This is a genomic window from Lactococcus sp. EKM203L (assembly GCF_011800585.1).
Taxonomy (GTDB): Bacteria; Bacillota; Bacilli; order Lactobacillales; family Streptococcaceae; genus Lactococcus; species Lactococcus lactis.
In genome coordinates this window covers 1-40,912 of sequence record NZ_JAALEQ010000010.1, presented here as the reverse complement: position 1 = coordinate 40,912, position 40,912 = coordinate 1, and the positions used below count along the sequence as shown (strand labels likewise).

General features: G+C 34.4%; 43 protein-coding genes and 3 pseudogenes. 25 read left to right on the top strand and 21 right to left on the bottom strand.

Annotated elements, in window-relative coordinates:
- Positions 1-437: 437 nt before the first annotated feature.
- Both HFD15_RS14615 and HFD15_RS12265 read left to right on the top strand, forming a co-directional pair.
- The gene (locus HFD15_RS14615; protein ID WP_017865282.1) at positions 438-542 is read left to right on the top strand and encodes a type I toxin-antitoxin system Fst family toxin; all 105 of its coding nucleotides are present in this window, start codon (positions 438-440) and stop codon (positions 540-542) included.
- A gap of 214 nt (positions 543-756) precedes the next feature.
- A pseudogene (locus HFD15_RS12265) lies at positions 757-1,915 on the top strand (IS3 family transposase).
- A 56-nt stretch (positions 1,916-1,971) separates the two neighbouring features.
- On the opposite strand, the gene nrdF reads toward HFD15_RS12265, so the two are convergent.
- The 5 genes and pseudogenes from nrdF to nrdI form a co-directional block, all read right to left on the bottom strand.
- Positions 1,972-2,922: a class 1b ribonucleoside-diphosphate reductase subunit beta gene (gene nrdF, locus HFD15_RS12260; protein ID WP_011915236.1), complete on the bottom strand. Its 951-nt coding sequence runs from the start codon at positions 2,920-2,922 to the stop codon at positions 1,972-1,974.
- 211 nt (positions 2,923-3,133) lie between these two features.
- Positions 3,134-4,087, bottom strand: a complete 954-nt coding sequence (locus tag HFD15_RS12255) for a ribonucleotide-diphosphate reductase subunit beta (protein ID WP_021723399.1) — start codon at positions 4,085-4,087, stop codon at positions 3,134-3,136.
- A 9-nt stretch (positions 4,088-4,096) separates the two neighbouring features.
- Positions 4,097-6,253, bottom strand: coding sequence for a class 1b ribonucleoside-diphosphate reductase subunit alpha (gene nrdE, locus HFD15_RS12250; RefSeq protein WP_104143557.1), 2,157 nt, complete (start codon positions 6,251-6,253; stop codon positions 4,097-4,099).
- A gap of 34 nt (positions 6,254-6,287) precedes the next feature.
- Positions 6,288-6,485 (bottom strand): DUF1971 domain-containing protein, encoded by a 198-nt coding sequence (locus HFD15_RS12245; protein WP_058216982.1) that lies wholly within the window; start codon positions 6,483-6,485, stop codon positions 6,288-6,290.
- A 132-nt stretch (positions 6,486-6,617) separates the two neighbouring features.
- A pseudogene (nrdI, locus tag HFD15_RS12240) lies at positions 6,618-7,055 on the bottom strand (class Ib ribonucleoside-diphosphate reductase assembly flavoprotein NrdI); the annotation flags it as partial.
- A gap of 157 nt (positions 7,056-7,212) precedes the next feature.
- On the opposite strand from nrdI, the gene HFD15_RS12235 reads away from it, so the two are divergent.
- On the top strand, positions 7,213-7,884 hold the full coding sequence (locus tag HFD15_RS12235) for a Crp/Fnr family transcriptional regulator (protein ID WP_021723402.1): 672 nt from the start codon (positions 7,213-7,215) through the stop codon (positions 7,882-7,884).
- 34 nt (positions 7,885-7,918) lie between these two features.
- Here the strand turns inward: HFD15_RS12235 and HFD15_RS12230 are convergent, their stop codons facing one another.
- Positions 7,919-8,113, bottom strand: coding sequence for a hypothetical protein (locus tag HFD15_RS12230; RefSeq protein WP_011915231.1), 195 nt, complete (start codon positions 8,111-8,113; stop codon positions 7,919-7,921).
- Positions 8,114-8,231: 118 nt separating this feature from the next.
- Between HFD15_RS12230 and HFD15_RS12225 the strand changes: the two genes are divergently transcribed.
- Genes HFD15_RS12225 through HFD15_RS12215 form a run of 3 tightly spaced genes read left to right on the top strand, consistent with a single transcriptional unit; the run spans position 8,232 to position 11,041 of the window.
- Positions 8,232-9,155, top strand: a complete 924-nt coding sequence (locus HFD15_RS12225) for an FAD:protein FMN transferase (RefSeq protein ID WP_011915230.1) — start codon at positions 8,232-8,234, stop codon at positions 9,153-9,155.
- A gap of 15 nt (positions 9,156-9,170) precedes the next feature.
- Positions 9,171-9,776 carry an NADPH-dependent FMN reductase gene (locus HFD15_RS12220; RefSeq protein WP_011915229.1) on the top strand — a complete coding sequence of 202 codons (606 nt, stop codon included), beginning with the start codon at positions 9,171-9,173 and terminating at the stop codon, positions 9,774-9,776.
- 53 nt (positions 9,777-9,829) lie between these two features.
- A complete protein-coding gene (locus HFD15_RS12215; RefSeq protein WP_167593715.1) occupies positions 9,830-11,041 on the top strand; it encodes an NAD(P)H-dependent oxidoreductase in 1,212 nt (403 codons plus the stop codon).
- Positions 11,042-11,415: 374 nt separating this feature from the next.
- Here the strand turns inward: HFD15_RS12215 and HFD15_RS14610 are convergent, their stop codons facing one another.
- The 13 genes and pseudogenes from HFD15_RS14610 to HFD15_RS12150 all read right to left on the bottom strand — a co-directional run bounded on the left by HFD15_RS14610 (position 11,416) and on the right by HFD15_RS12150 (position 21,552).
- A complete protein-coding gene (locus HFD15_RS14610; RefSeq protein WP_160321341.1) occupies positions 11,416-11,517 on the bottom strand; it encodes a putative holin-like toxin in 102 nt (33 codons plus the stop codon).
- Positions 11,518-11,923: 406 nt separating this feature from the next.
- A complete protein-coding gene (locus HFD15_RS12205; RefSeq protein ID WP_011915250.1) occupies positions 11,924-12,205 on the bottom strand; it encodes a hypothetical protein in 282 nt (93 codons plus the stop codon).
- Positions 12,206-12,534: 329 nt separating this feature from the next.
- The gene (locus HFD15_RS12200; protein WP_167593714.1) at positions 12,535-12,681 is read right to left on the bottom strand and encodes a hypothetical protein; all 147 of its coding nucleotides are present in this window, start codon (positions 12,679-12,681) and stop codon (positions 12,535-12,537) included.
- Positions 12,682-13,232: 551 nt separating this feature from the next.
- The gene (locus HFD15_RS12195) at positions 13,233-13,685 is read right to left on the bottom strand and encodes a GNAT family N-acetyltransferase (protein WP_012898747.1); all 453 of its coding nucleotides are present in this window, start codon (positions 13,683-13,685) and stop codon (positions 13,233-13,235) included.
- Between the two features lie 497 nt (positions 13,686-14,182).
- Positions 14,183-14,773, bottom strand: coding sequence for a helix-turn-helix domain-containing protein (locus tag HFD15_RS12190; RefSeq protein ID WP_238785367.1), 591 nt, complete (start codon positions 14,771-14,773; stop codon positions 14,183-14,185).
- A gap of 161 nt (positions 14,774-14,934) precedes the next feature.
- Positions 14,935-15,111, bottom strand: coding sequence for a hypothetical protein (locus HFD15_RS12185; RefSeq protein ID WP_003140242.1), 177 nt, complete (start codon positions 15,109-15,111; stop codon positions 14,935-14,937).
- A gap of 51 nt (positions 15,112-15,162) precedes the next feature.
- On the bottom strand, positions 15,163-15,354 hold the full coding sequence (locus tag HFD15_RS12180) for a hypothetical protein (RefSeq protein ID WP_058208346.1): 192 nt from the start codon (positions 15,352-15,354) through the stop codon (positions 15,163-15,165).
- 362 nt (positions 15,355-15,716) lie between these two features.
- The gene (locus tag HFD15_RS12175) at positions 15,717-16,406 is read right to left on the bottom strand and encodes a Crp/Fnr family transcriptional regulator (RefSeq protein WP_058208133.1); all 690 of its coding nucleotides are present in this window, start codon (positions 16,404-16,406) and stop codon (positions 15,717-15,719) included.
- Between the two features lie 85 nt (positions 16,407-16,491).
- The gene (locus tag HFD15_RS12170; RefSeq protein ID WP_167593712.1) at positions 16,492-17,037 is read right to left on the bottom strand and encodes a DNA-binding protein; all 546 of its coding nucleotides are present in this window, start codon (positions 17,035-17,037) and stop codon (positions 16,492-16,494) included.
- Positions 17,038-17,085: 48 nt separating this feature from the next.
- On the bottom strand, positions 17,086-17,313 hold the full coding sequence (locus HFD15_RS12165) for a heavy-metal-associated domain-containing protein (protein WP_012898751.1): 228 nt from the start codon (positions 17,311-17,313) through the stop codon (positions 17,086-17,088).
- 703 nt (positions 17,314-18,016) lie between these two features.
- Positions 18,017-19,879, bottom strand: coding sequence for a heavy metal translocating P-type ATPase (locus tag HFD15_RS12160; protein WP_167593711.1), 1,863 nt, complete (start codon positions 19,877-19,879; stop codon positions 18,017-18,019).
- Between the two features lie 474 nt (positions 19,880-20,353).
- A pseudogene (locus HFD15_RS12155) lies at positions 20,354-20,787 on the bottom strand (tyrosine-type recombinase/integrase); the annotation flags it as partial.
- A 55-nt stretch (positions 20,788-20,842) separates the two neighbouring features.
- Positions 20,843-21,552 (bottom strand): IS6 family transposase gene (locus tag HFD15_RS12150; RefSeq protein WP_167595247.1). Its coding sequence is split into 2 segments (ribosomal slippage): positions 20,843-21,306 and positions 21,306-21,552, totalling 711 coding nucleotides; the frame shifts between segments, so codons are not numbered across the junction.
- A gap of 20 nt (positions 21,553-21,572) precedes the next feature.
- On the opposite strand from HFD15_RS12150, the gene HFD15_RS12145 reads away from it, so the two are divergent.
- From HFD15_RS12145 to HFD15_RS12125, 5 genes are all read left to right on the top strand, one after another.
- Positions 21,573-21,857: a hypothetical protein gene (locus tag HFD15_RS12145; RefSeq protein ID WP_104143575.1), complete on the top strand. Its 285-nt coding sequence runs from the start codon at positions 21,573-21,575 to the stop codon at positions 21,855-21,857.
- Positions 21,858-22,396: 539 nt separating this feature from the next.
- Positions 22,397-23,749, top strand: coding sequence for a replication initiation protein (locus HFD15_RS12140; protein WP_011915264.1), 1,353 nt, complete (start codon positions 22,397-22,399; stop codon positions 23,747-23,749).
- Between the two features lie 512 nt (positions 23,750-24,261).
- Positions 24,262-24,495, top strand: a complete 234-nt coding sequence (locus HFD15_RS12135) for a hypothetical protein (protein WP_014573541.1) — start codon at positions 24,262-24,264, stop codon at positions 24,493-24,495.
- Between the two features lie 9 nt (positions 24,496-24,504).
- Entirely contained in the window at positions 24,505-25,263 is a 759-nt protein-coding gene (locus HFD15_RS12130) for a ParA family protein (RefSeq protein WP_011915263.1), read from the top strand.
- Positions 25,264-25,266: 3 nt separating this feature from the next.
- On the top strand, positions 25,267-25,995 hold the full coding sequence (locus HFD15_RS12125) for a ParB/RepB/Spo0J family partition protein (RefSeq protein WP_011915262.1): 729 nt from the start codon (positions 25,267-25,269) through the stop codon (positions 25,993-25,995).
- Between the two features lie 29 nt (positions 25,996-26,024).
- On the opposite strand, the gene HFD15_RS12120 is transcribed toward HFD15_RS12125, so the two are convergent.
- Both HFD15_RS12120 and HFD15_RS12115 read right to left on the bottom strand, forming a co-directional pair.
- A complete protein-coding gene (locus tag HFD15_RS12120; RefSeq protein ID WP_167593775.1) occupies positions 26,025-26,375 on the bottom strand; it encodes a hypothetical protein in 351 nt (116 codons plus the stop codon).
- The gene (locus HFD15_RS12115) at positions 26,365-27,831 is read right to left on the bottom strand and encodes a Y-family DNA polymerase (protein WP_167593774.1); all 1,467 of its coding nucleotides are present in this window, start codon (positions 27,829-27,831) and stop codon (positions 26,365-26,367) included. The genes HFD15_RS12120 and HFD15_RS12115 overlap by 11 nt, the downstream gene beginning before the upstream one ends.
- A 115-nt stretch (positions 27,832-27,946) precedes the next feature.
- Here HFD15_RS12115 and HFD15_RS12110 point away from each other — a divergent pair, with 115 nt between their 5' ends.
- The 14 genes from HFD15_RS12110 to HFD15_RS12050 all read left to right on the top strand — a co-directional run bounded on the left by HFD15_RS12110 (position 27,947) and on the right by HFD15_RS12050 (position 40,789).
- Positions 27,947-28,246, top strand: coding sequence for a hypothetical protein (locus tag HFD15_RS12110; RefSeq protein WP_167593769.1), 300 nt, complete (start codon positions 27,947-27,949; stop codon positions 28,244-28,246).
- A gap of 227 nt (positions 28,247-28,473) precedes the next feature.
- Positions 28,474-31,461 carry a type I restriction endonuclease subunit R gene (locus tag HFD15_RS12105; protein ID WP_167593773.1) on the top strand — a complete coding sequence of 996 codons (2,988 nt, stop codon included), beginning with the start codon at positions 28,474-28,476 and terminating at the stop codon, positions 31,459-31,461.
- A 39-nt stretch (positions 31,462-31,500) separates the two neighbouring features.
- Entirely contained in the window at positions 31,501-33,048 is a 1,548-nt protein-coding gene (locus HFD15_RS12100; protein WP_167593772.1) for a type I restriction-modification system subunit M, read from the top strand.
- Complete coding sequence (locus HFD15_RS12095; RefSeq protein WP_167593771.1) at positions 33,045-34,241, top strand: restriction endonuclease subunit S; 1,197 nt, start codon at positions 33,045-33,047, stop codon at positions 34,239-34,241. The genes HFD15_RS12100 and HFD15_RS12095 overlap by 4 nt, the downstream gene beginning before the upstream one ends.
- Positions 34,242-34,280: 39 nt before the next feature.
- On the top strand, positions 34,281-34,892 hold the full coding sequence (locus tag HFD15_RS12090; RefSeq protein WP_238785366.1) for a hypothetical protein: 612 nt from the start codon (positions 34,281-34,283) through the stop codon (positions 34,890-34,892).
- Positions 34,893-35,033: 141 nt separating this feature from the next.
- A complete protein-coding gene (locus HFD15_RS12085; protein WP_010276787.1) occupies positions 35,034-35,273 on the top strand; it encodes a hypothetical protein in 240 nt (79 codons plus the stop codon).
- Positions 35,270-35,920, top strand: a complete 651-nt coding sequence (locus HFD15_RS12080) for an ATP-binding cassette domain-containing protein (protein ID WP_167595246.1) — start codon at positions 35,270-35,272, stop codon at positions 35,918-35,920. Before HFD15_RS12085 ends, HFD15_RS12080 begins: the two co-directional genes overlap by 4 nt.
- On the top strand, positions 35,917-36,672 hold the full coding sequence (gene fetB / locus HFD15_RS12075; RefSeq protein ID WP_031367153.1) for an iron export ABC transporter permease subunit FetB: 756 nt from the start codon (positions 35,917-35,919) through the stop codon (positions 36,670-36,672). Before HFD15_RS12080 ends, fetB begins: the two co-directional genes overlap by 4 nt.
- A 75-nt stretch (positions 36,673-36,747) precedes the next feature.
- Positions 36,748-36,948: a hypothetical protein gene (locus HFD15_RS12070; RefSeq protein ID WP_152994150.1), complete on the top strand. Its 201-nt coding sequence runs from the start codon at positions 36,748-36,750 to the stop codon at positions 36,946-36,948.
- Between the two features lie 186 nt (positions 36,949-37,134).
- Positions 37,135-37,689, top strand: a complete 555-nt coding sequence (locus HFD15_RS12065) for a recombinase family protein (protein ID WP_003105478.1) — start codon at positions 37,135-37,137, stop codon at positions 37,687-37,689.
- A gap of 252 nt (positions 37,690-37,941) precedes the next feature.
- Positions 37,942-38,265, top strand: a complete 324-nt coding sequence (locus HFD15_RS14415; protein ID WP_014570315.1) for a hypothetical protein — start codon at positions 37,942-37,944, stop codon at positions 38,263-38,265.
- Between the two features lie 1,010 nt (positions 38,266-39,275).
- Complete coding sequence (locus HFD15_RS12060; protein WP_010892285.1) at positions 39,276-39,437, top strand: hypothetical protein; 162 nt, start codon at positions 39,276-39,278, stop codon at positions 39,435-39,437.
- A 66-nt stretch (positions 39,438-39,503) separates the two neighbouring features.
- Complete coding sequence (locus tag HFD15_RS12055) at positions 39,504-40,235, top strand: replication protein (protein WP_100273527.1); 732 nt, start codon at positions 39,504-39,506, stop codon at positions 40,233-40,235.
- 101 nt (positions 40,236-40,336) lie between these two features.
- Positions 40,337-40,789 carry an HIT family protein gene (locus HFD15_RS12050; RefSeq protein WP_100273528.1) on the top strand — a complete coding sequence of 151 codons (453 nt, stop codon included), beginning with the start codon at positions 40,337-40,339 and terminating at the stop codon, positions 40,787-40,789.
- Positions 40,790-40,912: the final 123 nt, after the last annotated feature.

Here is a 40,912-nt window from a genome sequence, read left to right as displayed (position 1 = left end):
ACAAAAAAACAGCCCCCATTATCTAACCGATAGATAATGGGGGCTGTTTTAATAGTCTTTTTGAGGGGTCATTATCTAATATCTACGCTTTGTTCGTGTTACAGTCAATGGGAGCGAGGGGGTTAAACTCCTTAAAATCGCTAATATTTTAGGAGTATCATCAAAATATTTAAAAGGTGTTGTTGCATACCTTGACCTATCTTCATAGAAACCCTACACATATTCCTTTACGGAAGAAGATATGCGAACTGTAAAAGATTGGATAGAGAACTACTCCAAAAATAGAGATTAATTCAATTTTCCCTTATCGCAGGGGGTGAAAAAACAAAAAAACGCCGAAGTTTTCAACTTAGACGATTTTTTTGTTTGCATTATGATATAATAATTTTTGGCGCACCTTCTTGGAGCATTACTGCCTTAGGAAGGAGGTGAATTATATGCTTCAAATTCTATTCGTAACTGTAGTTGCACCTCTTGTGGTAGGTGTTGCTCTTGAGATAATCAAGAGCTGGTTGAAAGACCAACACAACAAGCGCCACTAATTCCACATTTTTAAGCTGTCAGACTTACTCAATCTGACAGTTTTTTTGCATAAAAAAAGAGCCACAGCTCCCTGTGACCCTTTTGAATCTGTTGTGAATTAACACTCCAAATTCTATTCGTTAAACTTATTGTACAACATCTTGTCCAATTATACAACCCTTTTATTTTTTGGAGCTATACTACAAAAGTAGACACAAAAATGAAAGGACTTTTATGTCAGGATTAAAACATTACGACGAGGACTTTAAGCAATCTCTCGTCAACCTCTACCAAACTGGTAAAACTCAATCCGAACTCTGTAAAGACTATGGCGTCTCTCAAACAGCATTCTCTAAGTGGATTAAGCAATTCTCTCAAGTTAAACTGGAAGACAATACAGTAATGACTGCCAAGCAAATTCAAGAATTACAAAAGCGAAATGCACAATTAGAAGAGGAAAATCTGATCTTAAAAAAAGCGAGTGCCATATTCATGCAAAACTCCAAGTAAGATTGAAAGCCATCTATAGACTCCGATTTGAACACACGACAGTTATGCTCTGTCGTGTTTTACATGTCAATCGTTCCACCTACTATAACTTCATAAACAAGAGGCCTTCGAAGCGTGAAGTAGAAAATCAACGCTTGAGAAAATTACTCCTTGAGATTTATATGAAAGCCAAGAAAAGAATTGGAACGAGAGCTTTTAAAATCATTCTTCTGCGTGATTATGGCGTTAATATTTCTGAAGGCCGTATCTTAAGACTTCTCAAGTCTATGACACTCCCTAAAATGTCAACCATCAAACCTCGTTTTAAATCAAAGAAAGCTCCTGTATTTTCTTCTGATAATCTGCTTAAACAAGAATTTAACCCGAACTCCCCAAATCAAGTTTGGACAACAGATTTCACTTATATCTCTATAGGACCTAAACGACATGTTTATCTCTGTGCTATTCTTGACCTCTACTCAAGGAAATGTATTGCGTGGAAAGTAAGTGATAGGATTGATGCCAAACTCGCCTGTGATACCTTAGAAATAGCTCTAAATAAGAGGAAGCCTAAGGAACCAATTATCTTTCATTCGGACCAAGGAAGCCAATTTAAATCAGCTTCCTTTAGAAAGTTATTAGATGAGCATCAAATTGCTTGCTTCTTACTCCAAGCCTGGATATCCTTATGATAATGCGGTCACTGAGGTCTTTTTCAAGTATCTTAAACAACGAGAAATTAATCGCAGAACTTATCACTCCATTCAAGAAGTTCAACTCTCTTGCTTTGAATACATCGAACAATTTTATAACAATTATAATCCCCATTCCGCTAACAATGGTTTAACTCCAAATCAGAAGGAAGAAAACTATTTTAAGAAAATATAATTCATTTTGTGTCTAAATATTTGACATTAGTCCAGTTTTCATCTAATGGAGCTCCCGTTTTTGTTGTTCCTTTTAAAAAATATAATCATCATCAAGCATTTCCTCTGCCTCTCCCATTAGATATCCTGCACCAACCTGTGAAAAGAAATCATGATTTGCTGTTTCAATAGAAATGCCATTCATTACAATTGGATTTACATCATTTGCTGAGGCGTCTTTAAAATATATATCAAATCCCATATTCTGTAGAGATTTATTTGCATTGTACTTCACGAATGTTTTAATATCTTCCACTAGTCCGATTTCAGAATACACTTCTTCAGTATATGCAAACTCATTATCTAACAGCTCCTCTAGAAAGGAATACATCCAATTAGTAAAGTTTTCTTGTTCAGTAATCGATAACTCGTTAAAGTCCTGTCTAAACTTATACCCTAAATATGTACCATGTACTGATTCATCTCGTATAACCAATTTAATAAGTTCTGCTAAGTTAGCTAATTTATTCTGACCTCGGTACCAAAGGGGGATAAAGAAATTGCTATAATACAATATTCCTTCTAAAAAGACACTTGCAACCTTAACCTGCATAGGTGTGCCATTCTGGTAGATCTCATTAATCTTTTTAGCTTTGAATTGCATTCTACGGTCATTATTCATCCAAGTATATATTTCTTCTATATCTTTGAATGTATTAAGTGAAATTAAAATAGTTCCATATGTTTTGGCATGGATGGATTCCATAAAGGTGAAGTCACTTAACACAGCTCTCTCTTTTAAGGTTCTTGCATTTTTCTTTAATGCATATAAGCCCTCTTCAGATTGTAACGTATCTAATAAGGCAAGCCCTCCAACTGCTTTTTTCACCACCTCCTTTTCCATATCAGAAAGTTTTCTCCAATCTAATAGGTCATTCGAAACAGGAACCCTTGTATCCAGCCAGAACTGCGCAGTTGCCTTATCCCAGACATATTCATCTAATTCATCTTCAATAAGCTGCCAATTCATTGTTTTATTTAGCATTCTTTTCCCCTTACCTTTGTACTTATTAATATTACCAATATATCAATAGTATATGATGTACGTAAAACACACACTTATAGTGATTTAACAACCCTAATGGGCTTCTCATATAAATTGTGTATCATAGACTAATTCCAAATCAATGATATTAATCCTAATTTCTAGTTTAATCACCAAATTAAGTCTATACCCCTATATTCCATATTCCCCTCTAGAACTCGTAATCAGATTCTTCCATAATCTCTTCATTAGTTGAAGTTGATTTATTACTAGAGATGGATAGATAATGCCTGCGTAAGTTATTTAACCGATAATTTATTCCTTTCAACACCTCATCATTAAAACCAAACTGCTCTTTCAATCCGATCCCCATGAGAATATTATTAGCTTCCTGCAATATTAAGTTTTTGGCGATTTTTTTACTCTCCTTTAAATAATAGAATTCATCAATTATATTAAGTCCCAGCTTTACAAAGTGGTTGACAGTTTCATAACTCCATGCCTTGAACCGTTCAACCTCTTTCGGATCTGATTCTTTTAGTAGAAGCTTTACCTTATGACTAAAATAAAAGCAATGCAAGGACTCATTTCGGATAATCATTTCCAACATAGTTCCGAGGTTATTAAATTCTTTATTAATCCATAACTCAAAAAGGTGTGAAAGATAAGCATAATTCAGAAGACCTTCTACACATAGCGCTATGAACCTTTTTTTAATTAGACTCGATTCTCTATAAACGGTATTAATATCATTTAAATATTCCAGTACACGTGAGTCATTATCAACCCACTCAAATGACTTTTCAAGATTAATCTCTTTATCAAAGGTGAGCAATATTCGATTATAAGCTTTGGTATTGACCATCTCGATAAATTGAATATTATTTAAAATAGCAACTTCTTGTTGCGAACACTTACCATTGCGAACAATTTCACCTACCTCTATGGACTGATTGGTAGACAGATTCGTTAAAAGTATCAGTAAACATTTTAACTGTCCTTGTTCCTCCAAATTAAGCTTTATCCAATTCGTAAAATCATTTTCAATTGGAATCCGGGTATCTAACCAAAACAGTGATGTAGCTCTTTCCCATACTGCATTGTCAAATTCATCCTCGACAATATTCCAGTTAATAGCCCTATAATATAAATAGTTTTTTGACATGGTACCTCCTTAAATCATGCAAGATTCACAATTATTTACACTGTTGAATTCGTCATCTTCCGTATATGTCCGAACATAGTAGAGTGACTTAATTCCTTTTGTCCAAGCATAATTACGAAGACGATTTAAGTCCCGAGTTGTTAATTTTAAACTTCCTTGCTTCTTCCATTCATAGATACCTTCAGGTAATACAGAACGCATGAAGAGTGTCAGACTCATTCCTTGATCAATATGTTGCTGAGCTTTAGCGTAGATATCAATAATTTTTCGTTGATCCATGTTGTAAGCCGTCTTATAATATCTAAGTGTTTTATTTGACAAGTATGGAGCAGGATAGAAGATTGAACCAACTTTTTTCTCTTGACGATTTTCAATTAATTGGGTAATTGGGTGAAGAGATGCACTAGTCTCATTGATATAAGAAATAGAACCATTAGGAGCAATAGCGAGTCTATTTCGATGGTAGAGGCCATCTTTCATGACATTTTCTTTTAATAACTGCCAATCTTCAATAGTTGGTAATAAAATATTTTCAAATATCTTTGCCACTTTTTCAGATGTAAAATGAAATTCCTTCGCTAGATAATAATCAAAATAGCTTCCATCAGCATAGCGAGAGTATTCAAAATTATGAAAAGTTTCGTTCTTTTCTATTGCAATTTGGTGACTGGCCTTTAAAGAGTAATAATTCATAGCCAGAAAAAAAGCATCTACAAATTCTAAGGCTTCATCAGATTCATAATCAATACCATTAAGAGCTAAAACTGTATGAAGTCCCATTGCACCAAGTCCAATTGTATGGTAAAGCGAATTTCCATTAGCTACTGTTGGAACTTCACTGATTGCACCCTGATCAGTAACAGTGGTGAGTGCCCGAATCGCATATTCTATAGACTTTCCAAAATCTTTAGCTTCCATAAGGTTTACCATATTCATTGAACCAAGGTTGCAAGAAATATCGGTCCCCACCTTTTTATAACTTAAATCTGGATTTAATATAGACGGTTCTTGTGGTTGAAGGATTTCTGAGCAAAGATTACTCATAATAATTTTTCCTTTTACAGGATTAGTTCGATTGGCTGTATCAATATTTAAAATGTATGGATAACCAGATTCTTGTTGTAAACGTGAAATTTCCTGTTCTAATTCACGAGCATTAATTACAGTCTTTTCTATTTCACCATTAGCCACCATAGTATCGTACTCTTTCGTTAGATCAACATAAGAAAACGGGATACCATAAACTCGCTCAACGTGATAAGGATTAAAAAGACACATGGGTTCATTTGTTTTAAGCAATTCATAATATTTATCGGGTACTACTAACCCTAGTGATAATGTTTTAACTCGAATCTTCTCATCTGCATTTTCTTTTTTAGTAGATAGAAATTCTAGAATATCTTGGTGGAAAACATTAAGGTAAACTACTCCTGCACCATTTCGTTGTCCAAGTTGATTACTATAGGAAAACGAATCTTCCAGTAATTTCATAACAGGCAGCACACCCGAAGAAGCATTCTCAATTTCTTTTATAGGAGATCCTGTCGCTCGTAGATTGGATAGATTAACCCCTACGCCTCCCCCTATTCTAGAAAGCTGTAAAGCTGAATTAATATTCCGACCAATCGATAGCATAGAATCATTAATATCAATAAGAAAACATGAAACCATTTCCCCCCGTCTCTTCTTACCTGCGTTTAGAAATGTTGGTGTTGCAGGTTGATATCTTTGGGAAATAAGTTCTTCAAGTATCTTATGAGCAAGATTCCTATCCCCATTCGCAAGATACAAAGCATTAAATACAGCACGGTCCTCAAAGTTTTCTAAGTAGTAGTTCAAATCATTTGTTTTCATTGCATACTGATTATAAAATTTATAGGCAGCCATAAAACTTTTGAACTTAAAACCATAGTTATAGGCAAAGATAAACAGCTTTTTGACGAACTCTCTATTATTTTCACCATAAATACTAAGGACACTTTCATCAATATAATCATGACTAATTAAATAATCCAATTTTTCATCAATACTATCAAAGGTTTTCAAGTTATCCCTAATTTCTGTATTTAAATATTCCTCTAACGCCTCCCTGTCATAATGAAGTGGAATCTGTCCCTCTACTAGTACATTCAACATATTATTCAGAATAAAATAATCTTTTGTCATTTTAGTCTTCTTTCTATTTTTTATACTTTTACTTTTATTGATGTAAAAAATCAGATTTTTTACAAAAGAGATCAATGGAAAATACTAGGTCTTCCGTTAACGGAGAGAGTTTATACCATATTTGGGGTTCAATAAATGGTGGTTGATTGCTAGTGTCATAAGTACACTCTCTGAGAACATCTCCATTCTCTCTCAATTCGAAAATCTTTATCTTCCCGGACCAAATAGTCATCTTTTACCAAGTCCCATCTTTAATATGATGACTGTGCCGCAAGGTATGAGGCATATGAGGTGGTGTCATATTGGGTAAATGCCTATATGGTACAAGCTCTGAACTGTATCTCCACTCTATTAACCTAGTATTCAATCGATTTGAAATACGAATAACATCTTCTTCAGTTCCTCGTAATTCAAATTCATCTAATACTGGAAATCCAAATTCCTCAGAATATTGGTGGGCCGTTAGGCAGAATTGTTTATTAAAATTTCGATTACCACTTCCGATAATACCCATACAATATTTACTATTTTTTTTATATGCGATAAGCCTACGGAGGGGTGTTGTTAATATTTCGGTATTACCAGTAGTGACACCATTCCCTCCTTCAAGGTAGGCTGGTAGAAAAGCAAAGTAAGGTTCTTTGATTTCAAATCCCAATGATTCATTATTTTTTACTAGATCCTTGACATTAACATAATCCAATTTCTCTTGAAGTTCTTTCTGGAGATAATGATCTAATATTTCAAGAAAATTAGTTGTATTCCCGCTAAGGCTGATATAGTATATTCTAATCACTTGCATTTTTCCCTCCTAATATGTATAATTCCTATATATTGTATCTGACACTAAAAACAGACACTATATATAGTGTTTTAATTATATATCTTCCCTAATTAAAAAAAAATGACCATGGTCAATTTTTTAGGAAATATAAAAGAATGTAAGGGAGAATAAAAATATGACAAAAATTGGCTGCGTTCATCGGGTTCCTCTTTTTAATAACCTTGCCTGCGATGAACGGAGTGAGGTTCAAGAATTGCTATATCATAAAACCTTTCAAAAGAGAGAAATCATTTTTTCTCCTGATGATCCAGAGCAGCTATCGATTGTTTCATCTGGTGCTATGAAAATCTATAAACTGAGTAAAACTGGTAAGGAACAACTTATTCGTATTGTTAATGAGGGAGAATATGACGGAGAGAATTATCTCTTTGGTCTCTCAAATGATTCTCTTTATGGAGAGGCAATCAAAGAAACAAAAGTATGTATCCTATATAAATCAGATTTCAATAAGTTAATCAATCTTTACCCACAATTAAGCTGCAAACTACTTCAATTAAATGCCTACAAATCTTTAGAGGTAGAGAAGCAACTGCAACTACTGGCAATTGATTCAATAGAGGATCGTTTAGCTACTTACTTCAGTCAGCTCTCTCTCCTTTCAGATGTAATGACAGAAGAGACCATTACGATACCAGTCTCACTGAAAGAATTGGCCAGCTATCTAGCTACCAGTCCTGAAACTATATCTCGTAAATTAAGAGCCTTTCAAGAAGGAGGGTTAATAAATAGAAAGGGAAAGAAAATTATACTATTTCGTTCTTTTTGGAATAAATTTGACTTTTTATAATCTTTATAAACTAAAGGATAGATGTTACTTCTACCTATCCTTTAGTATATTTCTTTGTTTCCTTATAAAATGGTAGTAATTCATCAAATCTTTTTAATAGATCATCAACTAACTGTTCTAATGAGTGGTCAGTCTCAATTGGAATATCCTGTTTAACCAAGACCTTACGAACCTCACCTGATTTTACCTGTTTTAGTAAACTCTTTCGATTTTCTTCTGTTGCATCCATCTTGAAACTTATACCAATTTTTTGCACAAAATAGTATAGCTCCAATCTATGTAAGCATTATCTTTTTGAAAGTGTTATAATAAACTTGTTTAATGCTATGCGAAAGTGAGGATAATTATTGAAGTTAACTCAACAAATTCATATGATGGGAACAACAATTGACCTTCTCATTGAAGATGATCAGGCAGACCTGAAATTAGAAATTGCTTGTCAATTACTCGATATCTATAACAAAAGATTCAGTGCTAATGACTCTGGATCAGAATTATCTCAAATTAATCATCAGGCTGGTCTCAAACCAGTACAGATCCATCCTGAGCTGTTTGAACTTATTAAAATAGGTAAAAAGGAAAGCTTATCTACTCCTAGTAATCTTAATATTGCTCTAGGGCCGGTTACACAAGCTTGGCACATCGGATTTCCTGATGCTAAGCTACCGGATAGTCAGGAGATACAAAAATTACTTTTATTGAGTAATCCAGAAATGATTATTTTAGATGAAGAAAACTTAACCGTTTTTCTTCAACAAAAAGGAATGATAATAGACTTAGGGGCATTAGCTAAAGGATATATCGCTGATCAGATAATTAAAAAAATCAATGCAAGTTCCATACTAATTAATCTTGGAGGAAATGTTCTAGTTTCAGGACCAAATTCTAACAGAGAATCAAGTTCTTGGAATATCGGGATTCAATCTCCAACAAAACCCAGAGGAATACATGTTGGAGTGGTATCGATAGAAAACCAATCGGTTGTAACCTCGGGCATTTATGAACGTAGCTTTGAGTTGGAAGGAAAAACTTATCACCATATTTTTTCATCTAGGACCGGCTATCCTATAGAGACTGAAATGGCAAGTTTAACAATTTTAGCAGATAAATCATTAACTTGCGAAATTTGGACCACGCGGCTTTTTGGATTACCCATTTTGGATGTTATTCAAATAATAGATGACCGACCAGAAATAGAGGGAATTATTATTACTAAAGCCGGTCAAATTTTATATTCAGAAAATATAAAATCACATTTTAACTTAATATAGAAAAGAGAATAACCAATGAAATTAATTGGACTCGTGGGAAGTAACTCTAAGAAATCAACTAATCGTATACTTTTACAGTATATGCAGAAGCATTTCACAGAAGGGGTTGAAATTAAACTTATTGAAATAAAGGAATTTCCAATGTTTAATAAACCTGCTAGCATGAAGCTACCAGATATCGTTCAAGAAATATCTGAAGAAATTAAACTATCTGATGGTGTGATCATCGCTACCCCAGAATATGATCACGCAATTCCAGCAACGTTAATGAATGCTTTAGCTTGGTTATCATATGGAATAGACCCATTTTTGAATAAACCTGTGATGATTATAGGAGCTTCATATGGTACATTGGGCTCATCTCGTGCTCAACTTCAATTGAGACAAATTCTTGATGCACCTGAGCTTAAGGCTAATGTTATGCCTGGATCAGAATTTTTACTGGCTCATTCTTTACAGGCATTTAATGAAGCAGGCGATTTATCTGATATTGAAGTGGCAAAAAATTTAGAAAAACTCTTTAAAAGTTTTCAGCTCTTCGTAAAAATGGTCGCAAACTTTTCCAGTGCAAAGGAATTTATCCTCGAAGATACTGAGAATAAAGAATCATTGAATAAATAAAAAATATGAATATCTATTCGTAAACAAGAATAGTAATATAGAAGGTAAATAATATGAAATTTGTCGGAATAGTAGGTTCGAATGCTGAACAATCTTATAATAGAGAGTTGTTAAAATTTATTCGACGTCATTTTAAACTGAAGTTTGAACTTGAACTTTTAGAAATAACTGATATCCCAATGTTTAATCAAGATATTGATGTTTCAGATAATTTTAATTTAAAACTTCTTTATAATAAAATTACTCGTGCTGATGGTGTAATTATAGCTACACCTGAGCATAATCATACAACTACTCCAGCACTTAAAAGTGTTATTGAGTGGCTATCTTATGAATTACATCCTTTTGAGCATAAACCAGTTATGATTGTTGGTGCTTCCTATTATGATCAGGGCTCTTCCCGTGCTCAACTTCAATTAAGACAAATTCTTGATGCACCAGGTGTCAACGCATATGTATTACCTGGTAATGAGTTTTTACTAGGTAAAGCTAAAGAAGCTTTCGACAATAATGGTAACCTCATTAATTCATCTACTATAGAATTTTTAGAACTCTGTCTTGATAACTTTACGAAATATGTCGAAGTTGTTTCGCATTTAAAAAAACCAAAACCTCTTGATCCAGAAGATTTAACAGTAGGAAAACCCATTTCAACAACAATAAAAGGAATTGATCCAGATGATCCTCACTGGGTTGAAAAAGCTTCTGAGCAAGTTGGAGCAGTATCAGGAGATACGTATGTGAAGCTTAATCACGGTTTACTTACAGTGGATCAAATTAATATGTTTCTAGATTCTATGCCTTTTGAGCTAACGTATGCGGATGATAATAACCAATTTTTATATTATAATAACAAATATCAAGACCCAGAAACTATGTTAGCAAAACGGATACCCGAACAATCTGGGAATCGGCTTTCTACTGTCCATAGCTCACTTCCACCTCAAAGAATGAAAAATGTAGAGTGGGTTATTGCAACTCTTAGGGCGGGCAATCAGGAGTATGTTCGGACTGCTATTCCAGGAAAGAATCCGGATTTAATTAATACTCATAATTATCAAGCTATGTACTACCCTAATGGTGACTATGCTGGTATCAATGAGATTGTGCTCAATTTTAAACCTTGGCTAGACTGGTACTTGGATCAAACTGGTCAACATCTATCAGGAGGAAATAAAGTCGATGCTACAAGTGGTGCATCTTCAACGTCAAATACGACTATTGAAAATGAAACAGATGCTACAAGCGGTGCATCTAGTCATTAATAAAGACTAAATACATCACTCATAAAGTGTACTATGTTACTATTTTTATATCGAGCTAGCATAATATTATCATCAAAAAACAACTAATTAATATTAGTTGTTTTTTAGGTTCTATTGCAAAGTTTCAATACTGAGTACAAAAAATAATACATCCTGTATATATTTATTATCGTAGTTCTTTTTAATATACAAGTTAAAAAGAAAGTGCAATTATACTTATAAGCTAAAAATAACTTGTATATGTGATACTATGTGTTATAATAGAGTTAAAGAAAAAAGAGCTTGCTAGTAACAAGCTCCATAGAGACCGTTTAAGACGGTTGACAAGTAACTTATCTAAAAATAGAATCGCACTCGGTCAAAAGTTAGCGGTTCTATTTTTTTATGCTCTTTACAATCACAATAATGAGATTGAGCAACATAACAATGAAACTTGCAAATGCAATCATCAAGGTTAAGCTGTCTGAGACACTCAAAAATTTTTGCCTTTCTAGTTTGATAGGGAAATACCTATACTCATAGGCATCACCCCTCTTTCTATACTTAGCCAACCGCTATAAACTTTCTCTTTAAATATTATAACAAAAAGAAGAAATGGTATCTATAGATATATAGTGAAATAACTTTCCATAATAGTTTGGTTTTTCGGAAAGTTAATATAAGTTATGCATGACCTCATACTGATATGTGTACAGTTGTATGTCAATTGTTATTATCAATTTTTAGTGAATATAAAATTTAAAAGATATTTCTCTAATTTCTAAAAAATAAAAAGTGTTCAGAAAATGACCATTTTCTGAATACTAAAATATCAAAGAACATTGGGCTAAGAAGATGTATCTCATTTTGTGTCTAAATATTTGACATTAGTCCAATAATTTTTTATTGATAAACCCAGACATTGGCATGAGGAAAATCTGATTTTACCGTTTCTAAAATGATACTTACTGGTTTTGATAATATAATCTCATCGTTCGAATCATGATTCCGCTTTATCTTTTTATAAAGATCACTTTGGGTCACCCATTGAACTTCTTCAGATAATTCTCTTTTTGCATTCTCCCAGTAAGAATCATTGACACAATAATCACCCAATATCATCGTTTGCCAATTCATTGTCCCCATATTTTTTGATGGAGATAAAGCGGTCACAAAATATTTCAATCGTCATTCCTCCTGTAATTGTTTGTTGCTCCGTGGGTATTCCTTATTACAAAAAATCATACGACAGTCTTGAAAAAACGGAAGTATTCGTTGGAATACCCTGGAAGTACTTATATTAGGCTCAGTGTGATGTTTTTATCCGTTTTGAATGTTACTTACGATAAACTACGTAAGGCTTCTTAAAATGAAAAATATGAGTTTGTAAAGCTACTTCAAAATTTAGTCATTTTTTGCCAACCTATTTATTTTTTAATTTCTAAAAACCCACTTTGGGGAGAGTTTTGCTCTCGCGGGCATAGCAAGTGGGTGCCCAAATCCATATTGTTCTATTACTTTTTAACTAACTTCTTTTCTTTTTTTGATATTTCGGCTTTTAAAAAATCTCGTTCATCTAGTGTTTGTTTTACATCCTTGAGCGTTGATTTTTTGAATGTTAAACAATCATTGTAATCCTTAAAGTTAAATCCAAATCCCATAGTAGTCTCTTTCTATTGATGTGTATAATCTCATTGATTGAAGGTATTTTAATTAGATCGGGAATATTATCATTGTATGATATGTTTTATTAAAGTTGTTTTTTTGATTTTACATTTACGTGAGTTTTTCCAGTACTTGCGAAAGATGTAAAACCAGCACTAAATAATACGACACTAAGTCCAAAAACAATTACTAATTTTAATTTTTTCATATTTTTATCATTAATACCCTTGTCCAAAAAACGCTGCAATCATTTTAATAACAAAATCCCAAAAATTGTTCTTTTTTTCCCAAGTTTTTATTTTTTTTTTCTGTTTTTTTCACTCTTCTTCATTCATTTAAAAAGCCTTTTATAATATTTTTTTATTGCAACTTAAATATATTTTAGCATGTTCAAAATTAAGATCAATTCTCTTTTATCCCTTTTGCCTCTTGTCGCTCCGCTTGTACACCTAAAAATATAGTGACCTCATTGCCGAAAGAACTTGCGCAGGCTGATCCTTTACATGATTTCAAAGCTAAGCAATAAGATAAATTGACGCAATAGTAGTTAGACATCCGTCGTACTGCTTACCATTAGAACTGATTCCTCTAACGCTTCAAAGCCATTTTTAGTATAGAAATTTTCAGCTGGTGTGCTACGGTCTGTGTCGAGCATGATTGCAGAGATTGAACGTATGTGTAATTCTTGTTTTATATGTTTTAAAAATATCGTACCTAATCCGGAATGCTGCTTGGTATTGTCAATAAAAAATGTATCTAGAATGTACTCGGTGCCTTGATACCATGGTTTAATAAAGCCGAGAGCAACGCCAATAAAATCGTTAGAGTGGTCATCGTGTGCAATAAATCCGATAAAGGTATTCATTGCGTAAATATTTTGAATGTATTCATTGATGTGAGTAGGATCATGTGTTTCATTCCAAGGCTCGGCAGCAAATACGTCGACATATTTTTTTACAATTAATGGAAAATCAGTCGTTTCTATAGGACGTAGTTTCATAGTAGTCTCCCTTTTATCTTTTCTTTCCTCTAGCATACTAGATTTGAGTCAACATTCCTTTTGACATCTGTTAAATAGTATGCCAATTCCCATTTAGGAAGTGTTATTTTCTCTTACTTTATCATTTTATTTTTTAAAATGTGAGATAAAAGATTTATCTATTCAACGTTACCACGAGCGAAAGCGAGTTTTATTCAAAACACTCCTTTTAAAGTGTCTTTGCTACTATTTTCGTAATCGAGTGTAGCGACATTTATCAAATCAAAAGTATTATTTGATTATTGATATAAAGGGTACTGTATTAGGTACTCCTAAATAAAAATTTACGTAACGTACTTTTGGAGATTTGTGTACACAGACCCGTTGCTTGCCAGTAACTTTTAAATAGACTGAGCAAGCGACGGGTTTACCATGGTAAATCCAAAAAAAGCCACAAAACGATGTGACTTTTTTTAATCATTATATTATATTGTCTCTCCGCTCGATAACAAAAAACTTTATAGACTATTAAAGAAAGAAATGAACCAAGTTATAAAACCAAAAATTGGGAAAATCATCCACCAATAGATTGAAAAAAATTGCCAAAAGTTTTCAAAACGTTCTTTTTTTTCTTTTAATTTTATTCCCTTAGTAAGAGGATACTTTTGATCTAGTGTTTCATTTAATTTAACTCCTAGATAATAATTGGCTAGACCTATTAACAATAATAATAAACTTACCCATGCCAGCCAAGAAAGTGTAATGTTATAGCCAGATGCTAATTCATTGATTTCAACACCTAAAATTGACATAACCAAAAGTATAGCTGCTATAACCAATAAAGTAATTGAGACGATTATAGTTCGTCTATATTTCAGTTGAATAAGCTGTTCTTTAGACATATCCATGATCTCTACCTCTTTTGCTTCTTCCTCAATGCTTTCAAAGAGTTCACTTACGGGAACTAAAAGAGCATTAGATATTGATGCTAAAGTATCTAAACTAACATCCGTTCCATTTTCTACTCTCTGAATCGTTCTAACAGTTATGTTTGCTTTTTCAGCCAGTACTTCTTGCGTCCAACCTCTTTTTTTTCTTAACTCAGCCACTCTATATTTATTCATGAATATATAATAAACTATTTTTTAAAATATGTACACGACAGATAGACGACAAAAGAACGACAATCTACCGACACAAAGGTAAAACAACAGTTTTGGAGGAAATAATAAAAGCAGTAATCATACTAAAAACTGCTTTTATTATTGTTTTATTTTTCATGCTGCTCTGTTTTGGACTTTTTATTCTTTAGTTTTTTATATTCTTTATTGACATCAGTCCAAATTTTATTATCTTCTTTTGAAAAATTGGCTTGTAATTTTTCTATTTGCTTAAAAAAGTTATCATTTGAAGGAGGTGGAGTAGGTGTTGGTGTCACAATTCCCATAATATTATACTTACACTTTTTAAAAGTGTCCTTTCTTTAAAAAATTATGATTTAAACATTTTTTAATAAACCATTTATAAATCCAACAATAAAATCATAAATTATTGGAAATGCAAGGCCTAATGCTGAAAAGATAAAGCCAAAACGACTCCATTTATTCATTTGTGAATAAAAACTTTTAAAACCGAACATCATAATGACTAATCCTATAACAGCAATGTAATAACCAATCGTATAAATCATTTAATTTCTCCCAGCTCTTTATTAATTATTCTAACTTTTTGAATTTTTTATCCAGAAAAAATTTAAAGGAATAGAAATAATAAGGGCAATAAAAGTCCAATGATACGAGCTATCCAAATATTAATATTAGAATTGGCACTTAATATATCTAAAACCAAATTACCAAGATAAACAGAAATAAAAGCTATTAACATGATTTTCATACCTTTGCTCATTTTATATTTCATTGTTATCATCTTCTCTTAAAAAGTTTATAGTATTTAAATTAAAATCCCTATCGTAAAAATATCTGGCATTAGGTCTGGATCTTGTGTAGGATCAGAATCTATTGCGTCCTTTTTCCATTGGCTCTTTAGACCATTTTAAGCGTAATCATCTTCAAGGCTATCAATATCTAGTATTTTGATTATCTTTCCTCGGCGCTCAATGAATCCTTTTTCTTCGAGTGTTTTGAACTTACGAGAAATAGTTTCGGGAGTTGTTCCGATGAACGTTGCAAGATCTTTCATTTTCATTGGAATCATAACAGAATTTGAATCTACTACTTTGACGAGTTGCAAAAGATAATTAGCGATTCGACTTTCAACATCTTCCATCATGAGAAATTGTGCTTGATATTGCATTTCCGCAGCTCTTCTCACGGTGGTTTCAAGTAATTTCAAACTGAGCTCGGGATATTTTAACAATAAATTTTTGAAATCTTGTTGTCGCAAAAAGCAAATTTTTGTTTCTTGCAATGTTTCGCCATAAAGATTCTCATTCACTACTCCAAACAAGGCGTCTTCACCTGCGTATCCACCAGGTTCAATTACACGTAGTAACTGCTCTTTACCAGCGCTAGAAAGCTGATATATCTTCAAAGTACCGTGCGCCACAATTGCGAGTTGAGGCACCGTAAAAGGGCTGATGACCGCTTCGCCCTTTTCAAAAGTCTTATGATGAACAACCTGCTCAACTTGCGCCAGTTCACTTTCTGAAAGTAAAGCAAATAGTGGGACAAGCTGTACACAGTGGTGTTCATCATGACTAAAATGATGTTCATACTTGCTCATTTTGGTAATTCTCCTTATCTTATTATCGCGCTAAAATTATAAAACTGCAAGCCTCATTCAATTAAAGCCTACAGTTTCGTAAAAATTAATTGTCATTATCTTCATCTTCGTCATGAAAATCAGCAACAGCTTTACCCAAATCACCTGCCAAGTGACGAATAACTTGAAGATTGTAGCCGTAAAGTTCGACTACAACAGCCGCCAAAGCAAATTTTTCTTCTTTATTTGCTAGCTTAATTGCTCGCGTAATGAACATATTTTGTGCTTGAAAATCTGCAATGAAGCTTTCAAGTAGAGCTTCATCAGTCCAATATTTGGCTTTCGGATCCTCAGTAATGAACTTGTGATACTTTAAAAATTCTTCAGTTGTACTTGGTACAATCTCATTTTCGTCAAGAAGTAAATCCGAAATTTTAAAGAAATATTCATCTTCTTTTTTTGCAATTTCACGTAAATACTCACACTTAACTGGGCTTTTCGCGTATATTCCTGCTTGAGTCAGTCGTACATTTTCAATGAACAAATTGGATAAGACATGTCCTAGCATCGCAGCAGCCGTAGGCTTGTGGTGGTCAACCTCTGCTTTATCAAGTTCTTTAGCATATTTTTCATCAATCGTTAATTTAGTCATCAATTTTTTCCTTTATTCAATTTATAGTGCTGTCTTTACTGGTAGAAATCACACAACAGTTACTTTGCTACTCAAAACAGGATATCCAAGTTTCTCAACCTTGCTGATAAGTTCATCAGCACTGACAACATTTTCGTCAAATTCTGCTTTAACTTTTGATGCATTGAAAAGCACTTTTGCATTTGCTACACCCTTAGTTGTAGTCATTGCTCCTTCGATTTTTGCCATGCAAGATGGGCAGCTCAATTCATTGAGTTTCATAATTACTTTTGACATAAGATTCACCTCTTTCTCTTTCTTTATAAATTAATTATAACTCGTTAGTACTAGCAAAAAATTGATATCTATCAAGAATATCAATTTTATTTTTTTATCTACAAAATAATAAAGTTTCTCGAGTCTCTTTTTTAACGCTGAATAACCTTCTATGAGGAGCGCAATCAGCACCAGTTAGAGTCTGCCGAGATAGTCAGCAGTACGCTGTTTAGATCAATCCCTAATTTTGCCTGTATGAGATTTAAAAGAGCAAAACCATTAGTGATTTTTTTAAAACATCCATCGTACATAAGATGTTTGAAGTGTTCTGAAAACGCTATGTCCCCTCCTACCTGACAATCCTCCTGTCTAGCAAATGTGTGTGTTTCCTTTTTAAATAATTGTCATTTGGAACTTCCTATCTATTTTTATAAAAAAGTTATATTGAGATAGGTATCAAAGCTTTTAAATAAGTTCAAATCCCTAACTTGCTACATTGCCTGCGATAGTCTACTTCCCGACCTCAAATTCAATCTCGTATTGAACGTCCCTATTAGCAAGGAAAACTTTAATTGTAAAGATTCTAGAAGCCATCGAAAATGTCTCGATGATTTTATCAAATTATTTTTGATAAAGTTATTATAAAATTTATTGATACCAAAAAATTAATTCCTCTCAAAAAAAAGAAAACAAACCGCATAAATTTTGGTTTGTTTCCATTCTTCTATTTCTCTCGATACCTAATCAGTCGCATGCCATTGACAATAACGATGAGGATACTAGCTTCGTGGACGAACATACCTGTGCCCATGTTGACAAAACTAGGTACTAATCCTGTACCTCCAAGAATTAGACCAGCCAGTAAAAAGAGCACAACTACAATCGCAATCACAATATTTTGTGTCATGTTGGCAACCGTGCGTTTACTCAAACCATATGCATGGACAAGTTCGTCAAAACTGGATTTCATTAGCACGATATCGGACGTTTCAATCGCAGTATCAGTACCAGAACCCATTGCAATACCTATATTAGCAAGTGCCAAACTAGGAGAATCGTTGACACCATCACCGATAAAAGCAATTTTTTTACCAGAGTTTTTGAGTGATTTGACAACTTCAGCTTTTTCTTCAGGCATGAGATTGGCACGTACTTCATCGATCCCGAGTTGGGCGGCGACTGCTTTAGCTGTTGTCTCGTTGTCTCCAGTCAGCATAATCATACGAGAAATACCTTCGTGGCGTAGTTCTTCGAGGGATTCTTTGACACCAGAACGTATTTCGTCCGCAATACCATAAATTAGTTGCAATCTGTTATCAGCTGCGACCAAAACAACTGATGCACCTGAATCAGTGATTTCTGTGATGTCCTGTTTCTGCTCGGGAGAAATCGTAATATGATTAACCACCATCATTTTTTCATTACCAATCAATAGGTCGTCTGCGATGATTCCCTGTCCTTTAACAACGTCTGTTTTTTTAAATTTGATAGGATTGAATTTTCCGATCATGCGTACAACTGCCGTTGCTAATGGGTGATCAGATTCATTTTCTGCTGAAGCAACTGCATCAATCAATTCTTTTGAAGCACCATAATTTTTGACAACAACAACTTCTGTATTGCCTTTCGTCAGAGTACCCGTCTTATCAAACAGAAGCGTATCAATGTGACTGAAGGTATTCATAACATCACCTCCCTTGATAAGGACGCCTCTTTTTGCACCATTCCCGATTCCTGCAACATTTGAAACAGGTGCACCAATCACGAGGGCACCAGGGCAACCAAGTACGAGAATCGTGATGGCTAGTTCTAGATTATGACTAAAAACCCAAGTAATAGCTGCAATAACAAGTACCGTTGGCGTGTAATACTTAGCAAAGCGATCGATGAATTTCTCAGCAGGAGATTTGGTATCTTGGGCTTCTTCGACAAGCTCAATAATTTTACCAAAGGTTGTATCTTCGCCGACTTTTTCTGCTTCTACGTAAATTGTACCGTTTTCTAAGATAGAACCTGCAAAAACTTTGGTACCAGCTTCCTTTCTGATTTCACGTGATTCACCTGTGATACTGGCTTCGTTGACATAGCCAGATCCTTGGTAAATACGACCATCAACAGGAATTTGACGTCCGGTTTTTACTAAGAGTTTGTCGCCAATTTCAACTTCATCGATGCCCATTTCTTCTCCATCAGCAGATAGGGCTGTGCTGGGTGCCATATTCGTGAGTTCTTTGATACTTGATCGCGTTTTTTCAAGCGTTTTTTTCTCCAAAAATCCACCGAAAGCGAAGAGAAAAGTGACAATTGCTGATTCTTCATATTCACCGATGAACAAAGCACCGATAACTGCAATAGAAACTAGCAGGTCAATCGAAATTTGTTTCACTTTGATTGCTTGATAGGCATGAATTGCAACAGGTATAAAACCGATAATACTTGCAATAATCATTGTCGAATTCCAAATCCATATTTGATTTACACCATATTTACCAAGGTATCCGAGTACAATGAGAATGGCTGAGAGGATAACCAAGTGATTACTGTGTTGTTGAAGTCGTTTTTGAAAGTTCAGTGTTATTTTTGCCATATTTTCTACTTCCTTTAATTTTCTTTATGATACCAGTATAGCGCTACCCTTACAGATAAAAATTGATAACTATCAAGAAAATAAAACGATTGAAAAAAGTCATATAATAAGGGAAAATGACTTGCTGCAAACAAGTCCAATATAGCCGAGTAAAAGTCGGTGGTCGTATTTAGTTCAAGAACCGTTAACTAGCCAAAGTTGAGACGGTTCTTATTTTTGGTGATTTTTTAATCAACAAGATGACAAATGTAAGCAAGCTTATTTAGGAAACTACAAATTGCAGTCACTAACATACCTTTATTTCTGTAGATACCGAGAAGCCGAAGAGTATTCCCCCCTTTCAGTGTGGTTGAAGAAGTCCGGAGGATTCGATAAATGGATCGTGTAATTGCTAAAAATTGTATATCAGAAGTTATATTTGGCAACAACAAAAAAGTAGCCGTTCAAAGACGACTACTAAGTTCTAAACATCCATTACCCAAAATCAATTTGATCGAGCTTGGTTTCACGACTCGCTTGATCTATCCCGAGATAAGTGAGGGTCATAGCTTCACTGGGATGCTTCAATAAATGCATAACTAAACCAATGTTGTAATTGGATTGCATATAAACACGATAAGCGCCTGTTTTACGCATGGTATGTGTTCCTAGATAGTTAATATTTAAAAGATCACCAACGTGTGCCATAATCTTATAAAACTGTTCCTCAGTAATATGACGATCCAGACGAGAAGTTGAAGGAAACAACCATTCAGAATTAATATTTTGTTGGACCAGCCAATCATGATAAATCAACAAATCTTGTTGTACTGGTTTCAAATATAACGTATTCGCTTTTCCTGTTTTTTATCATGAATAAAAGCTGTGCTCTTGACAGAACCATCGAGGTTAAAGACATCTGATTTTTTTGGTTCTGTTGCGAAGTTTGAAAATCAAACGTGCCCTCTCTGAACTCCAAATATCTTAGGCTGTTATTCCCATTAATACCTTGATTTCAGTAGATACCGAAAAGCCGAAGAGCGTTCCATTTCTTCGGTTCTTTTTGTATATGCCTCTCAATGCTTCTATGCCCTTAATCGTAGTTGATGCAGTACGAAGACTTTGATAAAGTTTATTTCGACGTTTAACAGGTCTATGATCTTGCTCAATTAAGTTATTGAGATACTTGACTGTCCGGTGCTCTGTCTTAGTATATAAACCCACACTCTGTAACTTTCTAAAGGCGGAGCCAAGAGAAGGTGCTTTATCGGTCACAATTGCTTTCGGCTCACCAAACTGTTTATGGAGTCTTTTTAAGAAAGCATAGGCTGCTTGCGTATCCCGTTTCTTTCGTAACCAAATATCTAAGGTTAAGCCGTCCGCATCAATTGCATGATAAAGATAATGCCAATGTCCCTTAATTTTGATATAGGTTTCGTCCATTTTCATGAATAGAAGGATTGTCTATTTTTCTTCTTCCAAAGATAATAGAGGACTTTGCTGTACTCTTGTACCCAACGATAAATCGTAGTATGACAAACATTTATTCCACGATCATATAACAATTCCTGAACTTCACGATAGCTTAGATTGTAACGAAGGTAGTAACCAATAGCGACAATAATGACGTCTTTTTTGAATTGTTTCCCTTTAAAATGATTCGTTACTCTGTCCTCTCTGTCTTTTTTCTCAATTTTACACTAAAATAGATTTTTTGGAAAACTTTGCAACAGAACCAACAGCGCTTATAAAATATCAAAGTTCTCCTGATTATGATGGTCAAGTTTGTGCAGTAGATAATGTTTCTATAGGAAATGCTTTTATAAAAGGTGTCACTGTAGAGGAAGATGGACTTCTTTTACAGTCTTTAAATATAGAAGAGGATCAAAATGGAGAAAGAAAATTTCCAGATATAAAATTATATTGGGATGATAATCCAAGAATTATAGGAAAAGTAGTTGCTGCATTTACTCCAATTGAAAGAGATTTTTTTATTTAAAAATTTGGAGCTTTAGCTCCTTTTATTTTTTTTTGAAAATTCGTTAGTTATTTTATTATAGAATAAGAATTATAGTTATATATATAAAGTTATAGTTACAGTTACAATTAAGGGGCAATTTTAAGGCTTAACCATACGGTTTATAGCTATTAATATCGTAAAAATGTTGTACTGAGGAGTAAAAATGTTGTACTGAGGAGTAAAAATGTTGTACTGGGGAGTAAAAATGTTGTACATATGTCGTAAAAATTGCGTATTAGGGAGTAAAAATTGTGTACCTATGACGTAAAAATGTTGTATATGACCGTAAAAATGTTGCTTGTGACGTAAAAATGTTGCTGTAAATCGTAAAAATGTTGTATTATTACTAGACAAGAATAAAAAAATAGTGTATATTAATAAAAACAAAGGTTATGACGTAAAAATGTTGTATTTTATATAAGTTTTTCTATCTTTCTTTTATATAGTGAAAGAAAAATACACAATTTTTACGATTAAATCAGATATTATTTTATCTTGATACTGAAAGAGGGGTTAAAATGCAAAGTTACGATTTACTTGATGAACTTGATAGTGAAGATAAATTTAGAAAAGATATCAAATACAGCCGTCAATTGCCTGAGATGTTCTCTACTGAAGATATAAATGCTGCAAGTGAAAATATTACTTATGCTATACTTGGAGAGCTGAGAGACCGTTATAACGGGAGTGAACCAGTAACATTTTCTTATCAGGAATTAGCGGAATTAGGTGGATTGTGGGTAACACGTAAAAATGGTGTGAAATCGCTCTACAATGGTAAACGGCTACAAAAAATAATGTATGATTTAAACGAGGCATTGAAAAATTTCTCATACTATCAAGTAAGAGAAACAAATGATGATGGCACTCCCAAATCATGGAAAACAATAAATATTTTCAGTGTAATTGATTTTGATGGTACTAAAAAAGAAGTAAAACTCACAATTTCTAATGCTCAAATTAGTTCAGAACAAGTTGATGCAAAAGGGCATGTGATTGATAAACCGCTATATGTTTATGACTTAATCAATTCCAAAGATTGGAGAACGGTTAAACACTTACAATATAACAGAGGAATCAACAATAGTCTGCCATCTAAGTACTCCAAACGTGTTTACCGCTTTATAAGCGAGTTTAGGAGTTTTCCAAAAGGTACAAAAATGAGAATTGATGATTTTGATAAAAAAATACTTAAAATATTGAAGACTCAGGAAGACTCCTTTAACACCAAAGAGGTATTTGACCTCAGAAAAAATCGTAAAAAATATTTAGAAACTGCGGTTAAAGAAATATCAGAATTAACTACTCCTGAAGGAACTCAAATTGTTAAAAATTTAGATTATATTTATCACACTTCTGGACGAAGAATACAGTCTATTGAATTTACATATACGCCATTTAATGCTGATTTATCAGGCAGCAATCATATATCTATGAATTCTCGTACTTCTTCTCCTGGTACAGCTAGTCCATTTATAAACGAAGCAAGAATGGTATTAGAATACTTTAATTACTTATCAAAAGTAAATTTTAATTTAGATGAAAACGGAATAATTAAACATTTACCAAATTATTATGATATTCAATTTGAACTAGATGATATACAACTTCTTCAACCAATTCATAAATTGCTTGAAAGTGGTGTAGCGATAGATGAATTGTTACAAGTGGCTGAGATGAAAGCAATCGATTGGAAGCTAGACAGCAATCAAATGATTAATAATTTTAGACCGAGTGTTGTTTTTGGAAATAAATTTTCAGAATACAGAGCATTTCTAACAACGTATAAGGCTCAAAATATACATAAATTAGTTTTTGATAGTTCGTCTGATTTCTATGTACCAATGAATGGTCCTTGGGATAGTAAATAAACTAAATATTTACCTTCAATATTAAGTATGAAAAAAAGGGGCTAAATTTAGCCCCTTTTTTTGGAACGAATATATGAATGAACTTTTCCTCTAAAAAAACTTTTTACTCTCAACCGTTTGGACAGAGAAAGAGCAAAAAGCTACCACAAACCAGAGAGGTTTGATATAAGTAAGTATATCAAAATTAATTGTTCTTATCAATATTCGACAAAATTTCCCTCCAAAAAAAATGAGGGAATTAAACTTGATTCTTAATTGATAAAGGGGGCTAAATTTAGCCCCCTTTATTTTTATATAAAAAATTTAAGAAAAACCGTAAAAACCCTTGACGTAAATATAAATTTACGATACAATAGATGTATAGTAAAAATAAAACAACTTCTTGCTTCAAACCTTTGGACAGAGAAAAAGTAAGAATGTTTACCACAAAATGTGAGAGGGCTGAGAATGAAATAATGAATTATAAAAATATAGTTTTCGAAAGTATCGTATATTTGTGAAGAAAGGTTGATATGGAAAAAGTAACAGATGAAATTAAAAACGTGGTACAGAGACTACTCGATGATGACGAAAATTTTTCTGGTTGGTATATTGAGAAAGAACTCGAAAAAATTGGAATAAAAGTTTCTAGGATGACGATTTCAAACCTAAGAAATAAAAAAACGACATTGGGTAACACTAAATTTGAAACGTTAGAGGGACTTTATCATTTCGCAAAGACTCATGAAAATATAAATAAAGAATAGAGAGAAAATATGAAAACAATAAGTCTATTAAACTTAAAAGGCGGAGTTGCTAAAACAACAACAGGTGGAAATATAGCAAAAGGTTTAGCAAATAGAGGGTTCAAAACTCTGTTGATTGATACAGATATGCAAGCTAATGCAACGAGTATTTTTCTTGAAGATGAACGCTCGAAAGAGGATTATAAAGATTTTGCAGAACTGATAGTTGATGAAAAACTAGATGATGTTGACCAGTATGTTTATAACGTAAGTGAGAATTTGGACATGATTGGTTCAAGTTTAGCAGTTGCTGAAAGTGAATTGAAAGTAAGAAATTCATTCAATCGTAATTCATCAAACATTGTAAAAAAAGTTTTAAAGAAACTAGATTCTAAATATGATTATTGTATTATTGATTGTGCTCCAACAATTAATCTAATTACTCTCAATATTATTATTGCGAGTGATGAAATTATCATCCCAATAAAAATTGATAAATTTGCACTTGAAGGTTATAGAACGACTTTAAAGAACATCAATCAAATTATTGATGATTATGAGTTAGATACAGAGGTGACCGTACTTTACACAATGGTCAACAGAAATAATATTGATAAACAATTTATTCAAGAAATATCTGGGAATAGATTTGAAACAACAATACGACATCAAGCTAAGCCAGTTACAGAAAGTGCTTTAAAGAATGAGGTATTAATTGATAGTTCTAAAAGTTCTAAAGTAAAAGATGATTATTTAAATCTTATAGATGAAATAGTAAAAAGGGGTTAAAAAATGAGTAATAGTTTCGGATTTACAGACCTTATGAACAAGGACGAACACAAGCGAAAAAAAACAAATACAAAAAATATTCCTATTGAGGAGATAAAGGAAAATGAGAATAACAACTATGATTTAGTTGACATTGATAAGTTAGCTGATAGCATAGACGAGTTAGGCTTATTACAACCCGTTCTTGTTAAACAACGTGATAAATATAGCTATGAATTGATTGCAGGGCATAGACGATTTAATGCTATTAAAAAACTAATTAGTGAAAATAGACTCCCTGAAGATTACGAAGTTCTCGCTAAGAAAGTTGATGAAGACGAGGACGAGCTTGTAACAAGACTAAAGTTGCATGAAACTAACCTACAAACTCGCTCGCTCTTAAAAATGCCAGAAGAAGAAAAAATAGCCATCATTGATGACTATATGGATATTTTAGATAAAGCCAAAAAACAAGGGGTACAAATCAACGGAAAACCTGTTAAAGGAAAGACTAGGGACTTAATTGCCGAAAGATTTGGTATCAGTCATTATACCGCTCAAAAACTGATTAGAAAAGCTAAAGAACAAGGTGGAGAAGAAGAGGGGGCAAAGATTAGCCCCCAAAAGAAAACCGCTAAAAAGCCAATCACGCAGTTAAAGAAAATTGAAACTCAATTAGAAAAATTAGAGTTTGAGGGAACGGAAGAAGAACAAGAAATCAAGAAAAAATTGATTGAGTTGTTGATGAAATAAAAAGGGGGCTAAATTTAGCCCCTTTTTATTTAGGAAATATTTATAATCTGTTCAATGGATATAAGATAGATTTTATCCGTTGATTTAACTCTTACTTGATTATTGATAAATTCTGATACAAAACCATAAATTTCAGTCAATTTATCTTTTGATTGATATTTAACTTTGATTTGGACTTGATTTGAAAAAGACTGATTAAGAAGATGAAGCACTAGATGATGTGGTAATGTTTGAATTACCTTATCCTCTTTTTTTTCTTTTTCAAAAGAATTTTGAGCCTTCGTGAGTTCTCCTGTCGCAAATGCTCCCCATTTCATCATCCCTCTATCGTGGTAAGCACGGATGACTTCATAGGGGCTATATGAACGGTCAACTGACATCTTTTTCCTCCCTCTCTTGACTTGCTGCATGACCTCCAATGAGTTTGTTCCGATAAATGATACGTGACCCCTCGGACAAACTACTTGCCTTTTGTATCGATAGGAAATCGAATGTTTCTCTAATCTCGTCAATAGCTTTTTGGAGTGATTCTTGCTTTTCGTTTGAATGATTTTCTTCAACACTTTCAAATAAAGAGAGTTGTTTAACAGAACTATCAGAGAGTTGATTTCCGCTTATTCCTATTTGTCTTATCGCTCCCCCCTGGTACTTTTCACGAAATAAGGAGATTGCGAGGTCTTGCAATTCTTTTGTGTTTTGCGTTGCTTCAATATTGCGAGAAACCTTAACAGAAGAATATTCAGAAGTAGAAGCAGCACCTGCATAAAGTGAAAGATTGCTTGCTAGTTTTCCGCCCTTTCTCAATCTTATCGCTAAGTTCTCCGCCATTTCTTTAATCACAAGTTCAATTTCTCTTTGCTTATGATAGTCACGTGGCAGAATTTGAGAATTGCTGAAGCTAGTAGATTTTGGAGTATATTTTTCTCTTACGTTGCTTTCATCAATTCCGTTTGCGTGGAAAAAATGTTGAAGTCCAATTGTTCCCAAATTTTGTTTAAGGAGAAGTGGGTCAGCATTCGCAAGCTCTTTGATAGAAGTGATTCCAAGTTTGTTTAATCGTTTCTCAGTTCGCTTTCCAATTCCCCAGAAATCTGTCATCTTAGGAATTGTCCATAGTTTATTAGGGACATCTTCATAACGGATTAGGGCTCTCATATTATCATTGTGCTTGGCATAGTTATCCATTGCAAGTTTGGCAAGCAAGGGGTTGTCTCCCATCCCAACAGTCACATATAGTCCTAGTTTATCTCGAATCTCACGTTGCAAGTCTAAAGCAATTCGATTCATCTGTTCATAACGATTTTTAATCTCAGGGTAGAAGAAGTTCAATGATTCTGTGATATCCAAAAAAGATTCATCAATCGAGTAGGAGTGAATCTCATCAATTGACGTATAATTGGTCAGTATATCTGTCACTTCAATTTTATAGTCCACATAGAGCTGCATTTGTGGAGGAACAATCCACGTGCGTTTCGCCCAAGATTCAATAAAAGCGACATATTGCAATGTTGGTTCAGTTCGCTGTCCATGAATGTCTGTATGTGTTCGATACCATTGCGGATAATTGAACTTTCGTGTTTCTATAAGAAAAGGTAAATCGCTGGCACGACTGACATTTTTCATACCAAAAACTTTTTTAAAGGTTGGACTAGAGGCAAGCGTTAACCCTTTAGAATGATCTGCTCGACTCATGACACAAAGAGAAGTTGTCAGAGGATTTAAATTTCGCTGAACGCATTCAATTGAAGCATAATTAGACTTGACATCTTGAAAGAGGATGGCACGACGTGGTTCAAGCGAGTAGTCAAAGTATTGATTTAATTTTGATTGTTCCATAGTTCCTCCTAAATCAAAAATATCAGTTTTACTGATATTATATCTTTTTTTAGAGTTAAAAACAATAAAAAAAACAATAAAACTGATAAAATGTTATTGGTATGGAAAATCTTTAGTGATTCAACATCCTTCCTATGCTTTTGGTTTAATAGAGTTAAGCATATTATCATTTGAAAGAGAACGTGGAGAAATAATGGATAAATACTTAAGGCGAGCCTATCAAAGAATGAATCAAATGTCTTTTGGAGGACAGGCTTTGGCTTGGTTCATTTCAATCAAATTATCAGATTTTGTTTTAAAAAAGTTTGAAAATATTGGCGCTCCTTTTTTTAATTTAATCCTAGGGTTTATATTATCAGTGCTTTTTCTGACTGTGGGAATGTTACTTCTTGACTCTATTGAAAAAAATAAATAAGCGCTTTGTCCTTCGGCACGTTTTTTTCCAAAATATAAAAACACCTCTAGGAATAGACGTGTTTTTATATTTTGGCAAAAAATCTATGAATTAATGTTTTCATTGACTTTATTCTCCCTTAGGGCTCAGTTTTCTTTACTGACTCAATAAAATCTTTCCTATAATGATAATAAATTGATAAAATATGAATAACGAAGATAAAGTAACAGTGGGAGGAAGAGAAAAGAATGGCAGAAGCAAAATTTGAAGCTGCTTTGATCAAAAAATTAGAAGCAGAAGGATGGACCTATCGTAAAGATTTATCTTATGTCCCTATTAAGGTCTTAGAAGGACACTGGCGTGAGGTGCTTAATGAAAATAATGCTTATAAATTAAATGGCAAACCTTTGTCTGATGTTGAATTTGGCTTAGTGATGCAAGAAGTTCAAAGGATTAAAACGCCTTATGATGCTCAACTTTTATTGGTAGGGGCAGGGGGTGTCGGCTCTATTCCTATAACACGAGATGACGGCTCCAACTTAGAAGTAGAGATTTTTTACGAAGATGATGTGGCTGGTGGTCGCTCACGCTATGAGGTGGTCAGCCAAGTGATTTTTGATGAGCTTCCTCATGGACTAGCGAGCAAAAGAATTATTGATTTAGCCTTGCTTATCAACGGAATCCCAGTAGCGCATATTGAAGAAAAAGATGAACACTTACAAAACCAATGGGGCGCTTTTGAGCAATTAAAAGGGTATCACGCAGAAGGGATATATGAGGGCTTATTTGCTTTTGTTCAAGTTCAATTTATCATGAGTCAACACTCTGCCAACTATTTTGCCCGTCCTAATCGTCCTGAAAATTATAACAAAACTTTTGTCTTTGGTTGGCGAGATGAGCAACAGAAAGATATCACTGATGCGTTTGTCTTTGCCCATCAAGTGTTAGGAATCCCTGCGCTTCATCGACTAGTGACCGTGAACATGATTCCAGATGCTTCCAATAGTAATTTGATGGTAATGAGAAGTTATCAAATTCAAGCTACAAGAGCGATTTTACAGCGTATGAAAGAAATGGAACATAACGACTACATTCAAAAGGAAGGGGGCTATATCTGGCATACCACTGGATCGGGTAAAACGGTGACCTCTTTTAAAGTAGCCCAGCTACTAGCGGCTGCTCCTAAAGTAAAAAATGTTTTATTTATTGTTGACCGTGTGGACTTAGTGGATCAAACGCTAGAAAACTTTAAAGACTTTGCTTATATTCAATTTAAAAATAGAATTAAAAAAGTAAATGGTAGGGAGTTAAAACGAGAGTTGAGCCATAAAGGTGCTTCACAGATTTTATTAATTTCTGTCCAAGGTTTAACAAAAGCCGTTAAAAATGGGCTAAAAAATACCGATCGAAACGTCATTATTATGGATGAAGCACATCGAAGTGCCAATGGAGAATCGGTTCAGCTTATTAAAGGTGCCTTTCAAAAAACGACTTGGTTTGGGTTTACGGGAACTCCTAATTTTTATAGTGATGAGATTAATGATGTTCAAACCACTCGAGACATTTCAACCCATGATATTTTTGGGAAGAGACTCCATACTTATACCATCAAGGATGCGATTGGAGACGGAAACGTGTTAGGGTTTGATATCACTTACTTTAATCCCACGATTGAAATTGAAGCACTTGACGAAAAATATTCCGAAAAAGATTATGAAAAAGAAGTTTATCAAAGTCATGTTTATCGAGAACAAGTGGTCCAAGACATCTTAAACCACTGGGACAAAACGTCAAGTGGGGCTTTGAACGCTGGCAAACGAGAAAAGAATGTTTTTCAGGCGATGTTAGCTGTTTCAGGAAAGCAAGCCGTGGTTCATTACTACAATCTTTTTAAAGAAAAAGCCCCTCATTTGAGGGTAGCAATGACTTTTTCTCGAGATGAATCTAATCAACCTGGAACAAAAGAACAGAATGAAGCCTTAAAAAAAGCGATCAAAGAATACAGTAGTTGCTTCAATGTCCCTAGTCTTTTAAATGCTCAAGATCCTGCACGGGCCTACATGATTGATATCACTAAACGGCTCGCTCGTAAAAAACCATATAACCAAGGAAAAGATGAGGACCGATTAGATCTAGTGATTGTCTCGGACCAACTTCTGACAGGATTTGACTCAAAATATATTAATATGATTTATATGGATAAACAGTTGAGAGAAGGGATGTTAATCCAAGCGATGTCCCGGACCAATCGAACGTTTCACTTAAACAGCAAACCTCACGGAAAAGTTCGGTTCTATCGTCAAGGCGAACAAATGAAGTCTTTTGTAGAAAATGCCCTTCGGATTTATACACGAGGGGGGAATGATACGCTTCAGGAAGCAGATGAAGACTCAAAAAATGAAGATATCCAATCCTTAAAAGACGAGCATATCCTGGCAGAACCCCAAAGTTATCAAATCCAAAAATTAACACCCGCTGTTCAAGAACTAAAAGCCTTTGCGGGAGAAGATTTTAGTCAAATTCCTCGTGGTGAGAAAGATTTAAAACAATTTGTAAGGCTAGGGCTAGAAACACAAAATAAGATTCAACAATTGGTTCAACAAGGCTATGAATTAGGGAGCGAAATTGACCTATTAGATGCTCAAGGAGAATCCAATGGTGAAAAAGTTCGACTTGATATTTCTAGTTTTGAGGAGTTTGGGGCTTTGCAAGCAAGACTTAATGATGCTAGAGAAAAATTGCCCGAAGAGGAGCGTCCAGACCTCACAGAAATTAGAGTGGGCTTATCTTTATATGACCATGAGATTATTGACTACGATTGGCTGGTTGATCTCTTAAACCTCTTCATGGATCAGAAAACTCCTGAAAACAAAGCTTCAATTGAAAAACATATTCTCCCATTGGATGAAATGAGCCAACAAGAGATCAAGGATATTATCGTAGATATAGAATCTGGGGAAATTAAGGAACACTTTACGAAAGCAACCTTGGAAGATCAAAGAAAGCACAAACGCTCGGATCGACAAGAGTTAAAAATCCGTCGATGGGCGGCCAATCAAAAAGTCAATGGCAATCGTATTGTCCAAGCCTTTGATCTTTTCTTACCAGGTCACAGCCTAGTAGACAATTCTCAATTATCAGCGCTTGTTTCAGAAATTGAAGCAGAGGAAAACTTAAGCTTTTTTGGAGCCTCAGAATTTGAGACTGCATTAATGAGCTTCTTCAATTCACTATAAAAAATTAAAAATACTCGCAAAAAATAAGGAGCGAATAAAATGGCATTATCAAATGAACAAAAAAATAAAATGTGGGCCCTCTTAAATCAAACCCGAGGACAGATTGGTTTAACCGCCTATAAAGACTACATTTTTGGCTTACTATTTTATAAATATTTATCAGAAAAGGCCACACAATGGCTGGGAGAAGTTTTACGAGGCGACACTTGGGAAAATGTTTATGGTCAAGATCCTGTAAGAGCCTTAGACTATATGAAACAAAAGCTCGGTTATGCCATCCAGCCTAAGGAATTTTTTAAAGATTGGGAAGCTGCCATTCATGAAGAACGATTTAACATTCCAATGATTTCAGATACATTTGGCCATTTTAATCAGCAAATTGCTTTTGAAGCTAAAGATGATTTTGAAGGCATCTTTGATGGGATGCGTTTTGATAGTTCTGATTTAGGAAGTAATGCGCAAGCTCGAGCAAGTGTGATGATCTCGATGATTGAGTTACTCTCTGCCCCTGAGTTTGATCTCTCTACAGGAGGGGACACCGTTTCAGATATCTATGAATACTTGTTAGAAAAGTTTGCGACTGTATTGGCCTCGGACATGGGACAATACTATACTCCCAAAGAAATTTCAGAGGTCATGGCTCGTATTTTGACTTTTGGTAAAGCCGACGAAGACAATTTTTCTATTTATGATCCAGCGGTCGGTTCAGCTTCTCTCTTAATTACTACCGCCAGTCATATGAAACATTCCAATCAAAGGGGAGCGATTAAATACTTTGGTCAAGAAAAAGATGCCACGCCTTATCGATTGGCTCGAATGAATTTAATGATGCATAATATTGAATACAATGATATTCAGATCCATCATGCGGACACATTGGAGAGCGATTGGCCTGACGGAGTCATTGAAGGGAAAGATACGCCTCGAATGTTTGACGCAGTGATGGCCAATCCTCCTTATTCTGCCCATTGGAATAATAAGGATCGAGAAGATGACCCACGTTTTCGTGAATATGGCATTGCGCCAAAAACCAAAGCGGACTATTCTTTCTTGTTGCATTGTTTGTACCATACCAAAGAGAGTGGCCGCGTGGCCATTATCCTCCCACACGGGGTCTTATTTAGAGGCGCTGCGGAAGGACGGATTCGAAAAGCTTTGATTGATAAACATCAAATTGAAGCGGTAATTGGTTTTCCAGATAAACTCTTTTTGAACACAGGCATTCCTGTTTGTGTGTTAATTCTTAAAAAGAATCGAGCAAATTCGGATATTCTTTTTGTGGACGCCAGTCAAGGCTTTGAAAAGATGAAGAATCAAAAGCAATTGCGCCCAGAAGATATTGACAAGATCACTGAAACAGTCATTCATCGCAAGACGGTTGATAAATATAGCCACTTAGCAACGCTTGAGGAAGTCATTGAGAATGATTACAACCTAAATATTCCGCGTTATGTGGATACCTTTGAAGAGGAAGAATCGATTGATTTAGGGGCGATTCAAGGTCAAATAGATGAAGTAGACGCAGAGATTGCGAAAGCTAATCAAACCTTAGCAAACTACTTTAAGGAACTGGGAGTGTTGAAATGAAGGAAAGATTAAAGGCTCCAGAATTACGGTTTCCGGGATTTATGGATGACTGGGAAGAATATAAACTAGGTGATTTACTCAAATATGAGCAACCAACAAAGTATATTGTTAAGTCAACAGCTTATGATGATGACTTTGAAACGCCAGTTTTAACGGCTGGACAAAGTTTCGTTCTTGGGTATACTAATGAAACAGACGGTATTAAATACGCAAGTAGTGAAGCACCAGTTATCATTTTTGACGACTTTACGACAGGATCACATTATGTTGATTTTCCTTTTAAGGTCAAGAGTTCTGCTATGAAATTATTGAGATTAAAGACAGATAACGAGGATTTCTCTTTCATTTATAACACTTTGAAAAATATCAATTATGTTCCTCAAAGCCATGAACGTCATTGGATTTCAAAATTTTCAGAGTTCAAAGTTTCAGTCCCAACAATTGACGAGCAAGTCAAAATTGGAACGTTTTTTAAGAATTTAGATGCTCTAATCACTCTTCAACAACATAAGTTAGATTTGTTGAAAGAACAGAAAAAAGGATACTTACAAAAAATGTTCCCTAAAAATGGGGCTAAAGTTCCTGAATTGCGATTTGCGGGGTTTGCTGACGATTGGGAAGAGCGTAAGTTATCTGATATTTCAGATGTTACTAAACTAGCTGGATTTGAATTCACAAAATATGTTAGATACCAAGAATCAGGAAAAATTATTGCATTAAGGGGATTGAACGTTAAAAATGGAAAACTAGTATTAGATGATGTTAAGTATATTGATGACAGTGATTTCTCTAAACTAAATAGAAGTAAGCTATACAAAAACGACATACTACTCACATATGTTGGTACTGTTGGTGAATTAGCAATTGTACCTGAAGATGATAAATATTATTTAGCCCCGAACGTCGCTAGAATTAGATTGCAAGATCATGTTAGTTCAATTTTTGTTTGTCAAATGATGAATGACTCAAATTTTTATAATCGCATTATTTTACCGTTGATTGCTACATCTTCACAACCAGCTCTAAGTATGGAAAACGTTCGAAAATTTCAACTATTAATGCCTGATTATCAAGAACAACAAAAAATAGGTTCATTCTTCAAACAGTTAGATGACATTATCGCTCTTCATCAACGGAAGTTAGATTTGTTGAAAGAACAGAAAAAAGGCTACTTACAAAAAATGTTTGTATAGGAGAAGTCCTTGTATCAATTTGTTTAGAAAATAATAAGATTGAAAATTAATGATGGGGAAAAATTAGTAATGAAATTATCAAAAGTACATTGTAAAGAATGTGGAGGAATATTAAATTTAGATATAGTATCACACATTAAAAATCAAAAATTGGTTTGCCCTTATTGTCAATCGATTTATATCTATGAAGCTAATTATTCAGATATTGGTGCCGAATTAGAGGCTGATATTGAGCGTATCAGATTAGAAGAGGAAAAAGAAAACATTAAAGAATTCTGGAAGTTCAAAAAACTAAAGGAAGATCATAAAGTAGGATTTATCAGTTTACTTATTTTATTCAGTATTCCTTTAATTGGTTTTCTAGTTATGACTACGAATTATTTGATCGTTCATAGACCTGGTCAAATAGAATTACCTATAGGTGAAAAAAAACTACATGGTGAAAATTATAAAAACGTAGAATCAAAATTTGAAGATATGGGTTTTGAAAATATAAAATATGAAAAAGTGAGAGATTTAAAATTTGGATTGTTTGCTCATTCAGGGGATGTTTCTGAGGTAACAATTAACGGAGACAATGATTTTAAGAAAGGTGATAATTACAATAAAAAATCAAAAATAAAAATATATTATCATGTTTTTCCGAAATAGATTCAATAATATATAGGGTCTATAATTATATAATGACCCCTAGGAAAGACTATTAAAACAGCCCCCATTATCTAATAGTTAGATAACGGGGGTTGTTTTTTTTATAAAATGATATAATACTCCCTAGATAGGAGAAAACGTATGTCTAGACAAAAACGATCGATCAAGGAAAATAATGATAAATTAAAAGTTCAATTAGAACTCCTCCGTAGTTATACGGAACACTTTGACTCAGGTATGATTCATATGGCTTTGCCAATGGCTACACAGGTTCGTGTATTAATACATCAAACAGATAAGTCCAATTTATTGACTTCTGAGCACTTTTTCATCCGGCTGTTGTCGGCGCCGATCATTGTGCGATCGGGGGTGGGCATATGAATTCATTGATTAGTTTAGAAAAAGTTAATTATCAAATCGCTGATCAACATATTTTACATGATGTTGATTGGCAGATTCCAGCTGGGGCTCATATTACATTGACGGGACCATCCGGTGGTGGGAAAAGTACGTTATTACGGATCATTGCGGCCATGATTTCTAAAACAAGTGGGACCTTGATTTTTGATGGGCAGCCGATTGAAAGTTATGACCCAATCATGTATCGGCGGCAAGTCTCATATTGTTTCCAACAACCGACGTTATTTGGTGAGACGGTGGCAGATAACTTAGCTTTCCCGTACCAAATTCGTAAGCAAGTCATGGATACGCAACGAGTGGTAACGGCGTTAAATAATGTTGGGCTGTCCGAACGAACCCTGCATCAGCCGATTATCGAGCTTTCCGGTGGTGAACGGCAGCGAGTCGCGCTGATTCGCAACATCTTATTCTTACCAAAAGTGTTGTTATTAGATGAGGTGACAGCTGGTTTGGATGAAAATAATAAGCAAATCGTGCACTCCTGGTTACGACAGTTAAATGAGCAGGATCACGTGACAACGATCATGATTACTCATGACGCGACAGAGATTGCTGCGGCAGATCAATTAGCGAAAGTGGTTGCTGGCAGATTGGAGGTACACGCATGAATTTAGCAGTTAATAATACGTCGCTATTTTTGGCGGCAATGTTAGTGCTCGTCGCGTTAGGAATTAGTTTGTGGCAGAAACTTGGCTTGGATAGGGACATCGTCATTGGTGTCGTGCGGGCTGTTGTACAACTATTTATCGTGGGTTACTTGCTAAAGTATATTTTCCGAGTCAACAATTTGTGGCTAACGCTGGCGATGATGGGCTTCATTATCTTCAATGCGGCTTGGAATGCGAAAAAACGGGGGCCGGGGATTGACCATGCATTAGCCATTTCGTTATTAGCCATTTTTGTTAGTACGGGGGTAACACTCGGCGTCCTCGTGCTATCTGGTGCGATTAAGTTTGTGCCATCGCAAATGATTCCCATTTCTGGTATGATTGCGTCGAATTCAATGGTCGCAATTGGGCTGGCTTATCGCAGCCTCAATAGTCAGTTTCATGACCAGCGGCAAGGTGTGCTTGAACGGTTGGCGTTAGGGGCTGGTCTACTTGATGCTTCGATTGCCATCGTGCGTGAGGCGATTCGTACGGGGATGTCACCAACCATTGATTCGGCAAAGACTGTGGGTCTAGTCAGTCTGCCAGGGATGATGTCCGGTTTGATCTTTGCAGGGGTCGATCCAGTACGGGCCATTAGGTATCAAATTATGGTCACGTTCATGCTCTTATCAGCGACTAGTTTGGGGTCAATCATTGCGTGCTATTTAGCTTACCGTAATTTCTATAATGAACAAAAACAGTTGAAGTAATGACTCCTGATTGCAGTCCCGCGGGGAGTCCTTTATGATGGAAGCTGAAATAAAACTTAATGCGGGGGTATTGATGTGAATGACGCAGCGGTTTGGGTTCCAGTTCCAGCAATGTTTTACTGGGGCTGGTTAGTACCACTCATATTTGGAACCATTTTTGGTTGGCGTTATCATCGCGATAAGGTTCGCCTAGGTAACGGTATTTGGTTTTCGCTATTTTTCTATTCGTTTTTAACCATGCTGGCGATTGGACCACTATCAAATAATAAGACATAAAATGAGCTATATTTTTTCAATATTTGAGTGTTCAGAAAATGGTCATTTTCTGGACACTCTTCTTTTCCTATTAAATTTCGCAAGATCATTTACAATTATTGTTCATTAACCCGTAATTTATTCTATGTTCACTTATACGCATATTTCTAAGTTATGATACAATAATATCAATGGAGGGAAAAAAAAATGAATATCGGATACGCACGAGTTTCAACTGGACTTCAAAATTTGGATTTACAAAAAGATAGTCTCAAAAAATATAACTGTGAGAAAATATTTACTGACCATATGTCAGGAAGTAAAAAAGAAAGACCTGGTTTAAAATCCGCCATCGAATTTTCTCGTTCTGGAGATACAATTGTTGTTTGGCGGTTAGATCGATTAGGAAGAAATATGGAGGACTTAATTAGCATAGTTAATTCACTTAATGATAAAGGAGTAAGTTTCCATAGCTTGCAAGAAAATATTACAATGGATAAATCAAGTTCGACTGGACAATTGATGTTTCATTTGTTTGCGGCTTTTGCGGAATTTGAGCGAAATCTTATTTTGGAGCGTTCTGCCGCTGGTAGAGAAGCTGCACGTGCAAGAGGACGACTTGGAGGAAGACCTGAGAAATTTTCGGAGCAAGACGTAAAGCTTCTTAAAACCTTGGTAGAAAGTGGTACGCCGATTAAGTCGATTGCGGATTCTTGGGGAGTTTCAAGAACTACAATTTATAGATATATTAATAAGTTTTAGAATAAAATAAAAGACCAGCTCACAACGATTAAGTTATTGGCTGGTTTTTAAATATTCTACTTTTATATATTTATTTTTTGGAAAAAAATAAAGTTAATAGCTTATAAATTGAATAGTTATCTCAATTCTTTCTTCTTAATTTTTTTAACTTTGCAACAGAACCGGGTAGGTAATAGGGGTTGTTTTTATGTTTTTTTGGTATAATAGAACCAAAGATGGATTGAATGAATCCATACTGTTCGCATATTTTTAGTGGATGAACAAACAAAATACGAGAGATTTTTTGTTCGTTCATCCATGGTTTTAGAAAAAAGAGGGACGATTTCGGAAGAAGAAAATCGTCTCTTTTTTTCTTCTTTTTGTATGACAAAAAGAAAGATCTTTTGCCCATTTTATTTTTATAAAATGGGTAGGTGGCGTTTGCGTAAAGCAAATCGACACAATCCAAAGGGGATAAAAGGGGAAAGTGAAACTTCCCCCTTTTCAAGCCACATTGTAATACAAGAACGAAGTGCTTTGTATTACAATGTGATAGCTTGCAGTATTTATGGTTTTATATGGTCTATTTTGTTGTGAGGATTGCAACCGCATAGGGCGCAATCCTTATTACAAAATCAATGACAAAGGGCGATTGAGGAATGAGCGCTGAGGCATTTTATTTTTAAAAAAACTATTTATAAGTTCGAAATATGTATCACAACTTTAATACGTGCTATCCAACTTTAAGAGAAGAACATGGATTCTTAGAACTATTCTCTTTTTGATTATTGCTGAAAGCAATTTCTGATACCTATTTTTTGAGCAAATTAACACCACTTTTTAGAGTGGTGTGTAAGTGCGCATTGTTCGAAAAATCGAACTATGATTTATTTTTGCTGTTGTATTTATTTTTCATCTTTTGGGTTTTGGTTTTGTTTTTTGTTGCTATCGTAGTTTATTTGCTTTTTAAGGGCTCTATTTTTCGTTCTACGGCATTTTTATAATTTGCCAATATAATTTATCGATTTTTTATTAAAACGTCTCAAAATCGTTTCTGAGAGGTTTTAGCGTTTATTTCGTTTAGTTATCGGCATAATCGTTAAAACAGGCGTTATCGTAGCGTAAAAGCCCTTGAGCGTAGCGTGGCTTTGCAGCGAAGATGTTGTCTGTTAGATTATGAAAGCCGATGACTGAATGAAATAATAAGCGCAGCGCCCTTCTATTTCGGTTGGAGGAGGCTCAAGGGAGTTTGAGGGAATGAAATTCCCTCATGGGTTTGATTTTAAAAATTGCTTGCAATTTTGCCGAGCGGTAGCGCTGGAAAATTTTTGAAAAAAATTTGGAATTTGGAAAAAAATGGGGGGAAAGGAAGCGAATTTTGCTTCCGTACTACGACCCCCCCATTAAGTGCCGAGTGCCAATTTTTGTGCCAAAATCGCTCTATCCCAACTGGCTCAAGGGTTTAAGGGGTTTTTCAATCGCCAACGAATCGCCAACGTTTTCGCCAACGTTTTTTATAAATCTATATTTAAGTAGCTTTATTGTTGTTTTTATGATTACAAAGTGATACACTAATTTTATAAAATTATTTGATTGGAGTTTTTTAAATGGTGATTTCAGAATCGAAAAAAAGAGTTATGATTTCTCTGACAAAAGAGCAAGATAAAAAATTAACAGATATGGCGAAACAAAAAGGTTTTTCAAAATCTGCGGTTGCGGCGTTAGCTATAGAAGAATATGCAAGAAAGGAATCAGAACAAAAAAAATAAGCGAAAGCTCGCGTTTTTAGAAGGATACGAGTTTTCGCTACTTGTTTTTGATAAGGTAATTATATCATGGCTATTAAAAATACTAAAGCTAGAAATTTTGGATTTTTATTATATCCTGACTCAATTCCTAATGATTGGAAAGAAAAATTAGAGAGTTTGGGCGTATCTATGGCTGTCAGTCCTTTACACGATATGGACGAAAAAAAAGATAAAGATACATGGAATAGTAGTGATGTTATACGAAATGGAAAGCACTATAAAAAACCACACTATCACGTTATATATATTGCACGAAATCCTGTAACAATAGAAAGCGTTAGGAACAAGATTAAGCGAAAATTGGGGAATAGTTCAGTTGCTCATGTTGAGATACTTGATTATATAAAAGGTTCATATGAATATTTGACTCATGAATCAAAGGACGCTATTGCTAAGAATAAACATATATACGACAAAAAAGATATTTTGAACATTAATGATTTTGATATTGACCGCTATATAACACTTGATGAAAGCCAAAAAAGAGAATTGAAGAATTTACTTTTAGATATAGTGGATGACTATAATTTGGTAAATACAAAAGATTTAATGGCTTTTATTCGCCTTAGGGGAGCGGAGTTTGGAATTTTAAATACGAATGATGTAAAAGATATTGTTTCAACAAACTCTAGCGCCTTTAGATTATGGTTTGAGGGCAATTATCAGTGTGGATATAGAGCAAGTTATGCAAAGGTTCTTGATGCTGAAACGGGGGAAATAAAACAAGCTTCTCAAAATATTGTTAAAGCATTCAAATAACGTTGCTTGATAAAATAAATTCCAAAAAAACGAGAAGAAGATTCCAGAAATACTGAAGAATTAAAAAGAAAAATTATCTAAGTCAAAAAGGAGTGATTTACATGGAATGGTACGAGAATCGAATTTTATCTGCAATAAATGGGACTAATCCAATGTTGATAAAAGAATTAAAAGGTGGCTATGCTGTTTTTGGAGATGTTCAATTTTTACCTGGCTACTGTGTGCTATTACCCAAAAAGGAAGTTAACAATCTGAATGTCTTAACATTAGAGGAACGTGAACAGTTTCTTTCCGACATGAGTATTCTAGGTGATGCTATTATTCATAGTTGTACACCTATTAGAGTTAATTATGACATTTTAGGAAATACTGATAATTTTCTGCATGCCCATGTTTTTCCACGTTATGATTGGGAAAGTGAAGAACGGAAAAAAATGCCTGTATGGCTATACGATAGTTCCAACTGGCACAATAAAGAAACCTCTTATAACCCTATAAAGCATGATGAAATACGTAATAGCATTCTGGAATATTTGAACAAGAATTATGAATAAGAGGGTTCTGTTGCAAAGTTTTAGTGGATGAACAAACAAAATACGAGAGATTTTTTGTTCGTTCATCCATGGTTTTAGAAAAAAGAGGGACGATTTCGGAAGAAGAAAATCGTCTCTTTTTTT

Bases quoted from the DNA above. Each gene is read 5' to 3' on its own strand.
- HFD15_RS14615 (WP_017865282.1), top strand. From the start codon at position 438: ATGCTTCAAATTCTATTCGTAACTGTAGTTGCACCTCTTGTGGTAGGT.
- nrdF (WP_011915236.1), bottom strand. From the start codon at position 2,922: ATGCTAAATAAAACAATGAATTGGCAGCTTATTGAAGATGAATTAGAT.
- HFD15_RS12255 (WP_021723399.1), bottom strand. From the start codon at position 4,087: ATGTCAAAAAACTATTTATATTATAGGGCTATTAACTGGAATATTGTC.
- nrdE (WP_104143557.1), bottom strand. From the start codon at position 6,253: ATGACAAAAGATTATTTTATTCTGAATAATATGTTGAATGTACTAGTA.
- HFD15_RS12245 (WP_058216982.1), bottom strand. From the start codon at position 6,485: ATGACTATTTGGTCCGGGAAGATAAAGATTTTCGAATTGAGAGAGAAT.
- HFD15_RS12235 (WP_021723402.1), top strand. From the start codon at position 7,213: ATGACAAAAATTGGCTGCGTTCATCGGGTTCCTCTTTTTAATAACCTT.
- HFD15_RS12230 (WP_011915231.1), bottom strand. From the start codon at position 8,113: ATGGATGCAACAGAAGAAAATCGAAAGAGTTTACTAAAACAGGTAAAA.
- HFD15_RS12220 (WP_011915229.1), top strand. From the start codon at position 9,171: ATGAAATTAATTGGACTCGTGGGAAGTAACTCTAAGAAATCAACTAAT.
- HFD15_RS12215 (WP_167593715.1), top strand. From the start codon at position 9,830: ATGAAATTTGTCGGAATAGTAGGTTCGAATGCTGAACAATCTTATAAT.
- HFD15_RS12200 (WP_167593714.1), bottom strand. From the start codon at position 12,681: ATGGGATTTGGATTTAACTTTAAGGATTACAATGATTGTTTAACATTC.
- HFD15_RS12195 (WP_012898747.1), bottom strand. From the start codon at position 13,685: ATGAAACTACGTCCTATAGAAACGACTGATTTTCCATTAATTGTAAAA.
- HFD15_RS12185 (WP_003140242.1), bottom strand. From the start codon at position 15,111: ATGGGAATTGTGACACCAACACCTACTCCACCTCCTTCAAATGATAAC.
- HFD15_RS12180 (WP_058208346.1), bottom strand. From the start codon at position 15,354: ATGATTTATACGATTGGTTATTACATTGCTGTTATAGGATTAGTCATT.
- HFD15_RS12175 (WP_058208133.1), bottom strand. From the start codon at position 16,406: ATGAGCAAGTATGAACATCATTTTAGTCATGATGAACACCACTGTGTA.
- HFD15_RS12170 (WP_167593712.1), bottom strand. From the start codon at position 17,037: ATGACTAAATTAACGATTGATGAAAAATATGCTAAAGAACTTGATAAA.
- HFD15_RS12165 (WP_012898751.1), bottom strand. From the start codon at position 17,313: ATGTCAAAAGTAATTATGAAACTCAATGAATTGAGCTGCCCATCTTGC.
- HFD15_RS12160 (WP_167593711.1), bottom strand. From the start codon at position 19,879: ATGGCAAAAATAACACTGAACTTTCAAAAACGACTTCAACAACACAGT.
- HFD15_RS12140 (WP_011915264.1), top strand. From the start codon at position 22,397: ATGCAAAGTTACGATTTACTTGATGAACTTGATAGTGAAGATAAATTT.
- HFD15_RS12135 (WP_014573541.1), top strand. From the start codon at position 24,262: ATGGAAAAAGTAACAGATGAAATTAAAAACGTGGTACAGAGACTACTC.
- HFD15_RS12130 (WP_011915263.1), top strand. From the start codon at position 24,505: ATGAAAACAATAAGTCTATTAAACTTAAAAGGCGGAGTTGCTAAAACA.
- HFD15_RS12125 (WP_011915262.1), top strand. From the start codon at position 25,267: ATGAGTAATAGTTTCGGATTTACAGACCTTATGAACAAGGACGAACAC.
- HFD15_RS12120 (WP_167593775.1), bottom strand. From the start codon at position 26,375: ATGTCAGTTGACCGTTCATATAGCCCCTATGAAGTCATCCGTGCTTAC.
- HFD15_RS12115 (WP_167593774.1), bottom strand. From the start codon at position 27,831: ATGGAACAATCAAAATTAAATCAATACTTTGACTACTCGCTTGAACCA.
- HFD15_RS12105 (WP_167593773.1), top strand. From the start codon at position 28,474: ATGGCAGAAGCAAAATTTGAAGCTGCTTTGATCAAAAAATTAGAAGCA.
- HFD15_RS12100 (WP_167593772.1), top strand. From the start codon at position 31,501: ATGGCATTATCAAATGAACAAAAAAATAAAATGTGGGCCCTCTTAAAT.
- HFD15_RS12095 (WP_167593771.1), top strand. From the start codon at position 33,045: ATGAAGGAAAGATTAAAGGCTCCAGAATTACGGTTTCCGGGATTTATG.
- HFD15_RS12085 (WP_010276787.1), top strand. From the start codon at position 35,034: ATGTCTAGACAAAAACGATCGATCAAGGAAAATAATGATAAATTAAAA.
- HFD15_RS12080 (WP_167595246.1), top strand. From the start codon at position 35,270: ATGAATTCATTGATTAGTTTAGAAAAAGTTAATTATCAAATCGCTGAT.
- fetB (WP_031367153.1), top strand. From the start codon at position 35,917: ATGAATTTAGCAGTTAATAATACGTCGCTATTTTTGGCGGCAATGTTA.
- HFD15_RS12065 (WP_003105478.1), top strand. From the start codon at position 37,135: ATGAATATCGGATACGCACGAGTTTCAACTGGACTTCAAAATTTGGAT.
- HFD15_RS12060 (WP_010892285.1), top strand. From the start codon at position 39,276: ATGGTGATTTCAGAATCGAAAAAAAGAGTTATGATTTCTCTGACAAAA.
- HFD15_RS12055 (WP_100273527.1), top strand. From the start codon at position 39,504: ATGGCTATTAAAAATACTAAAGCTAGAAATTTTGGATTTTTATTATAT.
- HFD15_RS12050 (WP_100273528.1), top strand. From the start codon at position 40,337: ATGGAATGGTACGAGAATCGAATTTTATCTGCAATAAATGGGACTAAT.